The organism is Trinickia symbiotica, assembly GCF_002934455.1.
Classification (GTDB): domain Bacteria; phylum Pseudomonadota; class Gammaproteobacteria; order Burkholderiales; family Burkholderiaceae; genus Trinickia; species Trinickia symbiotica.
Genome location: NZ_PTIR01000010.1, coordinates 1 through 54,669 on the forward strand (window position 1 = coordinate 1; position 54,669 = coordinate 54,669).

Genomic DNA, 54,669 nt, shown 5'->3' on the forward strand with positions numbered 1-54,669 from the left:
TTCAACGCCAGTCCGGCAATTGACGCGCCCGGCTGCAGGCAGGCGTCAATCAGCTTGCGCTTACCCTCAGCGTCAAACTTGCGCTTGCCTGCCGCCGTCACGCCGGTCACCCGCAGGGGAAGGAAATCAACTTCGTTCTGTGTCATCGGTTGCGTCCGCAAGTTGTAGTTGCGGACGCAAGCCTGCGCTCGTTCAGCTTCCGATTCTAGGTGCGCTTAAATTCGCGCTTACTTTGCTGTGGCAAGACTGGGCGAGAACGCCACCGAAGATGGGACCGAGCTTGCGGCCGCCTACGGGGTCGCGGTCCGAAATTCGGATGGCGCAGCGGACAGTGGCTCGCTTACGCAAACAGCGGTTGATTCTCACGACGCAAGCGCCAAACGGCAGCCTAATTCACGCGCTTTCGGAGCGCGGTGCAAAGGCACTTCAAAGTCTTGGTATTGCCGCAAGCAGCGGCAAGGATTTGGTCAGGGAATATGGCGCAGCGTACTTTCTGCACCGAAGCATTGCGAATGAAGTTGCGATAGGCGGCATCCTTGAGGGATACCGCGTTGCGACGGAGCGCGAGACGGCCCAAGGGCGGTGGCTCGGTGGGATGGATGGCATTCGCGGGAAAAAGCCGGACGTACTGCTACGCGCGAACGAAAGAGTGTGGTGGGTCGAAGTTGAACGGCGGAAAAATCAACGCGACTACGCCCGCCTGCTCGACTGGCTCGACAAAATTTGGGAATCGAGCGCACGGCTAGGCGAACCAGCGCAACTGACTAATAACGCGTGGCTAGTACAGGTAATCTTTGTCTGCTCGGACGCCATCGCCCGAAAGTTGATGACTGACCTAACTAGCAGAGGTTGGAACGCCGAGATGCTGGCGACGAGAATTCGCTTCGAAACGTCGCTATACACGTTCAGGACCATTCTGCATTTCTGACAGAGGCCAGGGCGTAGCCTAGCCGGACCGCGCCCCTCAACGTTGATTCCGCCCGACGCCAAATTTCCAGTCGGGCAGCAGAGCCGCCGGCGGCTCTGCTCGCTTTATTCTGCGAAGGGCCTTGGTGCACAGCCCATTCCTTCCAGGTCGATGCCATATTTCGCTGCCGATTGCCTGACGAACAAGGCGTAGGCCTGAGTCAACCTTACGGAATCCCTCGCCAGTTCCTCAAGCTCGTCTAGGGTCATGCCACATGAGCTCTCGATTAAGGTACGGACCTCCATCACATCAGAGAGAAACGCAACCACTTGAGGTTGTTGGTCTGAGTTGTTCATATTTAGTCATCCTTCTTATTTAAGACTGCCGGTACGCTATCGCAACGTGCCCGGTGTTAGTGGTGTCCAAACCGTCCAATCTGTCCAGAGCCCCCGTGGGCCCTCGGCTCGGACATATACCGCCACGTCCAAACCGTCCAATCCGTCGGGACTTTGGAACAAATTGGAAGCTCTCCCATACGCTCAAGGCCCAATTTCATAAGGACTTTGGACGCTTTGGACAGTTTGGATGGTTGCCGAGCTGGGCCGGATCGGCCCAGCTCTTGGGTACTCGGTCCCTGTCGCCCAGGGGGTTATGACTGGAAAGCCCATGCTTGCCGTACATGCTTGCCCTCGTACTCGGCACCGGCTGCGACGACTCTCAACCAGCCCTTTGCCGAGAGCACGTTCAGACGTTCGGAAAGCACCCGGCCGGAGGTTTTGGGGCGGTAGTACCAGGCAATCTCCGTCTTCGTGATGACGCCGTGAGGCCTGCCGGCCGTCCTTTCGGCGAGCCAGACGCGCAGTTTTTCGACCTCCATCATTTCGGCGTCCGCCCTGGCGCGATTCCGTATGGCCTGGAGGGTCATCAAGCTGTGCTTGACCACGGCAACGCCGCCGCAGACATGCCGAGCGTGGATTTCGTCACTCGCAGGATTCTCGACAAAGGCCAGTACAGCAGCTACTCGCGCTGCAAGCTCCGCCGACTTTGCGCCCGACGCGGCGATTTCAGACAGCTCACGATGCGCGCCGAGCTCTGTTTCGATTTCGTTGTAGGCGTCAATCCAGACTCGGCGCGCCTCGGCGTCTAACTTGAGCGTCCTAAGCTCCAGTGCACCCTCCTCGCCCGCTTTCACTGGCCGGGTCAGCAGCTCGCGCATCAGTTCCCAATAGCCGGTCAAGCGGACATCTTGGGTCGGGTCCGAGCCTCTGTACAACCTCTCACCCTTCATCGACTTCGGCCAGGTGATAAGAAAACGAGGCAAGAAGCCTTGCCCGGTGAGCAGCGGGTCGCCCATGATTTCGGTGGCGATGACGGGTTGCAACATCAGGTGAGCTGAAAGGCGGCGGCCCCATAAGGCGAATGCCTGCCCTTCAGCAGCATTGGTTTTTCGGATTGGAGAGCCATCCCAAAGCGACGAAAGCCCAGCGATTGTGGCTTTCATGGTCTCCTGCCGCATCGCATAGCCTCCAAAGAACGCGCCCCCTTCGTCGGAGAACAGTCCCTTATAGGAAATGCCGGTGCGATAGGCCTGGATAAGCCCTTCAAACGTCGGCGAGCTTACTGTCAATGTCGGTTCGGGCGTCAGCTTTGGCTTCGGTCCAAGGCGCTCAAGCTCGTCCTGTACCAGGAACGGGTCGCCTCCTCTGCCCTTTATGCGTTTAACCTGCGACTCCCAAATGTCACACAGGAGCTTTTCCAGCTCGACGGTGCGCTTCCATTCTCCGTTTGCCCATTCTTCCCACTGCCGGTGCGCGCGCATCGCAACCGCGTCGGTCTGGCTCTTTCGGTCACCAGATTCGGCGATTGACATGCCGAACAGGCTGCACGGAAAGCGCCGCCCGTCGATTTCCACATCCACGTGGGCTTGCGCCACCAGTGCCGCCGCTGTTAATAGCGACATGCCAGCCAGACCGGCGGGCACTTGGACATGCTCGACAATTGCCTGAGCAGGAGCGGCCAAGACGCCAAGCTCCTCGATTGGAAAGGCCGACGTCTCAACTTCCGACATATCGAAAACTGGTTCGGCGAGTGCCACACGGCCATTCGGGATGGAAACCATACTGTTCATAACGGTTTCTCCCTCAATTGCCCGTGTGCAGATGCACACGGGTGGAAATGAATGCTTCGATGTCTTGCAAGCGGTACTGGACGCGACCGCCAACTTTCACATACGGCAGGTTGTATCGCCCCGAGCTGCGCCAGACAGCGAGCGTCGCGGGCTTGATTTGCAGGTATTCAGCGGCCTGCGCCGGATTCAAAAAGATTGTTTTAAACATATTGATACTCACTGTTTTGTTGTAGGTATGAAGTACTTCCCCCGGGGCTTTCCCCGGGGGCCTTTGAGTCATTCGGTTGTTAAAGAGCGCATGAAACAGTGAGCGGATTTTTCCGGCATGCGAACCCTCAGGGCAATCCGTCAGGGTGGAGTCGATTTCGGGGCCGATTAACCCTGAGGGTGACTGGCGAATGAGCCTGGCCAGACCGGCTCCACCCGCTGCCTCGCGGGGGCGCAAGAATGAGAGGTGCCGCGTAACCAGTTGATGGGAAACGAAATATTTCGCACTGGGAACTCGACGGTGCCACTGTCGCGAGTTGAACGTGCGAGGTGAACGGCAACCCTGAGGGTTACGTCACGTCGCAAAAAAATTGGCAAAAAAATTCGTGAGATTGGGATGCGCGCGCCCAAAGGGATGCCGGCTGGACGCTCGGCTGCAGCCTGCGGCGCGGCTACAGGTACGTGCGGCGAATGAGTACGGGGCGACGCCAACGGTTCCGGATATCATCGTGCACGCGCCCGGAAAGCGCGACCTCCTGGGCGAACTGTTCAACGGTCAACCCTCGCCCGCCGACAAGCCATGTATGAGTGCGCTCGTTAAGCTCGAATCCGCGTGCGAGGATGCGGGCCAGGTTCGTCGGATTCATATGCCTCGTAGCGTCGAAATGCTGGGCCGTCTCGCACGCCGCATACACATCACCGCCAAACGCCATTGATGCGATAAAGCACAGACTGAGAAAATCGGTATCCAGCATTTCACTCCGGGAAGGTCGGAATTTTTCCGTTTATATCTGGAGATATAAATCCTCGTTTCTACATATAGAAACCTTCCACGGAGTTTCCATGAAAATATTGCCTCATGATGCAGCATTAGCGCTTGCACATACCTCCGGTCGGAGGCGTTACTCCATACGCATTCAGTCAGGCGGCAAAACTCAGTCCGAATCAAGCAACTTTGAACTTTCCGAAGGCCAGCTTCTAGACATTACATTCGACGGTAGTACTGGCGTGACAACGTGCAGGCTTGGAAGCCATGAGGAATTCGAGGTACTGTGGAATAGCGAATGGGAGGAAGATATGACGTGGTAGAACGTAACAGCTAGGCAACCTCGTAACACAAGGCCAAGCAGCCCTGTGTCCTCCGGCTTACTTCTTTGACTTATTAGCCAAATTTCTATCGATAGTGCAAATGACCTTCTCGATTGATTTTGCAGCGACATCGCTCATCCAGTCGTATTCCCCCTGTAACTCATCAATGACCGCTTTTTGGCTAGGTCCTTCATCGACGGGATTTTCAAGTCCATGCCAGGTAGAATAGTATTTCCTGATGGCTATATTCAGATAATTTGACTTGATATCGTCTTTGAATTTGTTACGCCGCTCAATCTCCCGCCGCAGATTCTTATTTTCTTTTTCAAGCTCGGCCAGTCGCTCCAGCAGCTTGCCAGCGTCATGTACTCGCATGGCATTCAGCCACCGGCTGACATGCGTCGGATTCAAAATAGTATACGGGCACGCATCTTTCTCCCACCGTGGCGGATATTGATAGTCGATATCCTTACTCTGGATAGCTTGTATGAGCATGCGTTTCGCATGGAGATACGCCCCCAGGGATGACTCGTCTACGCCAGCGAAAGACGACGCCTGGACGATGGCGTCGCTGCCTTCGTCCTCCGTTGGGTCGAAATACGCGTCCGCTTCTTCCGAGATAAATGCATCCGCGTCGAAGTTTGCAAGAACCTCCTCAATCGGGTCCGGAATCTCGTAGGGCTGTTCCCCCGCCGCTGCGTCGTACTGCTTGACAAGCTCCGTCGCGTCTTCCATCGGCCAGCCCAAAGCCAGCGCCAGCACCTCTTCAAAGCTTCGCCACTCTGTTTCGCGAATCATTTCCATACTTGGTCAATCAGCCGATGGTTCGGGACCCGCCATCCCGGCTGCGACCTTCATCGCATCTGTAGCGGTCTGCATAGCTTGGCGAACCGGGTCGGAATCGAGGCGCGCATACACAAGCGTGGTCTGCAATGTCTTGTGGCCGAGTGTCTTGCCAATCATGGCAAGGCTAACCCCAGACTTCGCCTGCCAGCTCCCTAAGGTGCGCCGTAAATCGTGTATGTGAAGGTCCTCGATGCCCGCCGCTTGTAGCAACTTACGCCATTGGCGCTTCGGCTCCGTTAAATGGCCTTTAGCCCCAGCGCCGGGGAACACGAATGGCGAGTCAGAGCGCAGCTCACGCATCGCCTCGAGAATTTCAAGCGCGTCGCTCGTGAGCGGCACTTCGTGCGGCTCGCCATTTTTTGTGTCGGGAATACGCCAGACCTTCTCGACAAAATCAACATCTGACCACTTCATGGAAAGCGTATTCTCGCGACGCTGACCAAGTAAAAGACACAGGGAAAAGAAATTTCGTGGCTGTACCGGCAGCTCGGCCAACGCTGCGAAAAAGGCAGGTATCTCGTTGCCCCGGAGAAACCTCTTGCGGCTTTTCTCGCCGCGACGCTCTATAGCGTCGGCAGGGTTAGGACGAATACAGACTTTCCACACTGCGGCTTTCTGGAAGAGGATATGAAGGAGTGCCTTAACGCGATTGATTGTCGCCCCTGAGAGGCCAGCGCGTTCCATGCCCTCGGCGATTGCCTTGGCATCCTCTTCCGTGACTTGAGACAGCTTCCTACCGCCTAAGCGCGGCTTGATGTGTGTGGCATACCGCTGCTTGTCGTCGCGCCCAGAATCCTTGAATTGAGCATGGCGCTCCCAATACTCGGTAAAGAATTCGTCGAGGGTCGGTTCGCCACGTAGCGCACGCTTCGCCTGCATAGGGTCGACCCCGTCGGCGACCGCGCTGAGCAGTTTGGTTGCTGCTGCTTGCGCTTGCTCGATAGTCATCGTTGGATAAGTTCCGAGCTTGAACCAGTACAGTTTGCCCTTTGCACGCTGGATGACGTAAAACGATTTGACCCCGGAACCCGTTACCCGCAATGCAAGCTCGGGGCGGCGCTCGTCGTGCCAAACGGCGCGCTTCCCGGCGGGGGGAAGCGGCAGCGCATCGAGCCGAGCCTTCGTGAATCGAAATCGCCTATCAGATGCCTTTCCTGCCACGATGCCCCCGAATTGTGTATTTAGGGTCCGTATCATATCGCAGCCGGGCGGTCAGCGGGCTAGCATGGGGCTAACATGAGACATAGAATTCGGCGTATTTTGGTCGAACCCCGTATAACGTCGGCGGACGTTAAACCATTGATTTATATGAAATAATAAAGGATGGTATAAGTTCATGCATACGAGGGGGAGAGGACTCTTAATCCGTAGGTCGAGTGTTCGAGTCACTCACGCCCCACCAAAGAATTCAAAGGCTTAGCGTTGACGCTAAGCCTTTTTTCGTTGCAGGCCCGCCTAGGTATTTGATACTGGCTAGGCGGATGCGACTCCGGCGCTACCGCCGAGCGGAATACGCCGCGCGCGCCCACGGATCAACGGTGCCGCCTGCATCATCGCGGGTGGCGATCACGAGTCATTGCAGTCCAGGGGTTCAAGCGAAGAGCGATCAGCAAGGTAATAGGTGATGCGACATGGCGTATTCGCGCAACGCGTCATTCATGCGAGACTGCCAGCCTTCGCCGGTCGACCTGAATGCCTCGATCAGATCGCGGTCGTACCGAATGCTCATTGATACCTTGCGCTCATTCTCGGGCAGCGCTGGCCGGCCGCGTCGTCTCATCAGCGCAGCGGCTTTCTCTTTGCCAACAACTTCCGGCAGCACTTCATGCGCCGGCCGAAACTCGCCGAGCTCGTCATCAGTCAGTTCGCGCGCATCGGGGTCCGAAGCAGCGGCCCGGCGGATCGCAGCGTCTTCTGCATCAGTCACACGGTGGGGGATCTTACGTTTGCTCATATTGCCTCTCCTCTCGCTTGTTCGCCTTGCGCATGCTGATAACGCGTATCGCATCGCCGCGCACGGTGAACGCCACGAAGTAGAGCCGATCGTCGAGCATTCCGAGCGCCTGATAGCGGGCCTCGCTGTACTCGCTACGGGTATCCCGCCGGATCAGTGCGCTTTCCCAGTCGAGCGAGCCCGCCATCGCTAAGGAGACGCCGTGCTTCTCTCGATTTGATTCGTCTTTGACGGTGTCGAACTCGATCAGCATCAAATTATTGTAGTGGCAAAAAATAGAGCGTGCAAGATTCGAGGATCCGCCGTCTTTCTCTGCCACGACTAGTGAATATTGCCTAGTGTCGGATTTCGGTTCCCTCCTATTGCCTCAACCATCCCTGGCCAATCGGCCGAGCGAGCGCTCTTCGGTACAAGGCAACGAAGATCCGCGTAACAGCCGGTCCCCAAGAGCGCCATAACGGCGCGCTGACAAGGTAGGCCATCCATGCAACAGCGGCCGCGCCGATCATATCGAACGGAAAGTGCACGCCCACAAATACGCGCGCCCATGCCACCGCAATGCCGATGGCGATAACGAATATGCCAAGTAGCCGCTTTCCGGCGTAAAGGAACGTGAGCGCCACCGCGGAAAGCAGCGTGGCGTGATCGCTCGGGAACGACGAGTCGGGCGCGTGTGCCAAGAACGTGTGTCCGAGTCCGATCACGAACGGTCGAGGGTGGTACCACGCCATCCCGATCAGTTGATTGGCGGGAAGCGCGAGCAAGCCGACGAGCGTTGCGCGCACGGCAATTTCGCGCCGCTGGCTTCCTCCTGCTAGCCACATACACACGAGTGCGACCGGGACTAGCCAGATGGCGTAGTTGGCGATCAGCAGGCCAACATCGATAAGCCAGCGTGGCGTACCGGTTGTGGCGTTGACATGGAGGAAAACCGCTCGATCGAATGCTTCGATTGCTTGCATCATGGGCTTTTGCTTAGTCCATTCTTAGTACGACGGCGTTCAATGCACACGAAGACTAGAGCAAAAAGCTTAAGGGGCGGTTAACGCTACAGCAGTGCTACTTGTTTTCGCACTATGGGAGTCGCTTCACGAACCGCCAAAAAGACGTGTTACTTCAGTCGCGCGATGGCTTGCTTCACTTGACGTCCTCGCTTTGCGGCTCCATGAACGTGTGGCGGAAATGCCCGGCGCGCCGCACGCATCGCAGAACAAAACAGCGTGTCCTAGCGCTGCACGTAACCACCTAGTGAAAGTCCCGATCAGGATTTAACCGGTTATTACCCCTGCGCGCGCAACCTGCCTAGACTGAGAGCACCCGCTGCCATCAGGCGTGTCAACATTACCAGTCAAGAGGGGGCACCACCATGTCGAAGAAGATCTTGATTCTCGCTGGCGATTACGTGGAGGACTACGAGCTGATGGTCCCGTTCCAGGCGCTCGCTGTCGTCGGATGTGTCGTTCACGCGGTGACGCCGGGTAAAAAAGAGGGCGACCAGATCCGCACGGCCATCCACGATTTCGAGGGCGACCAGACCTATTCCGAAAAGCGTGGGCATAATTTCACGCTCAATGCGGCGTTCGATGCGATCGACTTCGCAAGCTATGATGCACTTTTGATCCCGGGCGGGCGGGCGGGCGCCAGAATATCTGCGTTTGAACGAACGTGTGATCGAATGCGTACGGCACTTCGCGCAATCGGGCAAGCCGATCGCCGCCGTCTGCCATGGGGCGCAGTTGCTCGCCGCCGCAGACGTCATTCGCGGCCGCAAGATCTCGGCATATCCCGCCTGCGCGCCGGAAGTTCGGCTAGCCGGGGCCGAATATGTCGCGCTCGATTGGCCGGAGTCGATTACCGACGGATCCTTCGTCACGGCGCCGGCATGGACATCGCACGCGAAGTGGCTGAGGCAGTTCCTCGATCTACTCGGTACCCGAATCGCGCTCTGAGCCTGAGCACAGTGCCAGCAAACGGGAGCAAGCACGATGTGCCAAATCTACGTCAACGCCGATCCGATCCTCTACGAATCGCGGACGCGCGCGCTGCGCATCCATGGCGTCGTGACAACGGTGCGCCTCGAAAATCTCTTTTGGGACGTATTGCAAGAGATCGCGAGCCGCGAAGGCGTGACGACGAGTCAGTTCGCCGTGAAGCTCTACGACGAACTCGTTTCGCTACGGGGCGAAACGCCCGCAAACTTCGCCTCGTTTCTACGCGTGTGCTGCCTGCGTTATCTCTCGCTTGAGGCGGCAAAGGACCATGCTGCGAAAGAGGAAAAGGCGCAAGGCACTGCGGTGGAGAAGGCCTTCAGGCCAGTAGTCGTCAGCGCAGGCTGAAAGGGAACCGCCGCCGCGCTGTTGGCAGATCGACGGATTCTTGTTTGCACCAGTCGCGCGCCTCGAGCGCACCCGCCCGCCAGTTCGGTCGGCGGAGAATCGGCCGCCCGCACAGCATTTATCGGCGACCCGCAGGCCTCTGAATCACGCAGCTTTGGTGGTCAAGGCCGAATGCTTGCGTGGTCGCCCACCTTTTAAACCATTTGCCCGCGCCGCTGCCGCTTTCGCCGGAGACTTTGCCATACCCATTCCGCGCGCCAGTTCACGCATCCACGCCTGCGAGCCTAAAGCGCCCCTGAGCAATGCGGGTCCATTGACGAAAGTGTCGAGGCGTGGGAAGAAAAGATCGTAGCCCCCTCCCCAGATTTCGATCTTCGCGAGATCCGCCCAAACGGGCGGCGCCTCGAGCGCGGCAAACTCCTCTATTAGCCCCACGGGAACAGTGAGCGTCACACCGTTCTCGTATGCGATCTCGAGCTTCGCACTCGAGCGCCGATAGCGTGCTTGGACGACACGGGGGCCGGCAGCTTTCGCCGCCTTGCGAGCAGCCGCGATCGCATCATTTGTAGCAGCCATGAATCTTTCTCCATGCGGCGCACAGCGCCTAAACTCCCGGCTGGATTGCACGAGCGAGCCGGCGGATCTGCGTTGCAGAAATCCCTGATGCTTCGCGCAAGGCCGGCGGACCGACTGGACAGTTCAGATCGAAGACGCAACGCCCGTCCGGTCAGATTGCATGAATGTGCGCTGGCCGGTGATCCTGCGTATAAATAACAACGGCGTAACCGAGCACGCGGCACAAGGTCGGCATGACTATTATAAACCCAACGTTTGGTTTTGACAGAGGTCGGTTGCCGATCTGATTGGCCGCTTTACCTTCCTATCAGGCCGGGGAACGCGAATTCTGCTGCATGCGCTTCTTGCCGTACGCTTCCCGCAAAAAATTCGGACGAAGTCGGCCGTCGCGGCGGCCGGATGCGCCGCGTATGCCCTCGGTGCGTTACTGTCGTCGGTGCGCGCTGCGTCGCGATTAGCGGTCGGCGATCCCGGGCGATTGCATTACGTCGGCGAACGCACCCGCCAACAACAAATCGCCGAGGATCGCGCCCAGATCGACATCGGCATCGCGCTCGAAGGCTCGCTGCGCCGCGCTTTCGAACGGTTGCCCTTCGGCGCATGCGTCGAGAAACACGCAACCGGCCGCTGACAGCGGGCGCCAGATTACCTCGCCATGCGGACGCGTAACCAATGCACCCTCCGCCTGCCAGACGAGATCTTCGGGTACTTCTGACTCATCACGATTCGCGCGCCAGATCGTGTAAGCGGGCATGGATTCAAACCAGATCCAGCGTGCGGCCGCATGCGGGCGCAACACGGCCCGCTCCAGTTGCTCAGCCGACAACGCCGCGACCGTCGCCGCATCGGCAAGCGCATCTTCGGGGGCGACGTGCGCCTCGACCCATAAGCGATCCAGGCGGGCGACGTCCGCGAGATAAGGCAGCTCGCGCGCGGTCTCGAGTACCGCGAGAAACGCCGGAAAATCGGCCCCGTAGTAGACGAGGCGTGCGTCGGCTGGCGGCGACGTCCTCACATACGCCGCCGCAGCCGTGCGAAACCATTGCTCGCCGACGAGCCGTTTGACGGCTGGAAAGTTGGCTTGCAATGCATCCACCGAACCTTTGAATACCGTGTTGCGATAGACGGTGAAGCCGGTTTGATCGATCAACCGTGCCACGCGCTCGTCGTTCGTCGTGTCACCGAAGAGCGCATTGACGAACGCATCCTGGAACTGTGTCAGTGTGCCCGTCATTGCAACGCCTCTTGCACTCCGCGATCGGAGTCCCCCTGTGTAGCCTCAAGCCCCGTACCGTGCGGACATTCATCGACAATCGCCTGCGCGCGCTCGCGCTCGGCAAGCAGAACGTCGAACGGCGGAATGTTGTCATCGCGCTCGATCAACGTCGGTCGCGCACCGATGCGCGCAATCACGCGCCGATAAAGTGCCCATACGGCCTCATCGATGGCGGCATCGTGCGAGTCGATCAGCAACGGCGGCGTCGTTCCCGCATCGCGCGAATGTCCGGCAAGGTGAATCTCCATCACCGATGCCGCGTCGATCGTTTCAACATAAGCGTTGGCATCGATGCCGACGTTGCGCGCACTGACGTAGACGTTGTTCAGGTCGAGCAGCAGACCACAGCCGGTCCGCCTGACGAGCTCGGCGAAAAAGTCGGCTTCGCTCCAGTCGTGCCCATCGATCACGAGGTAGTGCGTCGGGTTTTCGATCGCGATTCGACGGCCCAGCGCATCCTGCGTGCATGCAATATTCGCGGCTACGCGCGCAAGCGCTTCATGTGTGCGCGGAAACGGCAGCAGATCCGGGTGGTAGGTGCCGCGCCAGGCCGACCAGGCAAGATGCTCGGAAACCAGCGCCGGTTCGACGCGATCCACAAGCGCCTTCAGGCGCCGCAAATGGATTTCATCGGGCGCGGCGTCGGCCGCCAGGGAAAGCGCCACACCATGCAGCGAGATCGCATGCCGCGAGCGGATCGCCTCGAGCCACGCAAGGCGCGGACCGCCGCCGACCATGTAGTTTTCGGGGTGGACCTCGAACCACAGACCGCGCGCCGTCGACGCATAAGCGTCGCCATAGTGTGGGGGCTTCAGGCCGAGGCCCCCACCGAGCTCCGTCATCGCATCCATGATCGCGGCGTCCGTCAGGACAACTAAGCGTCGATCACGCCGACGGCTCGAGCATGCCGTGGCCCTTCGGTGTCTTGATCGTCGTGCAGGTGCCGGCCGGGACGTTCTTGTAGTGCGCGCCGTCGTAATCCATCTTCTGCGTGCCCGCGCAAGTGGTGCCCGCGCCCGCCTTGCAGTCGTTCTGGCCGGCCATCGCGACGCCGTAACACTTCTCGACGGCTCCGTTCGACTGCGCCTGTGCGGAAACGCTCGCTGCGAGCGATGCGAGGACGAAAGCGGCGGCGGAAACTTTGATTGCGTTCATTCTCTGGACTCCTGATCGATAGATGGATGGTTAGCAGATCGTCAGCGCTGCAGTGCGGACGAGAATTCGTTCGTCAGCAGCATAGTGCAATGAGCGATCCGTCGGTTAGTTCGCCATGCTCGCGGCGGCGGTTACAGCGGCCGTCGATTTTTCGACGATAATCGCTGCGACCGCAGTGGAATCGGTAACCAAATCCGGCAGCCGAACGAATTACCAGGATAGTCGCAGGTACAACGTCATGGAAACCGATCGTCTCGTCACACTGCTCGCGGCCGGCATAACGCCGGTCGACAAGCACGCGGCGGCCCGCCGCTTCAGTTGGGCCGTTCTCGCCGGCGCGCTGGGCGCGACGCTGCTCGTGCTCGTTTTCTATGGCTTGCGGCCCGATATCGGCGAGATGCTCGTCACGCCGCTCTTCTGGGCGAAAGTCTCGCTGCCCGTCGCGCTCGCCGCGGGCTCGCTTGCGCTCACGGCGCGACTTTCCCGGCCAGGTGTCACGGTCGGCGCCGCGTGGGCAGGGCTTGCCGTTCCGATCGCGATCGTCTGGGTCGCCGGCTTGGCGGTATGGTCGATCGCACCGGCCGACGAGCGCGCGCTACTGCTCTTCGGCCACACTTGGCGAACCTGTCCGTTCAATATCGCTTTTCTCTCGATACCGGGTTTTATCGCCGCCATCTCCGCGGTGCGCGGGCTCGCGCCTACACGGCTGCGCATGGCTGGCGCCTCGGCGGGCGCGATGGCGGGCGCGACAGGAACGGTTGCCTATTGTCTACACTGCCCCGAAATGGGCGTCCCGTTCTGGGCCGTCTGGTATCTGCTCGGCATGGCGCTTCCCACGGCGGTGGGCGCGCTCATCGGACCTCGATGCTTGCGCTGGTAAGAGGCCGACCGATCGTGCACCCGACAGAAACGCGACTGAGGGCTCTGCTCCTCAGCGGCATGGATGGCGACGCTGTCGCCTATCGCACGTTCCTCGCGGAGTTGACGCGGTACTTGCGCGGCTACTTGCGCAGGAGGATTCCGCAACTCGCCGACGACGTCGAAGATCTCGTTCAGGAAATCCTGCTGGCCGTCCATAACGGCCGCCACACGTATCGGCCCGACGAGCCGCTTACCGCGTGGATTCACGCGATCGCGCGCTATAAGCTGATGGATTTTTTCAGGGCGAGATCGCGCCGCGAATCGCTGCATGAACCGATCGACGATTATCTCGACATCTTCGCCGCCGCGGACGACGAACCCTCGGCTGCACGCCGCGATATCGGCAAGCTGCTCGAGCAGTTGCCCGACAAGCAACGCCTGCCAATTCTTCATGTGAAGCTGCAAGGTCTTTCCGTCGCGGAGACCGCGCAATTGACGGGGCTTTCCGAATCGGCCGTGAAGGTGGGCGTGCATCGCGGTCTCAAAGCGCTCGCGGCACGAATCCGCGGACTCGCCTAGCGGGCCTAGCTCGCAACGCGATGCACGCACCGGCCCGGTGTTGCGGCATCGCGCAAAGCCAAGCGCCGCAGTTCACCGGTTCACTTGATGCCGAGCCGATAGTCGAGCGAAAAGACGCCGCCCCCGCGGCCGATCATGTAAAGCAACAGGCCGGCCCATGACAGATGCGTCGGCCATGCGTCCGGATAGACGAAGACCTCGATGACCGTCGTCATGCCGAGCAGCGCGAGCGCCGCGCCGCGCGTGAAAAGCCCCAGCACGAGCAGCAAGGGAAACAAGTGTTCCGAATACGCGGCGATGTGCGCCGCGATCTCCGGCGGAATGACGGGGATCTTGTACTCGTCGCGAAAGAGCACATAGGTTCCGGGCTTCAAGGTGAGCAGGCCGGAGACTTTCGTGCGCCCCGAAAGAAAGAAGATCGCGGCGATCGACAAGCGGCACACGAGCGCAAGCAGCGAGTGACCAATGAGCTGCGATGCAAGATCGGCGAAGCGGTTCCACCCACCTCGCAAGCCGCCGAGGGTCCGCGCTGTATCGATAGGGGTCGTTTGCATGCCGATCTCCCGTCAGACACGCGACGTGCAGGGCCGTTGGCGCGGGCGCCGCGGCGCGCTCGTGCGAGGCGAAAAGGAGACGGCGAGCGCTTCGACAGTCATCATTTGAGGCTCCAATCAGCGAATGTGACGGTTACCGGATCGTCATCCGCCGCTCATCGTCGAATGGGGCATCGAGCGACGGGCGGGTCGATGCGGATGATCCGATCGTCAATTCGGAATGGAACCTCGACCGGTTACAGCCGAGCGAAAATTTCTACGATTGCGCCGGACGGCCCGTTTTCACCGTCTCGATTGCCGATACCGCTTCGAGCAGCCGTTTGGCGGGCACGGAATCGAGCAGGTGCAGGCCAGCCCGCAGCAGCTCGCTCTTCTTTACCGCCACGCCGGCATCAAGGCACTTCTGCTTCAACTGCGCCAGCTTGTCATAGTCGGACTTCGGCATCGTGAAGCTGTCGCGCACCACTTTTTCCTTCTTGGCGCGCTTCACCTTGTCGGGCGCGGCGACGGCGGCCGTTGCTGGCTCGGCCAACGCCCGTCGCACCTTCTTGGCGGACTTCGCGCGCGAACCGTCGGCGGCCGCGGGGGGCTCGACGGCCGCATCGGTTGCCGCGGCGGCGGGTGCCGCGGCGGCATGTCCGTTCGCGTGCTTCGGCACTCGCGCCGGCTTCTTCGTTGCTTTTTCGCTGCTTGCAGTGGCCATCAGTGACCTCCTCATCGGTAAACGGTGCAAACAGTATATACGGTTTATTGGCGTACGACGAAATGCTTGCTACTTGAAATCTCGAATAAGCGTATTCGCCGCCACGAACGGGACGCTTGCATCGGCCCCTGCGAGAGCGTTTAATGTGCCTTCCGAAAGCCGATCTCGATCGTGCGAGGAGCTCTCGATGCACCAGCCGAACGCCGAGGAAGTCGTCAAGGAAATTGCCACCGCGACTCACACGCCTCAGGAAGTAGTCGAAAAGATGTATGACGAAACCTGGGAGGCATACAGCAAGGAAGCACGCATCACGGACTACATGCCAGTTCTCGTCGCCAAGCGCGTGCGCGAGGAGTTGCGCAATCGCGCGCGCGGCGCACATTGACCGATCGTCAGCCGAATCACCGCAACAATTTTTTCGCCCGCGCGAGGGCCGCAACGATATCGGCGTATGCGCGTTCGCGCGTCTCGGGATCGGGTGCGCGCAATGCATACGACGGATGCCAGGTCGCCAATACCGCGCGTCCGCCGTGCTCGATCACTTTGCCGAAATAGTCCTGAAGCCGTGCGTGGGTGTCTTCGAGCAGGGCCTTCAATGCGGTGGAACCGAGCGCGACGAGGACTCGCGGCGCGACCTCGGCAAGTTCGCGATCGAGCCAGTAGCGGCACGCATCGACTTCGCGCTGCGCGGGCGTCTTATGCATGCGGCGCTTGCCGCGCGGCTCCCATTTGAAATGCTTGACCGCGTTGGTGATGAATACCTCCTCGCGCGCCACACCGGCTTCGTGTAGCGCGTTATCGAGCAAGCGGCCAGCCGGGCCGACGAACGGTTTGCCCTCGCGATCTTCACTGTCGCCGGGTTGCTCGCCTACCATCATGATCGGCGCGCGCCGGGGGCCGGCACCCGGCACGCCCTGCGTCGCGCTCTGCCAGAGTCCGCAGCGGCGGCAGTCCTCCAACGAAGCCGGTTGCTGATCCCGGTCCGTTTCGGAGCCGTCATGCGAGCCCGGTTTTGTTCCGGGACGTCTTTGCGCGTTCATGGTCGTTCCGTCGACGGGGGCTTTCTTGCGGTGGAGCAACGCCGGTGCCATCGGTCTTTGCCTCTGTCCGAACGCTTATACTTGGAAGAATTTTCCACGACTGCCCCGAAATGGACAGAATCGACGCACAAATCCTCAGACTCTTGCAAGAGGATGCCTCGCTCGGACTCAACGATATCGCCAGCGCGGTCAATCTCTCGCCTACGCCTTGTTGGCGACGCATCCAGAAGCTCCGTGAAGAAGGCGTCATCCGCAAGCAGGTCGTGCTTTGCGATCCGGCCAAGCTGAACCTCGGGCTGACCGCCTTCGTCACGATCCGGGCCGCTCAGCACAACGACGCATGGACCGAGCGCTTTCTGAGCGGCGTCACGACGATTCCCGAGATCGTCGAGATCTATCGGATGACGGGCGACGTCGACTATCTGCTGAAGGTCGTCGTTCCTGATATCGCCGGTTATGACAGCGTCTACAAGCGGTTGATCAAGGTGGCCGAATTGCTCGATGTGAGCGCGAGCTTTGCGATGGAAGTCGTCAGGCGGACTACCGCGCTGCCGCTCGATCACGTCGTCACGGGCAGCAAGAGCCGAAGCGCGGCGCACGACGATTAGATCATTAGGAGTCCAAAACAAGCTCCCAGCGCGGTGCAACATCGGCTATATGGCCTCGGGCGCTGCGCGGCAAGGCACGAGCATTGCTTGTTTTCGCTTAGGACTTGCGAACGTGGAGGCTCAGATGACTCAGTTCAAACGACTGAAACGAGCGAAGGCCGGCGCCATCGTCGCGCTGCTTTCGTTGCTCTGCGGCTGCACGCTCGGCGGCGCGGCGGCGGGCGGATATGCGGGCAACAGGTTGACGCACGGCAGCGCGGTCGGGACCGTAGGCGGCGCCGTCGCAGGTGGGATCGTCGGGCACGAAGTGGGCGAGCATTGGTAATCGCCCCGCCTTTGGCGAATTACTTAGTATTCCTCATTAACTGAGAATTCGCTGGTCGCCGCTAATGACGATGCAGCAAGCTTCGCAATGGATGCCGCCAATCGATGCGGCGTGCGTCGTCGCGCGGCTCGTGCCTCCGATGTTCTTGCCACAACTCGTCGGAGAAAAGGAACGCGACGATCAAGAGCGGCAGCACCAGGAACGCACCAAGTATCAAGTGTTCGATCACGATGAGCCTCCGTGCTCTGTCGATGGCGCGACGATGCAATTGATTGTATGCCCGTCGCCCACCCGGTTAGCGCCGCACCGACGCGCGTGCGCGGGGTTGCGCGCATTGCCCGTGCCGGTACGCTGGCTTACGTGCTCCCGGCTTTCCACGTCGCCGCCAGCGCGCCGGCGCAAACCAGCATCGTGCCGCCCGTACGATTGACAGCGCGCTGCACCGAGCGGCTGCGGATCGCCCGGCGCGCGCTCGATGCCAGTAAGGCATAGGCGAATGCGTTGAGCGTGCCGAGCAACACGAACGTCGCCTCGAAAATCACGATCTGCGGCCAAAGGCGCGCGTGCAGGTCGATAAATTGCGGGACGAACGCGACGAAGAACACGATACTTTTCGGATTCAGCGTCGTGACGGCATAAGCATGCGCAAAGACCTTGCCCGTGCGCGTTTCCGAAATGTCGGGGGATTGCGGATCGCCGACGGGCGCTCGCCAAAGCGTGATGCCCAGGTAGACGAGATAGGCCGCGCCGACCCACTTGAGCACGGAGAACCACGCGGCGGAGGCGGCGAGAACGGCGCCCAGTCCGACCATCGAGGCCGTCATCGATGTGAGATCGCCGAGCGCCACGCCGGCCGTCGTGGCAAGCGCATAACGCCGACCGTGGCCGAGCGCGTATGAGACGACGAGCAGCACCGTCGGCCCCGGAATCATGACGAGGATGGCGGAAGCGATCGCGAACGGTAGCCAGTGTGAAAAGCTCATGGAAGCGCTCAGTGGGGGGAAAGCCCGATTTATCCATACGGCGCGGCGGCGCGCAAGGCGCAAACGGATACGTCACGGGCCCTACCCCCCGGCGATGCTGCGCCGCGAGCGGTCGCTGCCGACAAGAGTCGCCGCGTCGTTGGGGCCTCTCATGGATAATCCGAATACCGCAGGCACTGTTTTTTACGCGTCAGCTGAATGTTTTATTTAAAGCAACGCACGCGCGCGGGACACCACTTTCTGTGCACTGCACCAAACCCGCGCAGTTTTATTAAGTCACTTAACATCATTTATTCGATGCTGACCGCACGTTGCGAAAACGCTTGAATAATCAGAAGCAAAGCCAGAGATCAGCGCCCGCAGCCAGCCTGCACAAGCCTGCGGCGACTCAATGCGCATGCGTGAAAGCGCCCGCAAAAGGGTGCGACAATCCGTCGCTTTTGCAAGCGCACACAAAATGTGCTTGTGCTTTTTGGCGCATGACCTATGTTGAAAACCGTGGGTTTTCAATTGCCTTTAAACACATAGCTAATCTAAGTAAAAACCCGCATTGGAGGTAGGACATGAGCAAGAAACTCGGGACACTTTTGGTGCTGGCCGGTTTTGCTGCGGCTGCGTCGATCGCGCAAGCGCAGGATACGGTCCTTAAGCCGCAACAGACCTTCCAGTTTGCAGCCGGCGGGTACGGTTGCCTGTCGAAAGACAAGCTCGATGCCGCTTATCAGCACGCGCAGGCCGGCGAGCAGCAGAAGATGCAGGAATATTTCGCAGGCTACGAATGCCTGTCCACGCCCGAGCATTCGGATTTCCGTATCGTCCGCGTAGTCGGTCACGACGTCGAGTTCGTGAATGCCGCCAACGGCGATACAGAAGGACTCTGGACCAACGACAGGTTCATCAAGCAGTAAGCAGTAGCGTCAGTCGACAGCGGCTGCGGCGCCGTTCGCCGTTGCGGCTCTCCGATAGCGGCTCGGCGGCAACCCCGATCCGCGCCAGTGTTCGCTCGTGACGGTTCGACTTCGCCGAGCCGTCGCGTCGCGTGTCATCCGCCGTGCGCCCTTTGCGCGCGGCGAGCAATTCGCTAAGATCACGCCCGCGCCGGCGTGTCTCATCCCGCCCACCGCAAATCGCGCGTGCGCCGCAAACGCATGATGCGCCGTCTCTCGACGCGCCCCTCAACGCTCTCAACGGTATCCCGACCGCCCCGGAATTGGCTCTCAAATCGACGATCTACAAGGCGGAACTACAGATTGCGGACATGGACCGCCACTACTACGCCGATCACGCGCTCACGATCGCGCGCCATCCGTCCGAAACCGACGAGCGCATGATGGTGCGCCTCGTCGCGTTCGCATTGAGCGCCGGCGAGCGGCTCGAGTTCTGCAAGGGACTTTCCGATACGGACGAACCCGACCTCTGGCAAAAGGATCTGACGGGTGCCATCGAGACGTGGATCGAGGTCGGCCAGCCCGACGAGCGTCGCATCGCCAAGGCCAGCGCACGCGCGGGCGAAGTCATCGTCATCGCCTACGGCGGACGGACATCCGATGTCTGGTGGCAGGGCCTGCGCGGCAAGATCGAACGATTCGGCAACGTGCGCGTGCTTTCGCTCGCCGAGGGTGTGGGCGATGCGCTCGCGCGGCTTGCCCAACGCTCGATGCGGCTACAGGTCACCGTGCAGGAAGGATCCGCGTGGATCTCGAGCGCCGAGGCGGACCCCGTCGCTATGGAATGGGAGGTGTTGAAGGCGGGCAAGGCTCGGTGAGATCGAGAAACGGAGCGCCAGTGAACCGCCGAAGCGTGTTCGCGGCGCGCCCGCGGCCGCGCCGCCCGGCTCTCAAAGCGACGTAATCCGCGCCGCCTCTGGCGGCCCTTTCAGCTCGACCATATTCCCCTCGGGGTCGAATAGATAAAGGGACTGGCCGAACCCGTCGGCACCGTAGCGCCGGCCTTCGGCGCCCAGCCGCACGCCGTGCGCCGTCAAATGCGCGGCGAGCGCCTCGGCGTCGTAATGCTCAATGCGCAGGCAGAGATGATCCATGTTGCGGCCGGCACCCGGGACTCCGCTCTCGGCGCGATCGAGACTGCCGCCCACCGCCAGCAGATCGATCAGCGAGCGGCCCGCGCGCAACTGCGTCAAGCCGAACTCGGGCTGCTCCTTCTCGATCGTGCAGCCGAGCACGTCGCAGTAAAAACGCGTCATCGCAGCCGGATCGGCGGCGCGGATCACCACGTGATCGATCTCGCGGATCGTCAGCTTCATCGGAATAGTCCTCATCTCGTCGCGGGTTGGCGGCACCAGCGGCTGGCCGATCGGCGCAGCGGCACAGCGCGCATACACACATCACGAGTGTAAGCCGGCCCGTGCGCCCGCGCACCGCCGGGGAAGGCGAGGGGTCGGGACGTCAAAAGCGAACAGCCAAAAAAAACCCGCTCATAGGAGCGGGTGAATCCATATCAGGAGGAGACATGGAGGAGACAGGACGTACTATACACAATCGGATGGTGCATCGCAATATCTTTTTTGGCGGACAATGTCGATTAGGGAAAGCAGGGGGGAGGTTCACCGCCGAAGCCGGGCGAATGAGAGCGCAAGTTCCGGCGCGCCGCCCGAGGTGACGGGGCATACAGTGATCCCATCCACCTGAATTCCCGAGGAACGACATGCAAACCGCCTATCGCACCGACGACACGATGCAACGCCGCCGTAGCACCGACCAAGTCGACGATCCAACGAGCCGGCCTGCGTACCGCGAGCCCGAGCCGGGCGCGCTGCCACGTTCCGGGTATCGAAACGACGCCGAGCGCTGGGATGCCGTACGGACGCGCGATGCTCGCGCCGAAGGCGCCTTTTTCTATGCTGTCGCGACGACGGGCGTCTTTTGCCGGCCGACGTGCTCGTCGCGGCTGCCCCGCCGGGAGAATGTCGCCTTTTTCGCGACAGCCGATGAAGCGCGGGCGGCTGGCTTTCGCGAGTGCAAGCGGTGCCGGCCCGACGGCCTGCCGCGCGAGCTCGCCATGGTCGAGCGCGCGTGCGCCGCGCTCGATGCCGATCCGCAGGGTCGAATGACGCTCGCTCAGTTGAGCGACGCCGTGCACGTCAGCCCGTTCCACCTGCAGCGGATCTTCACGCGCGTGGTTGGCGTTTCGCCGCGCCAATACCAGGCCGCCCGGCGCGGCGCGGCGTTGCGCGACGCGTTGCAGCGCGGTGACGGCGTCACGCGCGCGGCGCTCGATGCGGGCTTCAACTCGCCCTCTCGGCTTTACGAGAACGTCGCGAGCGAACTCGGCATGGCGCCGTCCGCCTATCGCAAGAAAGGAGCGGGATTGACCGTCCGGTACGCCTCGTCGCCGACTCCGCTCGGCCACGTACTCGTCGCCGCCACCGACAAGGGCATCTGCCGCATCGCGTTCGGCGACGAGCTCGGCATATTGGTCGACGACCTCCGCGCAACACTTGCGAATGCGCAACTGATCGAGGACCGCGCGCACATCGCGCCGTTCATCTCGCAAATCGACGCATACCTGAACGGCCGGCGCGAGACGTTCGACCTGCCGCTCGACGTGGGCGCGACCGCGTTCCGTCAGCGCGTGTGGGATGCGCTGCGCAACATTCCCTACGGCGAGACGCGCAGCTATACGGAGATTGCGGAAGCGCTCGGCACGCCGCGCGCCGTGCGGGCCGTCGCAAGCGCTTGCGCTTCGAACCCGATCGCGATCGCCATCCCGTGCCATCGTGTCGTCCAGAAGGGTGGGGCCTTAGCCGGCTACCGCTGGGGCCTCGCGCGCAAAGCCGCGCTGCTCGACGCCGAGGCGCGCCGCACGGCGATCGCGTCAGGCGCGCGAGCAGGGGACTCCGATGCGGGTGTCGAGACGCCGACCGACGTTGAACCCGCGCCAACCGACCTGGATGACGTCGCTTGAGTACCGCCGCCGACTTCGAGCTTCCGTTCAAGACGCCGTATGACTGGCCGCGCCTCACGCGCTTCCTCGCGGGCCGAGCGACGCCGGGCGTCGAAACCGTCGAAGACGGCGTCTATCGCCGCGCCATCGAATGGAGGGGCGCGAGCGGCACGCTCTCGGTCAGGCGGCATCCGCGCAAAGCGCGGCTCGTCGTTGCGGTGGAGGGCGAGGCAAGCCGGCACGTCGATACGCTCGCGCCGCATGTGGCGACCATGTTCGACGTCGAGGCGGAGCCGACCGCGATCGCCGCGCATCTTGGCGGCGACCCGTGGCTCGCGCCGCTCGTCGGCGCGGCGCCGGGCCTGCGCGTGCCCGGTGCATGGTCCGCGTTCGAGCTCGTCGTGCGCGCGATCGTCGGACAGCAGGTGAGCGTGAAGGCAGCGACGACGCTGATCGGCCGCCTCGTCGTTCGCGCCGGGGCGCGCATCGACGACCACCCGCACGCGGGCACCGCCTGGCGCTTTCCGACACCCGCTGCGCTCGCGGAGGCCGACCTCGCGCAGATCGGCATGCCGGGCAAGCGCGTCGCGGCGCTGCAGGCCGTGGCCCGCGCCGTCGCGTCGGGCGAGGTGCCGATTGAGCGCACCGTTGCAGCGAACGAAGTCAATGGCGGCGTCAGTGGCGGAATCCACGGTGGGGTCAACGGTGCGAACGATGCAGGCGGCAGACGCGACAAGCGCCGTTCGGCGCGTCCATCGCCAGACCTCGCGACGATGCGTGAAGCGTTGCTGGCACTGCCCGGCATCGGCCCCTGGACCGTCGAATACATCGCGATGCGTGCCTGGCGCGACCCCGATGCGTGGCCGGCGACGGACCTCGTCCTCGCGCAGTCGATTGCCGCGCGCGACGCCGCCTGCGCGCGGCCGGCGGCACAGCGCGCGCGCACCGACGCATGGCGTCCGTGGCGAGCCTACGCGGCCATGCATTTGTGGAACGAGATCGCCGATCGCGCGAGCGGCGGGCGCGGAGGGTAGCTAGTCCCACGGCTGAAGCCGCCTCAAGCGCGCTTCACGGCGCGGTGTTAAAGTGCCCGCTACCCAAAAATAATTGCGCTGGAGGCTCGCGCTCGTAGTCGACCCCGGCCCGCCTCAATGTCAGACCATTCGCCTTCGCCCTTTGGGACATTCGCGCAGCGTTTGTCCATCTTGACGTCGCCTGCCGCGGGCGATGTGCTCGCGCGCGGACTGCGCGGCATCGAGAAAGAGAGTCTGCGTGTCACGCTGGACGGTTCGCTCGCGATGACACCGCATCCGCGCGTGTTCGGCTCGGCGCTCACGCATCCCTCGCTGACCACGGACTACTCGGAAGCGCTGATGGAACTGATCACGCCGGCCGAGCGCGACCCGCGCGAGACGCTCGCCCGGCTCGACGAGCTTCATCGATTGGTCTATTCGGCGCTCGACGGCGAAATGCTCTGGACCTGCTCGATGCCGGGCAAACTGCCGGAAGACGACCAGATCCCGATCGCGGAGTACGGCGCGTCGAACATCGGCCGGCTTAAGCACGTGTATCGGCATGGCTTGGCGCTGCGCTACGGGCGCACGATGCAGTGCATCGCCGGCATCCACTACAACTATTCGCTAAACGACGAAACGTGGCGCTTGCTGCACGCCGCCGAGCCGTCGCCGGCAACGGCGGTCGATTACCAGTCCGCACGCTACCTGGCGCTGATCCGCAACTTCCGCCGCACGAACTGGCTCTTGATGTACCTGTTCGGCGCATCTCCGGCGCTCTACAAGCCGTTCCTGCGCGGTCGGCCGCATACGCTCGAGGCGTTCGATGCCGACACGCTCTACCGCCCCTACGCGACGAGCCTGCGCATGAGCGACCTCGGCTACTCGAATACGACGGGGCAGGCGGCATTGCGTCCCGACTACGAAACGCTGTCGGGCTATCTCGACGCGCTCGCGCGCGCGGTCAGCGAGCCGTACGCGCCCTACGAAGCGATCGGCACCCACCGCGACGGCGAATGGGTGCAGATCAACACGAACGTGCTGCAGATCGAAAACGAGTTCTATTCGACGATCCGCCCGAAACGCGTGGCCGGCTCCGGCGAGCGACCGCTCCATGCGCTCGCCGCGCGCGGCGTGCAATACGTCGAGGTACGCTGCCTCGATATCGATCCCTTCGAGCCGAGCGGTATTGCGCTCGAAACGGCGCGCTTCCTCGACGCCTACCTGCTGCTTTGCGCGCTCGACGACAGCCCGCCGCTGCCAGCCGCGGCCTATGCCGAAGCCAACGCCAACTTTGGCCGCGTGACGCTCGAAGGGCGCAAGCCCGGCTTGCTGCTGACGCGTGACGGGGGCGACATATCGCTCGAAGACTGGGCCGCCGAGCTCGTGGACGGCATCGAGCAGGCCGCCCGCGCGCTGGACGCGCTCGCAGGCGGCGATGCGCACGTCCGGGCCGTCGCCGCTCAGCGCGCCAAGCTTGCCGATCCCGAAACCACGCCCTCCGCGCGCGTGCTGCGAGCGATGCGCGAGCGCGGGCAGGGCTTTCTCGCATTCGGCCTCGCGCAGAGCGAAGCCCATGCGGCTCATTTTCGCGCGCGTCCCCTCGATATCGCGAGCGCACAGGAAGCGGCCGCGACCGCGGCGCGCTCGCTGGAAGAGCAGGCCGAACTCGAACGCCGCGACGCCGGAAGCTCGTTCGACGCTTTCGTCGCCGACTTTCGCGGCTACACCCTCGAACGCTTCAGCGTCTAGCGGCGCATCGCCGTTTGCGCGCAAGAGCGGCCGACGAGCCGCCCACAAGTCGCATATCGTCGCCTAACGCACCCTGGTTGGCCGAACGTGCCCGTATTTTGCGCGTCGAACCTCATGTAGAGCGAATGAGGGCGTTCCGATGAAGACGATGCTTTGGCTCGCGGCATGCGCGCTCGCTGCCGGATGCACGGCGACGAATCATGTGACCCCGGAAACGATGCAGATCGCGACCGCGCCGCTCGTCTGCCGAAACGCCGACGAGTGCGCCGTCTGGTGGCATCGTGCGCACGATTGGGTGACGCGCCACAGCGCCTATAAGGTCGAGACGGCGACCGATTCGTTGATCGAATCGGCGGGGCCCGAAGGCGGCAGCGGCAAGCTGGCCTACCAGATCACGAAGACAGCCAATGCCGACGGCTCGGCCACGATCGGCTTCGCCGCGCACTGCGACAGCATGCTCGGTTGCCGGCCCGATCCGTGGCAAGCCGGCGCGGCTTTCAAACAGTTCGTGAAGACGGGCACCGAGAAACCGCTGCAATTGGCGCCCGATGCGCCGACGCCGGCAAGCGAAACCGGCGGCGCGAAGGACCAGGGCTAGCAAGCCCCGGCAGTTCCTCGCTGTAACGAGCGTCGCGTCAATGCGACATCGAAGGTCCGCCTCCGCGCCGCGGCTTAGTCGTCCATACCAGCACGGCTAGCAACGCGAACGCGACGCAAGAAAGGCGGAAAAAGTCGTTCGTCGCCATCATGTAGCCCTGTTGTGTGACGGTGTCGTTCAACTGGGCCGTCAGGCTGTTGCCCGCCATGCCGAGGGCCGCGAGCGCATCGCGATAGGCGCTCGTGTTCGGCGAATAGAGGCTGACCGACTCCGATAGCACGGCGTGATGATAGATCGCGTCGTTCTCCCAATAGGTCGTGCTGATGGCGGTGCCAATCGCGCCCGCCAGCGTGCGCAGAAAGTTCGACAGCCCTGACGCGCTTGCGAGCCGCTCGTCGGGAATGCTCGATAAGGTGATCGTCGTCATCGGCACGAAAAAGCAAGCCACGCCGATGCCTTGAACGAGACGCGGCAGGATCACGTGATTGAACGGCACGTCGAGCGTGAACGTTGAATTCCAAAGCGAGACGACGGCGAAGACTGTAAACGCGATACTCGCGACCATCCGCAGGTCGAGCCGGTGCATATTGCGCCCGATGAGCGGAGACAAGACGAGCGCGAGCAGCCCGACCGGTGCCGTCGCGAGCCCCGCGAGCCCGGCCGTGTAGCCCATGACCGTCTGGAGCCAGAGCGGAAAGACCACGACCGAGCCGAAGAACGCCATGTAGCCGAAGAAAATGATGAGGGCGCCGAGTGCGAAGTTGCGGTCCTTGAACAGCGTCAGGTCGATGACGGGCGTCTTTTCGGTAATCTCCCACGCGAGCAGGAAGGCAATCGCGACGGCCGCGGTGAGCGCAAGCGTGACGATGAACGTCGAGCTGAACCAGTCGCGATCCTTGCCGAGATCGAGCATCATCTGCAGCGAGCCGACCCCGATCACGAGCAAGCCGAGCCCTATCGCGTCGATGCGTTGCTTCGCCGTCCTGGTCTCGCGTCCGCGCAGCAGAAAGAAGGCTGTCGCGGCCGAGATCAGGCCGATCGGCAGGTTGATATAGAAGATCCACGGCCAGCTGTAGTTATCGGTAATCCAGCCGCCCATCACCGGCCCGAAGATCGGCGCGACGATCACCGTCATCGCCCAGAGACCGAGCGCGAGCCCTCTCTTGCTCGGCGGATAGCTGCGCATCAGGATCGTCTGAGAGAGCGGCACCATCGGCCCCGACACGAGTCCTTGAATGAGGCGGAATGCGATCAGCGATTCGAAATTCGCGGCGAGGCCGCAAAGCGCCGAGGCGATCGTGAATGCGAGGACCGACAGTGTGAAAAGTCGCACCTCGCCGACGCGGCGCGCGAGCCATCCCGTCAGCGGCACGGCGATTGCCGCGGCGACGGAGTACGATGAAATGACCCAGGTTCCGTCGCTGGCCGCCACGCCGAGCGTGCCCGAGATCGTCGGCACGGCGACGTTGGCAATGGAAGTGTCGAGCACCTCCATGAAGGTGCCGAAAGCAAGGCCGACCGTCAGCAAGGCAAGCGTCGCCCCTCGCAGCGGCCTCGCCGCCGCGGAAGTGCCGGGCGAAGCCGAGCCCTGCGCGGCGCCCTCGGTAGCCGCGTCCGTCATTTGCGCTCTCCTTTTATTGCTTGTTTTTTGATGCGTGCTCTGCCGCGATGCGCAAGCATCCACTACCTAACGCAACGGTCGCACTATCGTCTCGTTTTGTTGCTGTGTCAATAGTCTTCTATGCAAGCAATAGCATATCTATAGTACGCAGCACGCAGCCAGCCGCTCTCCGATGTAACGTGCAGTAACCCAGCCGACAAACGGCTTGCGATACCATCGCCGCATAGCACCGACAGATATTCGCATGCCGCTTCATCGAAAACCTGCGGCTGCCGCCGCTCCGCTACGGACAACCGCGGCGCCGACTCGAGCAAACCGCTCAGGAAAAACCGTCTCCGCGCGCGCCGTGACGTTGATCGCCGCGGCTGCCGTCACGCTCGGCGGCTGCGCCGTCGGCCCCGACTACAAGCGGCCCGACACGCCGATGCCCGCGTCTTTCAAGGAAGCGCCCCCGGGTTGGAAGGTGGCTGAGCCGTCCGACCACGCCGATCGCGGCCCCTGGTGGTCCGTCTACCATGACGAACGGCTCGACGCGCTGATGGACAAGCTCGATTCGGCAAATCAGTCCATCGCGCAATTCGCGGCCGCGTATCGCCAGGCGCGCGCGCTCGTCGCCGAAGCGCGGGCAGCTTACTTCCCGATCATCGGAGCCTCGGCCAGCGCGACGCGCTCGGGACAGCAGTTGTCTAGCTCGTCGAGCTTCCTGGCGTCGAGCGGATCGAGATCGCGGATCAGCAACAATTTCGACGTGTCGCTCGACGCGACATGGGAGCCCGACCTCTGGGGCAAGGTCAGCCGCACGGTCAGCGCCGAGCGCGCGGGCGAGCAGGGTGCGGCCGCCGATCTCGCCAATGCGAGGCTGTCCGCCCAGGCGACGCTCGCGCAAACCTATTTTCAGCTGCGCGAGGCCGATTCGCTGCAGCAGCTCCTCGACGACACTGTCAGCGCCTACACCGCGGCGCTCAAGCTGACGCAGAATCAGTACGCGGCGGGCGTCGCCGCTCGCTCGGACGTGATTCAGGCACAAACTCAGCTTCAGTCGGCACAGGCCGCGGCAATCGAAAACGGCGTCGCGCGCGCGCAAGAAGAGCATGCGATCGCCGTGCTCGTCGGCGAGCCCGCGTCGACGTTCTCGACTCCGCGCATTCCGCTCGATGCCGAGCCCCCGCGGGTGCCGCTCGAAGTGCCGTCGGCGCTACTCGAACGGCGGCCCGACATCGCCTCCGCCGAGCGCAGGGCTGCCGCGGCGAACGAGCAGATCGGCGTGGCCATGTCGGCCTTTTTTCCGACACTCACGCTTTCGGCGCAGGGCGGTTTCCAGAACTCTATCTTCTCGAAACTGTTCACGCTGCCCTCGCGGTTTTGGACGGTCGGGCCGTCGCTGGCGGCGACGCTCTTCGATGCGGGCTTGAGGCACGCGCAGACGGAAGCCGCGCGCGCCGCCTACGATCAGCAAGTGGCGACCTACCGGCAGGCCGTTCTCACCGCCTTCCAGGACGTCGAAGACAACCTCGCTTCCCAACGCATCCTGGCTCAGGAGATCGTCGTCCAGCGACAGGCCGTGGCTTCGGCGCAGCAAGCGCTCGCCATCGTGACGAACGAGTACAAGGCCGGAACGGTCGGCTATGTGAACGTGTTGACCGCGCAAACGACGGCTTTTACCGCCGAGCAAAAGCTCGCGACGCTCGCGGGGCAACGGATGGTATCGTCGGTAGGCCTCGTGAAGGCGCTCGGCGGCGGCTGGAACGTCGCGCAGCTGGATCACGTCGACGGGAAGGCGGACTAGTGACAGGGCACCAGGGCGCGGAGGTGCCGCCCCTGGCCCGCTTCAGCGCCTGTAATCGAGGGAAACGGTGCCTGGCCCCATCGGCCGTCCGAGCAGGTTCAGTAGACCGGACAGGTTGTCGCGCGCTTCGGGCGTCGAGCTCGCCTCGCCGTGAAACGACGTGCCGCTGCCCGCGATCGTCCCGTGTCCGCTGAGCAGTAGCGGGCCTTTGAGCGTCGAAAGGTCGAGCGTCGACGCCGCACCCTGAGCCTGCAGCACCACGCGGTACGAGCCGAGCGGCTTCACCGGCGACACGCGCGAAATCATGTCCTCGAGCGTGATCGTGAGCCCGCCGAAGGCATTGCCGCGGATCAAGTGCCATTGCGTCCACGTTACGTGGATATCGCCTTGCAGATCGAGCGTATTGAACGGCGCGCCGAGCCCCGAAAGCAGCGCGGCGGGCGATTTGATGCCGCCAGCCGAAACCGTCGCGCCGTCGAACGAGGCGTCGATGTGGACCGGATCCGGCATCGCGTCGCTCAGCAGCAATTGCATGCTCACACGGCCGGCGAAGAGCGGCCAGAACGCCGTATGCCACTCGACGCGACCCGGCAAGACCGTGGCCGCGCTCGCATCCGGGCCGGCTGCGAGCATCAGCGTGGCCGAGCCGTGCCATAGCGATCCGGACGGCTCGATCAGATTGACGTGCCCCTGCGTGGCGCGCGCGAAGCGCGGCGTCACCCACGAGGCCGGCAGCAACACGACGAGCACGATCACGCACGAAACGAAGGCGATCGCGAGCCACGGCAGCGCGGTCCCGATACGGCGCATCCAGACGCTCATGCGCGGCCATCCGATCGAGCGAGGCCTGCTCGGGCGAATGCGCTGTGCATCGATCAGCGGCCCGGCCGCACGACGGCCGGCTGCAGCGTGGCCGTCACGTCGACTTGCCCGTCAGCCTTCGCGGCCGTCGCATGCAACTCCGACACCTGCACCTTGAACTGCTTGCGCGTGGCGTCGAGCCAAGTCGTCCAGGCGGCGAACGAGGCGTTCTTGAGGCTGACACGGACGGCCTCACCGGCAATCTGCACTTGAGGATCGCCGAAGCCGGCCTGGGCGAGCGACGCGGCGACCGCATCCTTCAGCGCGTTGCCGGTAGGCGCCACGCCCTGCGCCGCCGGCGCGAGCGCGCGCGCTTCATCCGCTTCCGCCGTCATCTGCGCGAGCTCGCGCTGCATCGTGGGCAATTGCTCGCGCAGCTCCGCGCGACCCTGCTGCGCCGGCGCCCACAGCAGCGAGTAGGCGATGACGACGCCGAGAACGGCGCCGCCCCATGTGATGATCATCTTCTCGCGCGCGGTTCGCACTGCCCAGAAGCCGGACCAGGCGTCGGTGATTGCGGTAGTCGTCTTCATTGTCCCGGGTTCCTGTTCTTGATCGCCCACTTGCCCGTGCCGCTATCGAGTTCCCCCGCGAGTCCGCTTTGCGCGAGCCGCTTCGTAAAGTCGGGATCGGCGCTCACCTGCGGCTTGAACGTGAGGTCGAGCCGGCGATCGTGGTAATCGAGCGCCGCAATGCCGTTCACAGGAAGCGGCCCGAGCGAACGCGCAAGCCGTGCGGCAAGCGAGAGAAAATCGTCGGGCGAGAGCTGACCCGACGCGAGCCGCAGCCGATCGAGCTGCGATTTCATCTGCGCGGGCGCATCGAGCACGACCGTCGTTTTCGGAAACGCATTCAGCAACAGCTCCGTCATCTGCGCGTTGAGCGCGTCGCGCTCGCGCGCCATCACGATCCACTGCACGTTCGCGCCGATCACCGCCACGAGCAGCGCTGCCACGCCGAGTCCGATCGGTACGCGCAGCCGCCTCACGGTCGCACGGTCGAGCCGCCAGGGGCGCGATTCGAACTCGAACTGGCAGAGGTCGAGCCGCGACGCGATGGCCGCGCGCGCCAGTGCCTCGAACGGCAACGGCTTGGCGCCGGCCGGCAGTACGATGCGCGCGTCGGAAGAGGCCCTGCCGAACATGGGCAGCGCCGCATGCGGCGCCAGCGCCGGTTCGGCCCCGGGCACGTCGGTCAGCTCGAACACGTCGAGCGGCGTATCGCCGGCCAGCGCTGAAAGCGTCGCCTCGAGAGCCGAGGCCGGCACGGCCAGCCCTTCGCCGAGCGAGCCGCGCGCGATCGCAACCTCGACGCGCGGATCGGCGGAAGCGAGCGGCGCGGACGATGGCGACGGCGCCTCGGGAACAACCGACGCGGCTCCGGCGGCGGCGTCGGCGAGAATCGCCTGCGCCGTTTCGCGAACCGTGCCGAGCACGGCTACGACGAGCGAAGCGGGGGAAAGGAGCGGCGATTCAGGCTGAGAGGCCGCGGCCGCGCCCGCCTCGCCGCCGGCAAGCGCCGCAGCGACCGGGGGCTCGTCCTGCCCGCCGATTGCGCCGCTTTCGGCCAAGCCACCGGGTGCGGACTGCGCCGCGGGCAAGCAACGCGTGACCGGCACCGCGCGCAAGTTGCGGTGCCCGGCCGCCGCGAAGGCTTCGACGAGGAAACGAAACCAGCCGCGATCGATCACGGCGAGCACGCGCGAGCCGTCGGCGAGCGGTTGCGGATCGAGCGCAATATGACAGGTCTGCGGATCCTGGATCATCTGATCCTCGACGACGTTCGGCAGCGCCTGCTTGAGCCGCTGTCCCTTCAGCGGTGGCAACGACGCCGATAACATCAGAACGTCGCGGGCTGCGACGATCAGCACCGTCGTCGCGGCGCGCGGCAGGAACGCAAGCCCTGCCCGGCCCGCGCGCTCCTTGCGGCCGCTTTTGTCGAGCAGCAGGAACGGCATATCGGGCAGCAGCCATTCCTGCGACGGCACCGCCGGATCACGCGGCGGCAGAAAAACGATCAACGTGCTCAAAGGCCGTCTCTCCTAGGCTTAGCTTTGCGGGTGTTATGGTTGATCGCTCACGCGGACGACGCGCGTCGCATGCGTGAGCGGATCGCGATAAACGAGCGTCGTCCGGTCGACTTCGGCCCGTCGATGCTGCACGAGCCCATGCACAAAAAAATAGCTCGTTGTCACGTCGATGGGAACCTGACTCGAGGCGGCGTCCGTCGCTTGCGGCGCACCGGCGCCTCGCAAGGCCAACTCGATGTCGGCGCTGTTGCGAAAGAAGACGGTCTCCCGGCGCGAGACGAACGCCTGTGCGCTCGAGAGCGACATCCCGGGCACGATGGCCGCGACGACTTCGGCGGGCGCCGTATTCATGTTGACAGCGGTCTGCGTCGGCAACACGGTCACGAACGGGCGCAGGCGTGCGACCATTTCGGGCGTGAAGCCCGGCACGTCGAGAAGCGAATCGACACTCGTCATCTGGAGCGCGGCCATGCTCGACTGGTCATTGCCTTCCTGAAGCCCCGGATTGTCGGTGAAGTTATTGCCGCCGACGATACCGCCGAGCTGCTGCGTCTGCCCTCCGCCGATCCCGTTCATCGGCGATTGGAATCGCGTCGCCGAACCCTGCAGGCCCGCGCGAACCTGCAGCGCGACGCGCCTTGCGAGCTGGCCGTCGTATCCGAGCGATTGCAAGAGCCGCTGAAATGCGAGGACCTGGGCGATGCTCACCTGCAGTGCGCCCGGTGCTGGAACCGAAACGAGATTGCGCAGGTTGAATTTGCCCTGGGCGTCTTCGATCGAGCCCGAGATGTAGGTATCTTCGCCTTGCCCGGCCTGCGCCTCGCCGATCTTGCCGAGAAAATCGGAGAGCCGCGTTCTCGCGATCGGTACCGCCCAGACGCCGCCGAGGTACGTGAAGGTCGGCGACGTGTCCGCCTCGGCGCGCAGGATGAGGCGCGTCCAGTCGAGCGCGCCGCGCGCGACCCATTGCGCCTGCGCGAGGAGGCGCTGGTTTTCGATGCGGCGCACCTGCACCTGTTGCCGCCAGAGAATACCCGCAACGAGAATGGCGGCGAGCGAGACGACGAGCAGTGCGCTGATGATGGCAGCGCCGCGTTCGTGCGTGCGTTGACGTCTTTTCACCGTCAGCCTCCGACCAGAAAGACGCGTGTGATCGGCGCGCGAAGCGATGGCGCGCCAATGCTGACTTCGAGTCCCTTGACCGCGCGATCGATCGGCGCATTGCCGAACTGTGGCACCTTGACATTGTTGTCGTTGCGGGCGATCTCGGTGGTCACGTCCTCCATTTGAGTCGTCCAGCCCGTACGTGGCACGAAAAGGCGCGCGTTGATCATGCCGACACCGCCGATGAGCGGCACCGCGCTCCAGTCCGTGCTTGCTCCCGACAACATGCGCCGCAGGGCGTCAGGCGTCCCGACGGGCGGCGACGCATAGCGTGTGACACGCCCACCGGCAACCTGATAGCGCACCACCTGCAATCGCGGCGGCTGCCCGCTCATGTCGAACCAGCGCACGATCTGCAGCGTGCCCCCGGCGACGGACACGGCCGGTTGGCCGACTTCGTCGTCGGTGGCCGCCTCGCGCGCATCGATGCGCACCTGATCGAAGAACTGCGCGAAGACACGCTCGTCTTCCATGGCGTTCGAGATGGTCTGCCGCGCGCGGACGATCTGCTCGAGACCGCGCCACGACAGCACGGCGATGACGGCGAGAATGGCGATCGCCACCATGAGCTCGATGAGCGTGAAGCCGCGTGCGCGACTCGCGCGGCGCCGGCCGTCAGAGCGCACGGTTCGTCTCATTCGGCACCACCGTCACGAGTTGAGCGAGGATGCCTTGCTCCCCTGGAATCGTCACCACGACCTCGACCCGCCTGAAAACGGGATTGGGCGTCGCGCTCACGCGCTCGGTACACAAGAGCGGCTGATTGCCCTGCGAGCAATCGAAGCTCTTCGAGCCGACCTCGGGCCATTCGCGCGACAAATAGAGCCGCGCGAGCGTATTGTCGGCGCTCCACCCCGCGAGCAGGCGCCGATGCAAACCCGCTTCGTCGCCCGCGAGCATCGCACTCGCGCGCAGCGCCGCGGCGAGCGCGATGGCGATAATCGCGAGCGCGACGAGCACCTCGATCATCGTGAAGCCGCGCGCGCGGGAGCAGGGTCGTGGGGGTCGTTTCATTCAGCCTCCCGCCGGGCCGCCCCAAGGGAGGCTGACGCCCCCTCGCGACCCGCAGGTGCGCCGCAGGCGCGCCCAGGAAGTCCCCGTGTGGGAGGGGGCAGCGAACGAAGTGAGCGTGGGGGTCGTTTCATTCACCGCACCTCGTAGCGGCCGTTGCCGGTGCCGACGATCGTAGCGCGCCCGACAGCCGAGTAGAGTGTGACCGTCACGGCGGCCCCGATGCTCTCCACGCCGAACACGAGCCGATCCGGGTGCAGATCCGAGCCCGGGTAATCGATCGACACGTCAGTCACGCCGCCTTCCCAGCGCCGCTCGCGCAACAGCTCGTCGCGCTGCAGCGGCCGCCAGCCATCCTGCGTGCGAACGTCGAAGCGGAATCCGCCCGCGACCGGCTCCCATGCGATCGGGCGCGAACGCACCTGCGCTTCGTCCGTCGCCGATTCGAAAAGCAGCGCAAGGCGTTGCGCCTCCTCATTGAGGTCGGTGCGCGGATTGCGCGTGAGCGAAATCGACGCGAGCGAGACGAGCAGGCCAGCGATCACGAGCACGACGAGCATCTCGAGCAACGTGAATCCCGCGTGGCGCGAAGTCTTCATCGAGACGACACCTTATTGCCACGAACCGACGTCGGAATCGTTGCCATCGCCGCCCGGCTTGCCGTCGGCACCGTAACTGAACACGTCGATTTCGCCGTGCACGCCGGGATTCAGGTATTGATAGGGATGCCCCCACGGATCGTTCGGCAGCTTTTCCAGGTAGCCGCCCTCTTTCCAATTGTTCGGCACCGGATCCGTCGTCGGCTTCTGGACGAGCGCCGGCAGGCCCTGGTCCTGGGTCGGATAGCGGCCGTTGTCGAGCCGGTACAGATTGAGCGCCTGCATGATTGAGCCGATATCCTGCTTCGCCGCGACACGGCGTGCTTCATCAGGCCGGCTCATGATCTTCGGCACGATCAGCGCGGCGAGAATGCCGAGGATCGCGATCACGACCATGATCTCGATCAGCGTGAAGCCGCGGTGGCGCCGCGTGCGCGACGCGGCAATCTCGTTACGGCGTTGGGTCCACCTTTGCATCGTTCCTACCTCGTTCGAAAATGGGTTCAGAATCTGGCCGCGTGGCACGGCATTCGATTCGGCCGCTGATTGTAATGCGCGGCTCAAAGCGCCACGCCGTTACGCGCAAATGCAGGAATAATCCGTACAATACTGCGCATGAACTCCTTACATGTCCGTCTGCTCTCTTTAGTCATGTTCGCGGTTTTCTGCGCGACGCTGACCTATTGGGTCGTCGTGCTGAGCGCGCGCCCACCCGCGCCGCCGCGCGCCGCCGCCGTCGAACAGACCGCGTCGGTCGACGACGCCGCGACGCTTTTCGGCGGCAAGCTCACGCCCGCGATCAACCGCGCCATCAAAGTCTTCGGCATCCTTTCGCTGAGGGAAGGCGCCGCGGCGATCGTCAGCGTTGGCGACGAACCGCCCCATGCGATTTCGCTCGGCGGCAGCCTCGGCGACGACAGCAAGCTCGCCGAAGTGCGCGCGCGATCGATCGTCATCGATCACAACGGTGCACGCTCCGAAGTCTTCCTGCCCGCGAACACCGGCGGCGGCCCGACCATCTACGTTCGCTGACGAGCCGCTGGGCCCTGGGGCTCCAGCGCATGGAGCCCCCCCGTCCCGTTTCCCCGGTGTCCTCGCTCGGGAATGCGGGGCAGTCACTGCACCATATTGTTCAAGTCGATGATCGGCAGCATGACTGCCAGCACGATCACGAGCACCACGCCGCCCATCGCCAGAATCAACAGCGGCTCCAGCAAACTCGTCATGAACATCGTGCGCCGCTCGAGCTCACGCGCCTCGCCTTCGGCCGCGCGATCGAGCATGGTCGTCACGTCGCCCGTCGCCTCGCCTGAGCGGATCAAATGCACGAGCACGGGCGGAAACGTCTTCGTGTTCCCGAGCGAGCGCGAGAGCGACGTACCCTCTCTCACGCGCACGATCGCCTCGTCGATGTTGCCCCGCATCGCGCGGTTGTTGAGCGTCTCGCCCGCGGCCTGCAGCGCGCGCAGGATCGGCACGCCGGCAGCGGTCAAAATCGCCAGCGTGCTCGCAAAGCGGACCGTGTTGTAGCCGCGCACGAGCTTGCCCGCGAGCGGCGCCGTCAGCAGCCATCGGTCGAAGGCGAGCCGCGGCCCCGCTTGCGCGAGCACCGCGCGCACGAGGTAGACGACGACGGCCACGCCGATCAGAATCGCCCACCACCAGTGCCGCACGAAGCCCGAGAGCGCCATCATCATGACGGTCAGGATCGGCAGCTGCTGCTTCGTACTCGCGAATACGTTCACGACTTGCGGCACCACATAGCTGAGCAGAAATGTCACGATCCCGAAAGCGATGACGGTGACGACGGCCGGATACGTGAACGCAAGCACGATCTTTTGCTTGAGCGCATTGCGGCCTTCGATGTAGTCCGCAAGCCGCGACAGGACGAGCCCGAGCTTGCCCGTATGCTCGCCGGCCGCGACGAGCGCGCGATAGATATCGGGAAAATCGCGCGGATGCTGCGCGAGCGCATTGGCGAGCGAGTGGCCGCCCAGCACTTCGGCGCGAATCGCCGCCACGAGCTCGCGGATGTAGTCGCGCTCGGCTTGCTCGGTCAATACCGAAAGCGCCTCGTCGAGCGGCAAGCCGGCGATGAGCAAGCTCGCGAGCTGCCGCGTGAGAATCGCCTGCTCGCGCGAGGAGAGCTTGCGCCCGAGCGCGAGGCGCCGGCTGCGCTCGCCGCGCGCGGCGCTGCCGGCCGGCTCCACGACGAGCGGCGTCAAACCCTGCGTGCGCAATTGCGAGCGGGCCGAGCGCGCGCTATCGGCATCGAGCACGCCCTTTTGCGCCTGGCCCGCCGTGTCGATCGCTTCGAAGCGAAATGCCGGCATGCTCCTTACGCTCCCCCAGTCACGCGCAAGAGCTCTTCGAGCGAGGTCAAGCCCGAGGCGATCCAGCGCTCGCCGTCCTCGCGCAGCGTGCGCATGCCGCGCTCGCGGCCGGCCGCGAGAATCTCCGCGTCGGCTGCGTTGTGGTGAATCATCGTGCGGACCGCATCGTCGATGACGAGCAGCTCGTAGACGCCGCGCCGCCCCGCGTAGCCAGATCGCCCGCATTTGTCGCAGCCCACGGGATGCCAATGCCGACGGCCATCCTCGACGCGCTCCTCCTTGCATGCGGGGCATAGCCGCCGCACGAGCCGCTGCGCAAGCACGCCGAGCAGCGAGGAAGCGAGCAGATAGGGCTCGACGCCCATGTCGGTCAAACGCGTGACGGCCGAGGCGGCATCGTTCGTGTGCAGCGTCGCCAGCACGAGGTGACCCGTCAGCGAGGCCTGCACGGCAATTTGCGCCGTTTCGAGATCGCGAATCTCGCCGATCATGATGACGTCCGGGTCTTGACGAAGGATCGAGCGCAACGCGCGCGCGAACGTCATGCCGATGCGCTCGTTGACCTGCGTCTGGCCGATACCCGAGAGGTCATACTCGATCGGGTCCTCGACCGTCATGATGTTCGTCGTCGTCGTCTCGAGCCGCGAGAGCGACGCATAGAGCGTCGTCGTCTTGCCCGAGCCCGTCGGTCCCGTCACGAGAACGATGCCGTGCGGCCGCGAGATCAGCTTGTCGAACTGATCGAGCGTATCGGGCCCCATGCCGAGCGCCTCGAGATTCAGGTGCTGCGCATCCTTTTCGAGCAGACGCAGGACGGCGCGTTCGCCATGCCCCGTCGGCAGCGTCGAAACGCGGACATCGACGGGGCGGCCCGCCACGCGCAGCGTGATGCGGCCGTCCTGCGGCAACCGTTTCTCGGCGATATCGAGCTGCGCCATGATCTTGATGCGCGAAATCAGCGCGCCATGCAGCGCCTTTTTCGGACGCACGACATCGCGCAACGTGCCATCCACGCGGAAGCGCACGACCGACGCATTTTCGAACGGCTCGATGTGGATATCCGATGCGTGCTCGCGCGCCGCCTGCGTGAGCAGCGCGTTGATCATGCGGATGATCGGCGCGTCGTCTTCGGATTCCAGCAGGTCCTCGACTTCGGGAATGTCCTGCATCAGGCGCGACAGATCGACTTCGCCTTCCACCTCGCCGACGATTTGCGCCGCGCTGCCGTCGTTGCGCGCATACGCTTGATTGATCGCCTGCGCGAGTTCGTCGGCCGGCAGCCGCACGGCCGTCAGTGCACCTAAATTACGGGCAACCTCGGCGAGCGCCGCGTCGCTCGTGCGTTCGCTGACCCATACTTCGACGCCTTCGGGGCGCTGATGGGCGACAAGAATCTGGCCGTTGCGCGCGAAGGCGTACGGCACGAGGCGCGCGGCAAGCGGCGAGAGTGCCTCCCGCTCGAGAACCGGCTGTGGCGCTACGCTAGTGCTCATGGTCTTGACGATGTGAAGTCGATCGCGGAGTTGCCCCCGGCGCTTTTACCGGTACCGGGTGCGACGCCGGGTTGGCTCGAGGTCGGCGCGGCCGGCGCCGGCGGCGGCGCCACTTGGGGCGCGGGTGCCACCGTACCAGCCGGCGGGGGAGGCGCGAACTGCTGGCGCCGCATCTTGTCGAGGTCGAAAAGATTCGTCGCGGGTGCGCCACCTTCGTTCGGGCCGGCCGGAATCGGCGGCACCACCGGGTCGTCCTTGTCGCGGATGACCCTGTTGTCCGACCGATATGCGCCCGTGACGCCCTGGATATAGTCGTAACGGTTCTCCGTCACGGCCCGCGCGGTCTCGCTGTCGCCAATGATGACAGGCCGCAGGAACACCATCAGGTTCGTCTTCTGACGAGTCTTGCCCTCGGAGCGGAACAACTGGCCGATCCACGGAATGTCGCCGAGCAGCGGCACCTTGTTGTTCGAGACCTGGTAGTTGTCCTGCATGAGACCGCCGAGCACGATGATCTCGCCATTGTCCGCAAGCACGGTCGACTCCACCGAACGCTTGGTGAAGGTCGGACCGGTCACCGAGGTCTGGGTGCCCGCGAGCACCGCCGAATCTTCCGTGTAGATCTGCAGCTTGAGGATTCCGCCGTCGGTAATCTGCGGCTTCACGTGCAGCGTGAGACCGACGTCGCGACGATCATACGTGTTGAACGCGGTGTTTCCCGTGCCGCTCGTCAGGTTCGTGTATTGACCCGTCGGGATAGGCACGTTCTGGCCGACGATGATCTGCGCCTCCTGGTTGTCGAGCGTGACGAGGTTTGGTGTCGACAGCACGTTCGCGTCGCTCGTGCCGGAAAAGTACTGCAGCAAGCCGGAGAGGCCCTGCACACCGAACATATTGCGCAGCCAGCCGATATTGAGACCCTGGCCGCCCGTCCCTGTGGCGGCCAACGCCGCCGGCAAGCCATTCGTCGCAGCGGTGGCCGTCAGGTTAACGATGCTATTGCCGAGACCGCTCTGGCCGGTCGACAGGTTGGTGCCCCCATAGAGCGCCCCCGTCGCGACCTGCCATTGAATGCCGAGATTCGCCTGGTTGGTCGCGGTGAGTTCGACGATGAGTGCCTCGATATAGACCTGCGGACGCCGCACGTCGAGCTGGTCGATCACCGCGCGCAGGTTGCGATAGACGGGATCCGATGCCGTGATGACCAGCGAGTTCGTCGCCGCATCCGCCTGGATCATGCCGCCAGCCGGGTTCTCCTCCGCGCCGCCGCCGCCTTGCGCCTGACCCAGAAAGCCGGCCTTGCCCAAGCCGCCGCCCGCCATGCCCCCCGACGAGCCCAACCCGCCGCCGCTGCTGCTGCCGAGCGATCCGCTATAAGACGAAGGAAGCGGAGGCGTGCCGGCCGTGCCGGTCGAGAGACCGCCTGCCGCGCCGCCGCCCGCATTGAACGTGTTGGCGTTGCTCGTTTCCGCGCTCGACGTGGCGCCTTCTCCGCCGCCTTTGCCCATCATGCCGCGCAGCGTCTTTGCGAGCGAGACCGCATCGGCGTTGCGCAGTCGAACGACGTGCATGTTCCCGGGCTCCGAGCTCGGCGCATCGAGTTGCTGCACGAGCTTTTTCGCCATCGCGAGCCGCGATTTGTTCGACGCGCGCAGCAACAGCGCATTGCTGCGCGGATCGGCCTGCACCGAGACCTTCAACGTTGCATCGGTGCTTCCGATCGCGCCGGGATCGAGCATCTTCGAGAGCGACTGGGCCATGTCGATCGCATTGGCGTTCTTCAGCGGCACGACTTCGACCTGCTGACCCGCCGCGCTGTCGACGCCGGCGATGATCGCGGCGATGCGCCGCACGTTGTCGGCGTAATCGGTCACGACGAGCGTGTTGTTCGCGGGGTAGGCCGCGATCGTGTTGTTCGGCGAGATCAACGGGCGCAGCACGGGCAGCAGGTTGTTCGCCGATTCGTGATGAAGCTCGAACACCTGCGTGATGACCTGATCGCCGCGCGCGGGCGTCGAATTGCCGACGTAGGTCGGCACGCCTTGCAGTTTGGCGTCCGCCTCGGGCACGACCTTGAGCACCCCGTGATCCTGCACGAGGGCGAAGCCTTGCATCCGCAGCGCGGATTCGAGCGTCTTGATCGCCTGATCCTCGGGGACCGGGTGTTCGGACACGAGGTTGAGCTGCCCCTTGACGCGCGGATCGACGATGATGGTCTTGCCGGTGGCGGCGCCGATCGCCTTCGCGACCTGATCGATGTCCGCGTTGACGAAGTTGAGCGAGACGTCCGCATACGCGAATCGTGTCGTCATCAAGCCCGCGATCAAGAACGCGGTGGCGATGCGGCGCAATGCCCTAGGGTTTCTTGTCATGGAATCAGAGTTGAATGCGAAAGCGATAAGCGGCTCTTCGCGGCAATCCACCGCGGCGCGCCGAAGCACGGCCCTTTCGGGCCGGTGCGCCGCCGCTGAAAAGCCGAACATTAGCAGCTTTTTATGTCCCAATAATCACAAAATTGGAGACCTGCGCCATTTCCCAAAAGGCGGGCGGCAGCGCGCTACAGTAAGCCGCGCGTCATCAAGTTGTCCGCACCCGGCTCGCTTATGTCCGTCCGGCCGGTTTGCGGACGTTCCCTCAGCCGGTATGATACGAGCGGACATTTTCGATGGAATGCTCCGGTGACCCGGGTTTTCCCGGGCGCTGAGCGCGCGCTTCGGTTCATGGGACATAAAAGGGCGACACAAAAGACACAGGTAAGGCAAGGTAAGAAAATGCAAGGCGACTTGGTATCGGCAGTGGGTCGAACGATCGATTCGGCCATCGTTCGAAATAAACGGACGAAGCTCATCGCGCGAGCCATCGTGATGGTTGCCGCAAGTTTGTCGGCAAGCCTCGCGAGCGTAGGCGCACGCGCGGATTGCTTCGACGAAGCGGCCCGTTACCAGAAAGTGAACCCGCTGATCCTGCGCGCCATCGCCTGGCAGGAATCGCATAACACGCCGGACGCCCTTCACAAGAACGTCAACGGCTCGACGGACTACGGACTCATGCAGATCAACTCCGTGCACCTGCCTGTACTGAAGCAGTACGGCATTTCGTCGGAGACGCTGATGGAGCCGTGCAAGAACGTCTATATCGCAGCCTGGCACCTGCGACAAAAGATGAACAAGTACGGGAACACATGGGAAGCCGTGGGTGCGTACCACTCTGAAACCCCGGCCCTGCGCGATCGTTATGCGCGCCAGATCGTCGATATTCTCAGCCGTTGGAAGCTGTTGCAGGCGCAACGCTAGCTGAATCGCGGAATACTGCGCATGTCGTGCAGGGCGGCATTCTAACAGCAATTTCTCGAGCTGCGTCGATCTTGGCGCGATCTCGGCTCATCAAACCCTCAATCGGCGTGAACGCGCCATCAACGCCCGGCGCCGCCGCGATTGGTGCAAAATGCTCGCTGCACCGCGTTTTGCCGGCCGTGCGCCGCCTCTTTCACCTATCCGATCCACCATCATGAATCAGCCTCCTTTGCCCGTTACCGTGCTGTCGGGTTTTCTCGGCGCGGGCAAGACCACGCTGCTCAAGCATATCCTCGCCAATCGCGCCGGCCTGCGCGTCGCCGTCATCGTCAACGATCTCGCGACCGTCAACATCGACGCCTCGCTCGTGCGTGACGCCGCGACGCTGTCGCACGTGGAGGAACGGCTCGTCGAGATGTCGAACGGCTGCATCTGCTGCACGTTGCGCGACGATCTGCTGACCGAGATCCGGCAACTCGCGGGCGAGGGCCGCTTCGATGCGATCGTCATCGAATCGACAGGCATCGCCGAACCCATGCCGATCGCCGAAACGTTCGCCATGACCGATGACGAGGGGGTCTCGCTCTCGGATGCGGCGCGCCTCGATACGATGGTCACCGTCGTCGACGCGCTCAACTTTCTGCGCGATTACGAATCGTCCGATGCGCTCGCGGAGCGAGGCCTCGCCGCGAGCGACGAAGACGATCGCACGCTCGTGGAACTGCTGATCGAACAGGTCGAATTCTGCGATGTGCTCGTCGTCAACAAGGCCGATCTCGTCGATGCCGACACGCTTACCCGACTGCAGCGCATCCTTGCCCGTCTCAATCCGCGCGCGATTCAGATAGTGAGCCGCTTCGGCGCCGTGCCGCTGCGCGAAGTGCTCGATACCAAGCGTTTCGATTTCGACGCGGCCGCGAATGCGCCGGGCTGGCTCGCATCGCTCGCGCACTCGCACGACGAAACGAGCGACGGGAATCACGAGCATGCACACGAACACCACGAGCATCGCGGCGAAGCCGACAAGTACGGAATCGACAGCTTCGTCTACCGTGCGCGGCGGCCGTTTCACCCGGAGCGGCTATGGGCGCTCTTGCACGAGGAGTGGCGTGGCGTTTTGCGCAGCAAGGGTTTTTTTTGGCTCGCGACGCGTCATGACGTCGTCGGCTCGCTTTCGCAGGCGGGCGGCGCCTGCCGGCACGGGCCGGCCGGTTTCTGGTGGGCGGCTCAGCCGCGCGAGGAATGGCCCGACGACGCGGAGCTCGCGGTCGAGATCGCGGCCGACTGGCACGGCGACGCAAACGACACGACGATCGGGGATCGGCGTCAGGAGCTCGTTATGATCGGCGTCGATCTCGATGCGGCATATTGGCGCACCAAGCTCGATGCATGTCTTCTGACCGACGACGAATACGCGCTCGGTCCTGCCGGCTGGGCTGGGTTTGCCGATCCTTTCCCGATGTGGGACCTCGGCGCCGAAGACAGCGACGAAGACGGGACCGGCCAGATCGTGCATTGACGCCCGGCGCGTCGCCGCGGCTTTTTGCAAGAATCGACGACGCTAATAAAGAACCCGCCGTATCGGCGGGTTCTCGACGAGACGTCGAGCGCTGAGCTCAACGCTTGTTGACAGCATCCTTGAAAGCCTTGCCCGCCGTGAACTTCACGGTCTTCGCCGCCGGGATCTTGATCGTTTCGCCCGTCTTCGGGTTGCGGCCCGTGCGGGCTGCGCGCTTACCCGAACCGAAGCTGCCGAAGCCGATCAGTTGAACCGAGTCCCCCTTGGACACTGCCTTCTTGATCACTTCGAGCAGCGTGTCCAGCGTTTCGCCAGTCTGAGCCTTGCTGGCGCCCGTCTGACCTGCGACGGCGTCGATCAGTTCCTGTTTGTTCATTAACGTTCCTCTTTTCAGATTGAATTGACACTGACGGCGCGAATTACGCCCATCATCGTACGCAAGCTGTGCCGTCCTGTAGCTGTGGCGAAGCGTGCGCCACCGGCTGCGGCGCCGGGCCCCGGCGCAACGGTCGTGCGGCGCTTGCTATGATAGCTCAGCGCAAACCCAATAACGGCAAGGCTTCCGAAGAATTTAACGCTTCTTAACCTTGTCGCTGCTGGGTTTCCCGCATTGTCGTACTCGAAAACCCCGCCTGCCAAGGGATTCCCGGGGTTGCCACACGCCGACGTTGGATTTTGCCAACGTTCCCGAAAAGCCATGACCGCTCCTCTCAGACCCGCCACGCTTGCCTTTCGCGACGACGGCACGCCGTATTCGCCCGCCTATGACGACGTCTATCACAGCGCCGCCGGTGCGCTCGCGCAGGCGCAGCATGTTTTCATCGGCGGCAACAAGCTGCCTTCCCGCTGGCGCGGCAGGCGTCTTTTCACGATTCTCGAAACGGGCTTTGGGCTGGGCGGCAATTTCCTCGCGACCTGGGCCGCCTGGCGCGGCGACCCCGCTCGACCGCAGCGTCTGGCCTTCGTCTCCATCGAAAAACACCCGTTTTCCGCACACGACCTGCGCGCGCTTCACGAGCGGATCGTTGCGCACGCAACGATCGCGCCGCTCGCGCGCGCGCTCGCCGACGCTTGGCCGCTGCCGCTTCCCGGCGTTCATCGGCTCGAATTCGAAGGAGGGCGCGTCACATTGACGATCGCTTTCGGCGACGCGCTCGAGCTACTCCCGAAGCTTTGGTTGCGCGCCGACGCGTTCTATCTCGACGGCTTTTCGCCGGCCAAGAATCCCGATCTCTGGTCGCCGCCCGTCTTCAAGGCGCTGGCGCGACTCGCCGGGAAGGACGCGACGCTCGCGACCTACACGAGCGCCGGACACGTCAGACGCGGGCTCGAAGCGGCCGGCTTCCTGTGCGCCAAGGCGCAAGGGTTCGCCGGCAAGCGCGAGATGCTCGTCGGCACGTTCGCGCCGCGCTGGCGCGTACGCCGTCACGAACCGCCTTTGCCGATCGACTGTACCGAGCGGCAGGCCGTCGTGATAGGCGCCGGACTCGCCGGCTGCGCGGTGACCGAGCGGCTCGTCGCGCGCGGCTGGCAGGTGACGCTCGTCGACCGCCATGCGCGTGTTGCCAGCGAGACGTCGGGCAACCCAGGCGCCGTCTTTCATCCGTTGCTGTCGCGCGACGACAGCGTCGCCTCGCGCATTTCGCGAGCGGGCTTCCTTTACGCGCTCGATCGCTGGCGCGTGCTCGAAGCGGCCGGCCACCGATTCGAACGCAGCGCGAATGGCCTTCTCCATTTGCCGGCCGACGAAGAGGAAGAACAAACGCTCGCTGAAGCGATTGCGACCCACGCCTTTCCGGCCGAGTTCGCACGAATGTTATCGGCTGGCGAAGCGCAGGCTCTCGCAGGTGCGGCACTGACAGGTCTGTCGGTTCGCGGCTGCTTTTATCCGCAAGGGGGCTCGTTGAACCCGGCGGCACTGGCGGCGGCGCTGTGCTCGAGTGCTGCGCACGCATCGAGCTGGCGCGGTGGGGTGCAAGTCGATCGGATCGTGCGCGAAGGCGTTGTCTGGAACGTGATCGACGATGTCGGCCGGCTCGTCGCACGCGCGCCTGTCGTCATCGTCGCGAATGCACATGACGCGGCTCGTCTCGCCCGCTCGCGCCACGTGCCGACGCGCATCGTGCGCGGCCAACTCACGCGGCTCCCGCCGCGCTTTGCGACGGGCTTGCGAGTCCCGGTGATCGGCGACGGCTATGCAGTGCCGCTAGCTGACGGCTTGCTGACCGGCGCCACCTACGAACCCGACGACGAAGACGCGGCCATCCGCCCCTCGGGTCATGCCGAAAACCTTGCACGACTGTCGAAACTGATTCCCTCGTTGACGAACGAGCTCGCCGCGATCGATCCCGCAACGCTCGCGGGCCGCGTCGGTTTTCGCTGCGTCACGAGCGATCGCCTGCCGATGGCCGGTCAATTTGCCGACGAGCGCGCGAGCGAGATGCAAGCCGCCAGCCTGCGCGGCGCCTGGCCGCTCGACCTGCCGCGTGCCGAAGGGCTCTACGGCGCTTTCGCGTTCGGTTCGCGCGGCCTCGTGTGGGCGGCGCTCGCGGCCGAACTCGTCGCCTCGCAGATCGAAGGGGAACCGTGGCCGGTGGAACGCGACCTCGCCGAGTCCCTCGATCCGGCGCGTTACTTGCTCCGTGCGCTGCGGCACGGTCTGGCGGATCGCTTCGCGTAAGACTCCATAGCGAAGAAAAGCCAGTGAGTGTGGGGACAACCGCTACATTATCCACCGATGCCTGTGGGTAACGTGGCGAAAAGCGGCTGAAAACGCTGTGAAATCGATGTGGACGTAAACGGGACAAACGACGGAGGGGCGGACGACGTCAAAAAGTTGTGCCGGGAAAGCCGGCCGCGCCTCACACGGTGCGCAGAAGGTTATGCGTTTTCCAACTCATTGATTCCAACAGCCAAATGCGTGTTATGCACAGAATTCGGAGCAGCTTGTTAACTGCTACTACTTGTATACATACGTAAACGATGTAAACCAACGACGTGCTGCCGCTCAACCGCTGGATCGGGCCGGTCGTACGGCGAACGCGGGAGGTCGTTGGCGGAACGGCGCTGTCTCGTGTCTGATGCGCGCAGCTGCGGAGCCTTGAAATCGGATAGTTTTTCCGCTGCTTGTACTGTCGCGCGTCATTTCTACCGAAATCGCGGCAGATCTATGTCGAATCGCTACAGAACGCGCAGGTTGTGGCACAATCCGCGTTCTTCCTGCATGCGTTGCACGTTCGAGCCTGGAAAATTGCGGGGCTCGACGGAACGGCGAAAGCCGGTTCGGAATCTCAGACCTGAGCGGCCGCGTCCGTTCTCATTCATCTCGCCAGGCAGCGTGAGCGCCGCTCACCGCGAACGCGTTGCCGGCAATTCGCCGTAGGTCGGCCCGTCGAATTCGAGCGGGCATCGCCGGGCGCCGGTGGCTACCGCCGGCCCAGGGGCCGGTTCGCCGGCTGCCGCCATCCGCGTCCGTCGGCCTCATGCCCGATCGGACGAGCACGCACACCAGCCGCTTTCCGATATCCGAGGGCGGCTTGTCCGTAAAGGAGAAGCTATTCATGACATCGGCGTTTTCCTTTCTGCCGAGTTGGCCGTTCCCGCTGAACGGTATCTTCTGGGCGGGACTCGCCTTGTTCGTCGCGGGACTGTGCGGCGAGCTCTGCTACCGGGCATGGCGCCTGCCCCGCATCTCCGGGTATGCCGTCATCGGTCTCATCGCCGGCTCGGCCGGCGTCGGCGCGATCGATGCCGACATGATCGATACGTCGCGGGTGCTGCTCGACGTCGGGCTCGGACTGTTGCTGTTCGAGCTCGGCAGCCGGCTCGATCTGCGCTGGGTCCGCCGTAATCCCTGGCTGATCCTGTCGAGCCTGACCGAAGCGACGCTGACGTTCGCGCTCGTGCTCGTGGTCTTGTTGTTCGCGAAAGTTTCGCCGCCCGTCGCGACCGTGCTGGCGGCTATTTCGATGTCGACGTCACCGGCGATGGTCATTCAGCTCAAGACGGAGCTGCGGGCCGAAGGGCAGGTGACGCAGCGGCTGCTCACGCTTACCGCGCTCAACAGCATGTACGCCGTCATCGTCGAGAAGATCGTCTCCGCCTGGCTTCATCAGGAGGTCTACGGGAATGTGTTCGCCACCATCGTCCAGCCGCTTTACCTGATTGCCGGCTCGCTCATCGTCGCGTTTCTGCTCGCGCGCGCCTGCATGTTCTTTTACCGGCGCGTCAACATGCAGGACGAGCACTCGTTCGTCGCGCTTTTCGGGCTCGTGCTGCTTGCGATCGCCGTGGCGAACATTTTCAAGCTCTCGACGATCCTGAGCCTGCTCGCGGCCGGCATCATCGTGAAGAACCTTGAAGAAAAACCGCAGCTTTGGCCGCAGCACTTCGGCACGGCGGGCTGGCTGCTCACGGTGATTCTGTTCGTGCTGACGCTCACGTCGTTCGAGTGGAAGGATCTGGCGATCGGCGGCGTCGCGGCGCTCGGCCTCATCGTCGCGCGCTTCGTCGCGAAGCTCGTCGGCGTGCTCGCGTTCGCGAAGCCGAGCGGCCTCGGGTGGAAGCAGGGCCTTGCGCTCGGCCTTTCGCTCGCTCCGATGTCGGCGCTCGCTTATCTGCTCGTCGACGACACATACCAGCTCTACCCGCAATTCGATCCGACGCTGCGGGCCGTCGCGCTCAGCGCTATCGTCGTGTTGCAGCTCGTCGGGCCTTGGATCGTCTATCGGAGCCTGACGCTCGTCGGCGAGCGCCGGGCTTGAGCGTCTGGCAGTTCCAGAACAGGAAAGAAATATGGCACTTGAACCCTTCGTCGACTCCAAACCGTTCACGTTCGGTGTCGAGCTCGAGATCCAGGTCGTCAACAAGCACGACTACGATCTGACGAAAGCGGCTTCGGATCTGATGCGTCTCGTCAAGGACCAGAAGATTCCGGGAAACATCACGCCCGAGATCACCGAAAGCATGATCGAGCTTTCGACGGGCATTTGCACGTCGCACGAAGAAGCGCTCTCTCAGCTGCGCACGATTCGCGACACGCTCGTGGCCGCGGCGGATCAGCTCAACGTCGGTCTTTGCGGCGGCGGCACGCATGCGTTCCAGCATTGGACGGAGCGGCAGATCTTCGACGCGCCGCGCTTTCAGTACCTGTCGGAGCTCTACGGCTATCTGGCGAAGCAATTCACCGTATTCGGCCAACACGTTCACATCGGCTGTCCCGACGCCGACAGCGCGCTGTTCCTGCTTCATGCCATGTCGCGCTTCATTCCGCATTTCATCGCGCTTTCGGCTTCTTCTCCGTACGTGCAGGGCGTCGACACGGGGTTTCACTCGGCACGGCTCAACTCGGTGTTTGCCTTTCCGCTATCGGGCCGCGCGCCGTTCGTGCTGACCTGGGACGGCTTCGAAGAGTACTTTTCGAAGATGGTGGCGACGGGCGTCGTCAACAGCATGAAGGATTTCTACTGGGATATCCGGCCGAAGCCCGGCTTCGGCACGATCGAGGTGCGCGTGATGGATACGCCGCTATCGATCGACCGGGCCGCGGCGATCGCCTGCTACATCCAGACGCTCGCACGCCATCTGCTCGTCGACAAGCCTTTCACGCCGAAGGAAGACGACTACCTCGTCTACACGTTCAACCGCTTCGAGGCCTGCCGCTTCGGCCTGGGCGGAACCTGCATCGATCCGCAAACCGGCGCCCGTCGCACGATCTTCGAAGACATCCTCGATACGCTCCAGACGATCGCACCCCACGCTCAGGCGCTTCATTCGGGTGCCGCACTCGATCAGATCGCCGTTATCGCGCGGGAACAGATGAACGATGCGACGTGGCTGCGAAGTGTCGTCGCCAAAGAGAAGTCGCTCCACGAGGCAGTGCGGCAACAGTGCGTGCGCTGGCGCAGTTTCTAGGTTTGTTTAACTTAGAACGTATACAAAAGTAGTAGTAGTTAACAAGCCACGGCCGGCGCTGTGGAAAACGTCAAATCTTGCCGACGCTTCAACGGCATGCGTAAACGATAACCGCGTGGACCGAACGTGCATGACGGAAAGATGCGGCTCATAACTCGAGTCGCACTTTTTGGGATTCGTACGTTATCGAAGATCCTGCCACAGAAGATTCACGCGGTTATACACGACTTATCCACAGAGTTTCGCAAATAACTGGCTCGACAGACGCGTTCGCTCGCTTAAAATGGCGGACTCGGCGCTTTAGAGGGTTATCGCGTAAACGACGCTGCGCAGCGCTCGCAAGCGTAAACTCAGGTGTGCGTCGTACCGTCTCGACAGATGAAAAATTGATCCCACGTCGAGCGATAGACTCGGGAATAGTAAAATTCTGCAGGCTCGAGAGGGCGAGTCATCCCACGGAGGTTGCGGCGCGTCGCGTGGTAGGCGCACACTGGCAACCTGATCAGCAGCGGCATGCTGTCAATGGCGAATAGCGAAGAAAGACTATGAGCGAAGGTGCATACGGAGAGCAAGCGACGGGGCGGGTGACCCATAGTTTGCTGAGATTGAATACGGCGATGCGCAGCCAGGCGTGGGAATGGGCGGAAAGTGCCGGATTGACGCCGACGCAAGGGGAAATACTCGTTCTGCTCATGCAGCGCAAGATGCCATTGCGGCTCGGGGAGATTGCGCGCGAGACCGCGCTGACTGCCGCTACGACGAGCGATGCCGTCAGCACGCTCGAAGCGAAGGGCCTCATCGAAAAGCGGCGTGCGCACGAGGATGGGCGCGCGCTTGCCGTGCGCTTGACGGGGAAAGGACGCACGGCGGCCAAGCGTGCGCTCCAATGGCCCGATTTCCTCAGCACGGCGATCGATACGCTCGGCGGCGACGAGCAGGCCATCTTCTATCGCACGTTATTGAAGATGATCCGCCAGCTTCAGGTCCAGGGCGACATCCCGGCACACAGGATGTGCATGACGTGCCGTCATTTGGAACCGAGCAAAAACGCAAAAAGGGCACCGCATCGGTGCCTGGCGCTCGGCGTCTCGTTGGGCGACGTCGAGCTGCGCCTCGATTGCGAGGCGCACGAGGAGGCCGATTCAGCGACGCAGAAGAAAATATGGAAGATCTTCGCGCAGCAGGGCTGAGTTCGACGTTGAACGAAGATATCGTCAGCGTGTACGATCACGTTTTGTGACGGACATGACGTCATTTGCCGACGCGGCGCCCATCGGGCGCCGCGTTTTCTATCCCATGGTCGAAAGCGCTCTCAGGTGCGGCGACGCGTGCGCGCCGCGGTAGCGGCATAGTTGGTTTTCAGAGGATTCGTCGATGAGTTCACGCAAGTTGGTCGTGCGCCGCTCAGGTGTGCATGGCAAGGGCGTGTTTGCCGCCGCGCCGCTCAGCGCGGGTGAGCGGCTGCTGGAGTACAAGGGTCAACGGATCTCGTGGAAGGAAGCGCAGCGCCGGCATCCGCACAATCCCGACGAACCGAACCATACGTTCTATTTCGCGCTCGAGGACGGCCGCGTCATCGACGGCAACGTGGACGGCAACAGCGCGCGCTGGATCAATCATTCATGCGCGCCGAACTGCGAGGCCGAGGAAGTCGAGGGGCGTGTGTTCATTCGCGCGTTGCGCGATATTGATGCCGACGAGGAATTGTTCTACGACTACGGCCTCGTGGTGGACGTGCGGCTCACGAAGAAGCTCAAGGCGGAATACGGCTGCCGCTGCGGCGCACGCAAATGCCGCGGCACGATGCTCGCGCCGAAAGGCAACGGCAAGAACGGCAAGGGCTGAGCGCGCTGCGCTGAAAGCCCGGCTTTTCAGCTGTCGCGCAATGCCGAAGCCGCTTCGGCGTGCGGCTTCGCGTCGGTCGGCGCCTGCGCCTCTCCCGCGAGCGGAATGCGCAGGATGAACCGGGCGCCGCCCTCGGGTGCGTCCGCGTATTGCACCTCGCCGCCATGCAGATTCATGATGTCGTGGACGATCGCCAGGCCGAGGCCCGCCCCCGCGTCGACGCCTTCGTCGTCCGAGTTGGCCCTGTCGCCGCGGAAGAATCGCTTGAAAAGGTCGGCCTGCAACGCGACCGGGATGCCTGAGCCATTGTCTTCGACGACGATCTGCGCAAGGGCTCCTCGCGCGGCGTCGAGCCGCGTGACCGTCACCGTGACGCGCGCGCCCTCGCGGCGAGCCGACGGCGCATACTTGAGCGCGTTGTCGAGCAGGTTCGCGACGACTTCCCGCAGCAAAACGGGGTTACCGCGCGCGATGAGCGGCGTGTCGTTGCTCGGATCGTCGAGACGCTGGAAGCCGAGATCGACATGAGCGGCGAGGGCCCTCGGCACCCATTCGGCACCCGTCTCGAATGCAAGCGCGGCGATATCCACATCGACGAAGCGCGCCGCTTGCGCACCGGGCTCCGCTCGCGCGAGGGAAAGCAATTGGTTGGAAAGTCGCACGGCCCGGTCCGCTGCCGCGCGCAATTCGCGCACGGCCGCCAGCGTCTGATTCGGATCGCGCGCGTTCGCCGCCTGTTCGGCATGCAGCTTCACCGCCGTCAACGGCGTGCGCAGTTGATGTGCGGCATCGGCAATGAATTTGCGCTGGGCGTCGAGCGCGGCCTTCAACCGTTCCAGCAGTGCGTTCAACGCGCTCGTGAGCGGACGGATCTCCGCCGGAACATGCGTTTCGTCGACTTTCTCGAGCGACATGTGCGTCTGCCGGTTCAGCGAATCGGCAAGTGCCGTCAACGGGCCGAGCTGCTGATTGACGACGCGCCAGACGATCCCCCAACCCGCAAACAGCAACAGCAGCAGCGGCATCATGATGGCGACGAGGAACTCGGCCGCGATCCGGTATCGATGGCGCAGCCGCTGAGCCACCTCGACGATGATCGGCCTGCCGTCCGACTGGGTGACGCGAACCTGAGCCACGCGAACATGCATGTCGTGATACTGCGTTTCGAAAACATAGGCGAAGCGCAATTGGCGTACGCTCTTGCCGTCGAGCGGCAAATCGCGATCGCCGGCGATATCGCGTTCGCCGTCGCTGATGCGATAGATCAAGTGCTGGGCGGGGTCGGAGAACATCGCCTGCGCGAGCGGCGGCACTGAGATTCGCGCGTTGGGTCCGGCTATCTGGATTTGCTTCGAGATGGCCGCGGCCAGATCGGCAAGCGACCGGTCGATCACGTGCTGCGTGTACTGCCAGGCGAGCCAGTAGGCGATGAGACCACTCATCAAGGCGAGCAGCGACAGCGGCCCCGCGAGGCGCCGCAGCAGCGAACGGCGCAGACTGGTTGCAGCGGGGTCATGCATGATCGACTAGACGCGATCCTTTACGAAGCGTGACGAATTTCCTGCAACAGATAGCCGAAGCCGCGCACCGTCACGATTTCGACTCGGCAGTTTTCGAGCTTCTTGCGGACGCGGTGCACATAGACTTCGATGGCCGTGTCGCCGAGATCGCCGCCGAAGTGCGTCAGGTGGTCCTGCAGTTGTGCCTTGCTGACGACGCGCCCGTGGCGCAGCAGCAGCATTTCCAACACGGCGAACTCGCGCGGCGAAAGCTCGAGCGGCTTGTCTTCGTTGAAGATGCGGCGGTCGACGCCCGAAAGACGCACGCCGCCCAATGACACTTCGGGCCGCGGCGCGTCGTTCGCGGGACCGCTTCGGCGCATCACCGCGCGAATACGCGCTTCGAGCTCGGAGGGCTCGAAGGGTTTGAGCATGTAGTCGTCCGCGCCCGCGTTCAGACCCTGGACTCGGTCGTTCAGCTCATCGCGCGCCGTCAGCACGATGACTGGCGTATGCCGGTTGCCTTGACGGAAGCGCGAGAGCAGCGTCATGCCGTCGATACCGGGCAAGCCCAGATCGAGAATGACGAGCTCGTGGCGATTTTGCGTCAGGGCTTGCTCGGCGAAGATGCCGTCGTGAACCATGTCGACGGTGAAGCCGACTTGTTCGAGACTGCTTTGGATACCGCGCGCGATGGGGCGGTCGTCTTCGATCAGGAGAAGTCGCATGGAAGTCGCTCAAGTACAATGGGTTAAGCATTCAGCACGCGACTCGCAAGGCGGGCACGCCGTTCGCGGGAGCCCCGCGGCCACATGGAGCGCGTGCCGCCACAAGCGATCGGCCGAAAGCCGCGGGTAGCCACACAGCCATCACGCGAATCATATGTCCGAAATTACGATCAACGAACTGGAAGCCGCGATCAACTTCTGGCGAACCCGATCGCCTTCGACAGGCGACGAGCTGAGCTTGTGCAAGGAGGCAAGCGCGCTCTCCAAGCCGTATGCGTTGCTGATTGTACAGCGTCGAACGGCGGTGCCGGAGGAAGGCCTCGAGCCCGCCGCGCGCGCCGCGTGGAACGATTATCTGAAGGCGCGCCGCGAAAAGGCAGGCAGCGCGGGCGTCTGACGCGGTTCGGGCCCGTAGCGCGGGGGCGCGCGCGGCTGCCCACGGAAGCCGGCCCGCGAAGGGTTTTGGTTACCGGCTGTTACAAGCGACACCCGAGCCCCGTTCCTTTTGGGGAAGCGTCGCGAATGAAGTGGGCGTGGAGGCGACATCATGACTGACGAAACGATCCCCGCGGGCGAGTTCGACTATGTGATCGTCGGCGCCGGCACGGCCGGCTGCGTGCTGGCCAACCGGCTCTCCGAGGATCGCGACGTGACCGTGCTCCTCGTCGAGGCGGGCGGCAAGGACGACTATCCCTGGATCCACGTCCCGGTCGGCTATCTCTACTGCATCGGCAATCCGCGCACGGATTGGCTTTACCGCACCTGCGCCGAGCCGGGCCTCAACGGGCGCACGCTTTCGTATCCGCGCGGACGCGTGCTCGGCGGCAGCTCGTCGATCAACGGCATGATCTACATGCGCGGTCAGCGCGAGGATTACGACGAGTGGGCGCGCGTGACGAGCGATTCGTCGTGGTCCTGGGACGCTGTCCTGCCGGTCTTCAAGCGCAGCGAGGATCATCACGGCGGCGCGAACGAATGGCACGGCGCGGGCGGGCCGTGGCGCGTGGAAAAACAGCGCCTCAAATGGAAGGTGCTCGAAGCGTTCCATGAAGCGGCGCAACAGACAGGCATCCCCGCAACCGAGGATTTCAATCGCGGCGACAACGCGGGCGTCGGCTACTTCGAAGTCAATCAGAAACGCGGTGTGCGTTGGAATGCGTCAAAGGCGTTCCTGCGGCCCGCGCTTTCGCGACCGAATCTGACTGTCGTCACGAACGCGCATGTGCGCCGGCTCGTGATGGAAGGCAAGCGCTGCACCGGTATCGAGTATTGGCGAGACCAACTCGAGGCTCGACGGTTCGTCGCGCGCGCCCGCTGCGAGGTGATCGTCGCGGCCGGCGCCGTCAATTCGCCGCAATTGCTCGAGCTCTCGGGCATCGGCAACGGCGCGCGGCTGCAGAAGCTCGGCATCGACGTCGTGCGGGATTTGCGCGGCGTCGGCGAGAACTTGCAGGACCATCTGCAATTGCGCATGGCTTATCGCGTCGAGGGCGTGCGCACGTTGAACACGCTTTCCGCGCACTGGTGGGGCAAGCTCTGGATTGCCGCGCAATATGCGCTGTCGAGGAGCGGCCCGATGTCG

The 54,669-nt window shown here is 63.4% G+C and carries 58 protein-coding genes and 2 pseudogenes (1 of these 60 only partly in view); 25 read left to right on the plus strand and 35 right to left on the minus strand.

All coding sequences use genetic code 11. From position 1 onward, the window contains the following. Positions 1-146, minus strand: a pseudogene (locus B0G57_RS15490) (IS66-like element accessory protein TnpA); the annotation flags it as partial. A 170-nt stretch (positions 147-316) separates the two neighbouring features. Here B0G57_RS15490 and B0G57_RS15495 point away from each other — a divergent pair. Beyond that, the gene (locus tag B0G57_RS15495; RefSeq protein ID WP_233215981.1) at positions 317-928 is read left to right on the plus strand and encodes a hypothetical protein; all 612 of its coding nucleotides are present in this window, start codon (positions 317-319) and stop codon (positions 926-928) included. Between the two features lie 104 nt (positions 929-1,032). On the opposite strand, the gene B0G57_RS15500 is transcribed toward B0G57_RS15495, so the two are convergent. The 9 genes from B0G57_RS15500 to B0G57_RS15540 all read right to left on the minus strand — a co-directional run bounded on the left by B0G57_RS15500 (position 1,033) and on the right by B0G57_RS15540 (position 8,093). Further along, positions 1,033-1,263 (minus strand): hypothetical protein, encoded by a 231-nt coding sequence (locus B0G57_RS15500; RefSeq protein ID WP_104489587.1) that lies wholly within the window; start codon positions 1,261-1,263, stop codon positions 1,033-1,035. Between the two features lie 293 nt (positions 1,264-1,556). Next, positions 1,557-3,035 carry a DUF3987 domain-containing protein gene (locus B0G57_RS15505; protein ID WP_104489588.1) on the minus strand — a complete coding sequence of 493 codons (1,479 nt, stop codon included), beginning with the start codon at positions 3,033-3,035 and terminating at the stop codon, positions 1,557-1,559. 13 nt (positions 3,036-3,048) lie between these two features. Then, positions 3,049-3,243, minus strand: coding sequence for a helix-turn-helix domain-containing protein (locus B0G57_RS15510; protein WP_104489589.1), 195 nt, complete (start codon positions 3,241-3,243; stop codon positions 3,049-3,051). Between the two features lie 451 nt (positions 3,244-3,694). Beyond that, the gene (locus B0G57_RS15515; protein ID WP_146098874.1) at positions 3,695-3,997 is read right to left on the minus strand and encodes a hypothetical protein; all 303 of its coding nucleotides are present in this window, start codon (positions 3,995-3,997) and stop codon (positions 3,695-3,697) included. A gap of 391 nt (positions 3,998-4,388) precedes the next feature. Beyond that, positions 4,389-5,135: a hypothetical protein gene (locus B0G57_RS15520; RefSeq protein ID WP_104489591.1), complete on the minus strand. Its 747-nt coding sequence runs from the start codon at positions 5,133-5,135 to the stop codon at positions 4,389-4,391. A gap of 6 nt (positions 5,136-5,141) precedes the next feature. After that, complete coding sequence (locus B0G57_RS15525; protein ID WP_158256620.1) at positions 5,142-6,338, minus strand: tyrosine-type recombinase/integrase; 1,197 nt, start codon at positions 6,336-6,338, stop codon at positions 5,142-5,144. Positions 6,339-6,783: 445 nt separating this feature from the next. After that, positions 6,784-7,131, minus strand: coding sequence for a BrnA antitoxin family protein (locus tag B0G57_RS15530; RefSeq protein WP_026229781.1), 348 nt, complete (start codon positions 7,129-7,131; stop codon positions 6,784-6,786). Beyond that, on the minus strand, positions 7,118-7,384 hold the full coding sequence (locus B0G57_RS15535) for a BrnT family toxin (RefSeq protein WP_018441306.1): 267 nt from the start codon (positions 7,382-7,384) through the stop codon (positions 7,118-7,120). Before B0G57_RS15535 ends, B0G57_RS15530 begins: the two co-directional genes overlap by 14 nt. Positions 7,385-7,490: 106 nt before the next feature. Continuing rightward, entirely contained in the window at positions 7,491-8,093 is a 603-nt protein-coding gene (locus B0G57_RS15540; RefSeq protein ID WP_026229782.1) for a phosphatase PAP2 family protein, read from the minus strand. Between the two features lie 404 nt (positions 8,094-8,497). Here B0G57_RS15540 and B0G57_RS15545 point away from each other — a divergent pair. Next, a pseudogene (locus tag B0G57_RS15545) lies at positions 8,498-9,080 on the plus strand (DJ-1/PfpI family protein). A 36-nt stretch (positions 9,081-9,116) separates the two neighbouring features. After that, positions 9,117-9,467 (plus strand): ribbon-helix-helix domain-containing protein, encoded by a 351-nt coding sequence (locus B0G57_RS15550; RefSeq protein WP_018441309.1) that lies wholly within the window; start codon positions 9,117-9,119, stop codon positions 9,465-9,467. Between the two features lie 144 nt (positions 9,468-9,611). Here the strand turns inward: B0G57_RS15550 and B0G57_RS15555 are convergent, their stop codons facing one another. The 4 genes from B0G57_RS15555 to B0G57_RS15575 all read right to left on the minus strand — a co-directional run bounded on the left by B0G57_RS15555 (position 9,612) and on the right by B0G57_RS15575 (position 12,474). Then, entirely contained in the window at positions 9,612-10,043 is a 432-nt protein-coding gene (locus tag B0G57_RS15555) for a DUF2442 domain-containing protein (protein WP_018441310.1), read from the minus strand. Between the two features lie 454 nt (positions 10,044-10,497). Next, on the minus strand, positions 10,498-11,277 hold the full coding sequence (locus B0G57_RS15565; protein ID WP_018441311.1) for an HvfC/BufC N-terminal domain-containing protein: 780 nt from the start codon (positions 11,275-11,277) through the stop codon (positions 10,498-10,500). Next, positions 11,274-12,170 (minus strand): MNIO family bufferin maturase, encoded by an 897-nt coding sequence (gene bufB, locus B0G57_RS15570; protein ID WP_018441312.1) that lies wholly within the window; start codon positions 12,168-12,170, stop codon positions 11,274-11,276. Before bufB ends, B0G57_RS15565 begins: the two co-directional genes overlap by 4 nt. 34 nt (positions 12,171-12,204) lie before the next feature. Beyond that, positions 12,205-12,474: a BufA1 family periplasmic bufferin-type metallophore gene (locus B0G57_RS15575; protein ID WP_018441313.1), complete on the minus strand. Its 270-nt coding sequence runs from the start codon at positions 12,472-12,474 to the stop codon at positions 12,205-12,207. 238 nt (positions 12,475-12,712) lie between these two features. Here B0G57_RS15575 and B0G57_RS15580 point away from each other — a divergent pair, with 238 nt between their 5' ends. Further along, positions 12,713-13,354 carry a DUF1109 domain-containing protein gene (locus B0G57_RS15580; RefSeq protein WP_026229783.1) on the plus strand — a complete coding sequence of 214 codons (642 nt, stop codon included), beginning with the start codon at positions 12,713-12,715 and terminating at the stop codon, positions 13,352-13,354. Further along, positions 13,339-13,914 carry a sigma-70 family RNA polymerase sigma factor gene (locus B0G57_RS15585; protein ID WP_051090049.1) on the plus strand — a complete coding sequence of 192 codons (576 nt, stop codon included), beginning with the start codon at positions 13,339-13,341 and terminating at the stop codon, positions 13,912-13,914. Before B0G57_RS15580 ends, B0G57_RS15585 begins: the two co-directional genes overlap by 16 nt. 80 nt (positions 13,915-13,994) lie before the next feature. Here B0G57_RS15585 and B0G57_RS15590 read toward each other — a convergent pair whose 3' ends face one another. Together B0G57_RS15590 and B0G57_RS15595 are read right to left on the minus strand one after the other, a co-directional pair. Beyond that, positions 13,995-14,468 (minus strand): DoxX family protein, encoded by a 474-nt coding sequence (locus B0G57_RS15590; protein ID WP_018441316.1) that lies wholly within the window; start codon positions 14,466-14,468, stop codon positions 13,995-13,997. 256 nt (positions 14,469-14,724) lie between these two features. After that, entirely contained in the window at positions 14,725-15,171 is a 447-nt protein-coding gene (locus B0G57_RS15595) for a hypothetical protein (protein ID WP_018441318.1), read from the minus strand. Between the two features lie 187 nt (positions 15,172-15,358). Here B0G57_RS15595 and B0G57_RS15600 point away from each other — a divergent pair, with 187 nt between their 5' ends. Then, a complete protein-coding gene (locus B0G57_RS15600) occupies positions 15,359-15,556 on the plus strand; it encodes a DUF3562 domain-containing protein (protein WP_018441319.1) in 198 nt (65 codons plus the stop codon). A gap of 16 nt (positions 15,557-15,572) precedes the next feature. Here B0G57_RS15600 and B0G57_RS15605 read toward each other — a convergent pair whose 3' ends face one another. Further along, positions 15,573-16,211 (minus strand): UdgX family uracil-DNA binding protein, encoded by a 639-nt coding sequence (locus tag B0G57_RS15605; RefSeq protein ID WP_035468815.1) that lies wholly within the window; start codon positions 16,209-16,211, stop codon positions 15,573-15,575. 110 nt (positions 16,212-16,321) lie between these two features. Between B0G57_RS15605 and B0G57_RS15610 the strand changes: the two genes are divergently transcribed. Together B0G57_RS15610 and B0G57_RS15615 are read left to right on the plus strand one after the other, a co-directional pair. Beyond that, on the plus strand, positions 16,322-16,819 hold the full coding sequence (locus tag B0G57_RS15610) for an Lrp/AsnC family transcriptional regulator (protein ID WP_018441321.1): 498 nt from the start codon (positions 16,322-16,324) through the stop codon (positions 16,817-16,819). Positions 16,820-16,943: 124 nt separating this feature from the next. Further along, positions 16,944-17,144 (plus strand): glycine zipper 2TM domain-containing protein, encoded by a 201-nt coding sequence (locus tag B0G57_RS15615; protein ID WP_018441322.1) that lies wholly within the window; start codon positions 16,944-16,946, stop codon positions 17,142-17,144. A 61-nt stretch (positions 17,145-17,205) separates the two neighbouring features. Here the strand turns inward: B0G57_RS15615 and B0G57_RS31375 are convergent, their stop codons facing one another. Both B0G57_RS31375 and B0G57_RS15620 read right to left on the minus strand, forming a co-directional pair. Continuing rightward, complete coding sequence (locus B0G57_RS31375) at positions 17,206-17,373, minus strand: hypothetical protein (protein ID WP_018441323.1); 168 nt, start codon at positions 17,371-17,373, stop codon at positions 17,206-17,208. 127 nt (positions 17,374-17,500) lie between these two features. Next, positions 17,501-18,127 (minus strand): LysE family translocator, encoded by a 627-nt coding sequence (locus tag B0G57_RS15620; RefSeq protein ID WP_018441324.1) that lies wholly within the window; start codon positions 18,125-18,127, stop codon positions 17,501-17,503. A 563-nt stretch (positions 18,128-18,690) separates the two neighbouring features. Between B0G57_RS15620 and sap1 the strand changes: the two genes are divergently transcribed. Both sap1 and B0G57_RS15630 read left to right on the plus strand, forming a co-directional pair. Further along, complete coding sequence (gene sap1, locus B0G57_RS15625) at positions 18,691-19,035, plus strand: surface attachment protein Sap1 (protein ID WP_018441325.1); 345 nt, start codon at positions 18,691-18,693, stop codon at positions 19,033-19,035. A gap of 302 nt (positions 19,036-19,337) precedes the next feature. Beyond that, positions 19,338-19,892 (plus strand): YaeQ family protein, encoded by a 555-nt coding sequence (locus tag B0G57_RS15630; RefSeq protein ID WP_020566251.1) that lies wholly within the window; start codon positions 19,338-19,340, stop codon positions 19,890-19,892. 72 nt (positions 19,893-19,964) lie between these two features. On the opposite strand, the gene B0G57_RS15635 is transcribed toward B0G57_RS15630, so the two are convergent. Continuing rightward, a complete protein-coding gene (locus tag B0G57_RS15635; protein ID WP_020566252.1) occupies positions 19,965-20,390 on the minus strand; it encodes a VOC family protein in 426 nt (141 codons plus the stop codon). Positions 20,391-20,791: 401 nt separating this feature from the next. On the opposite strand from B0G57_RS15635, the gene ada reads away from it, so the two are divergent. The 4 genes from ada (at position 20,792) to B0G57_RS15655 (ending at position 25,393) form a co-directional block, all read left to right on the plus strand. Further along, positions 20,792-22,051 (plus strand): bifunctional DNA-binding transcriptional regulator/O6-methylguanine-DNA methyltransferase Ada, encoded by a 1,260-nt coding sequence (gene ada, locus B0G57_RS15640; RefSeq protein ID WP_018441328.1) that lies wholly within the window; start codon positions 20,792-20,794, stop codon positions 22,049-22,051. Continuing rightward, positions 22,048-23,064 carry a DNA-3-methyladenine glycosylase family protein gene (locus B0G57_RS15645; protein WP_018441329.1) on the plus strand — a complete coding sequence of 339 codons (1,017 nt, stop codon included), beginning with the start codon at positions 22,048-22,050 and terminating at the stop codon, positions 23,062-23,064. The genes ada and B0G57_RS15645 overlap by 4 nt, the downstream gene beginning before the upstream one ends. 117 nt (positions 23,065-23,181) lie before the next feature. Then, positions 23,182-24,795: a glutamate--cysteine ligase gene (gene gshA / locus B0G57_RS15650; RefSeq protein ID WP_018441330.1), complete on the plus strand. Its 1,614-nt coding sequence runs from the start codon at positions 23,182-23,184 to the stop codon at positions 24,793-24,795. 139 nt (positions 24,796-24,934) lie between these two features. Next, complete coding sequence (locus B0G57_RS15655; protein WP_018441331.1) at positions 24,935-25,393, plus strand: hypothetical protein; 459 nt, start codon at positions 24,935-24,937, stop codon at positions 25,391-25,393. A 37-nt stretch (positions 25,394-25,430) separates the two neighbouring features. Here B0G57_RS15655 and B0G57_RS15660 read toward each other — a convergent pair whose 3' ends face one another. Beyond that, entirely contained in the window at positions 25,431-27,014 is a 1,584-nt protein-coding gene (locus B0G57_RS15660; protein ID WP_018441332.1) for a DHA2 family efflux MFS transporter permease subunit, read from the minus strand. Positions 27,015-27,258: 244 nt separating this feature from the next. Here B0G57_RS15660 and B0G57_RS15665 point away from each other — a divergent pair, with 244 nt between their 5' ends. Beyond that, entirely contained in the window at positions 27,259-28,800 is a 1,542-nt protein-coding gene (locus B0G57_RS15665; protein WP_018441333.1) for an efflux transporter outer membrane subunit, read from the plus strand. Positions 28,801-28,842: 42 nt separating this feature from the next. Here B0G57_RS15665 and B0G57_RS15670 read toward each other — a convergent pair whose 3' ends face one another. The 8 genes from B0G57_RS15670 to gspG form a co-directional block, all read right to left on the minus strand. Further along, positions 28,843-29,622 carry a type II secretion system protein N gene (locus B0G57_RS15670; RefSeq protein WP_018441334.1) on the minus strand — a complete coding sequence of 260 codons (780 nt, stop codon included), beginning with the start codon at positions 29,620-29,622 and terminating at the stop codon, positions 28,843-28,845. Positions 29,623-29,675: 53 nt separating this feature from the next. Beyond that, the gene (gspM, locus tag B0G57_RS15675; RefSeq protein WP_018441335.1) at positions 29,676-30,194 is read right to left on the minus strand and encodes a type II secretion system protein GspM; all 519 of its coding nucleotides are present in this window, start codon (positions 30,192-30,194) and stop codon (positions 29,676-29,678) included. Beyond that, the gene (gspL, locus tag B0G57_RS15680; protein WP_020566255.1) at positions 30,191-31,690 is read right to left on the minus strand and encodes a type II secretion system protein GspL; all 1,500 of its coding nucleotides are present in this window, start codon (positions 31,688-31,690) and stop codon (positions 30,191-30,193) included. Before gspL ends, gspM begins: the two co-directional genes overlap by 4 nt. 33 nt (positions 31,691-31,723) lie before the next feature. Continuing rightward, positions 31,724-32,812, minus strand: coding sequence for a type II secretion system minor pseudopilin GspK (gspK, locus tag B0G57_RS15685; RefSeq protein WP_018441337.1), 1,089 nt, complete (start codon positions 32,810-32,812; stop codon positions 31,724-31,726). Between the two features lie 2 nt (positions 32,813-32,814). After that, positions 32,815-33,492: a PulJ/GspJ family protein gene (locus B0G57_RS15690; protein WP_026229786.1), complete on the minus strand. Its 678-nt coding sequence runs from the start codon at positions 33,490-33,492 to the stop codon at positions 32,815-32,817. Beyond that, on the minus strand, positions 33,470-33,868 hold the full coding sequence (gspI, locus tag B0G57_RS15695) for a type II secretion system minor pseudopilin GspI (RefSeq protein ID WP_026229787.1): 399 nt from the start codon (positions 33,866-33,868) through the stop codon (positions 33,470-33,472). The genes B0G57_RS15690 and gspI overlap by 23 nt, the downstream gene beginning before the upstream one ends. Positions 33,869-33,999: 131 nt before the next feature. Continuing rightward, on the minus strand, positions 34,000-34,464 hold the full coding sequence (locus B0G57_RS15700) for a GspH/FimT family pseudopilin (RefSeq protein ID WP_018441340.1): 465 nt from the start codon (positions 34,462-34,464) through the stop codon (positions 34,000-34,002). Positions 34,465-34,476: 12 nt separating this feature from the next. Beyond that, on the minus strand, positions 34,477-34,941 hold the full coding sequence (gspG, locus tag B0G57_RS15705; protein ID WP_018441341.1) for a type II secretion system major pseudopilin GspG: 465 nt from the start codon (positions 34,939-34,941) through the stop codon (positions 34,477-34,479). 138 nt (positions 34,942-35,079) lie between these two features. Between gspG and B0G57_RS15710 the strand changes: the two genes are divergently transcribed. Further along, positions 35,080-35,496 carry a hypothetical protein gene (locus B0G57_RS15710; RefSeq protein WP_026229788.1) on the plus strand — a complete coding sequence of 139 codons (417 nt, stop codon included), beginning with the start codon at positions 35,080-35,082 and terminating at the stop codon, positions 35,494-35,496. An 83-nt stretch (positions 35,497-35,579) separates the two neighbouring features. Here B0G57_RS15710 and gspF read toward each other — a convergent pair whose 3' ends face one another. From gspF to gspD, 3 genes are read right to left on the minus strand one after another with little or no spacing between them, the layout of a single operon-like run. Further along, complete coding sequence (gspF, locus tag B0G57_RS15715; protein WP_018441343.1) at positions 35,580-36,797, minus strand: type II secretion system inner membrane protein GspF; 1,218 nt, start codon at positions 36,795-36,797, stop codon at positions 35,580-35,582. A 5-nt stretch (positions 36,798-36,802) separates the two neighbouring features. After that, positions 36,803-38,290 carry a type II secretion system ATPase GspE gene (gene gspE, locus B0G57_RS15720; RefSeq protein ID WP_018441344.1) on the minus strand — a complete coding sequence of 496 codons (1,488 nt, stop codon included), beginning with the start codon at positions 38,288-38,290 and terminating at the stop codon, positions 36,803-36,805. Next, positions 38,287-40,662: a type II secretion system secretin GspD gene (gspD, locus tag B0G57_RS15725; protein ID WP_083925654.1), complete on the minus strand. Its 2,376-nt coding sequence runs from the start codon at positions 40,660-40,662 to the stop codon at positions 38,287-38,289. Before gspD ends, gspE begins: the two co-directional genes overlap by 4 nt. 492 nt (positions 40,663-41,154) lie before the next feature. On the opposite strand from gspD, the gene B0G57_RS15730 reads away from it, so the two are divergent. Further along, complete coding sequence (locus B0G57_RS15730; protein WP_085952730.1) at positions 41,155-41,583, plus strand: lytic transglycosylase domain-containing protein; 429 nt, start codon at positions 41,155-41,157, stop codon at positions 41,581-41,583. A gap of 214 nt (positions 41,584-41,797) precedes the next feature. Further along, on the plus strand, positions 41,798-43,102 hold the full coding sequence (locus B0G57_RS15735) for a GTP-binding protein (RefSeq protein WP_018441347.1): 1,305 nt from the start codon (positions 41,798-41,800) through the stop codon (positions 43,100-43,102). 97 nt (positions 43,103-43,199) lie between these two features. On the opposite strand, the gene B0G57_RS15740 is transcribed toward B0G57_RS15735, so the two are convergent. Then, complete coding sequence (locus B0G57_RS15740; RefSeq protein ID WP_018441348.1) at positions 43,200-43,478, minus strand: HU family DNA-binding protein; 279 nt, start codon at positions 43,476-43,478, stop codon at positions 43,200-43,202. 321 nt (positions 43,479-43,799) lie between these two features. Between B0G57_RS15740 and mnmC the strand changes: the two genes are divergently transcribed. From mnmC to B0G57_RS15765, 5 genes are all read left to right on the plus strand, one after another. Further along, positions 43,800-45,782: a bifunctional tRNA (5-methylaminomethyl-2-thiouridine)(34)-methyltransferase MnmD/FAD-dependent 5-carboxymethylaminomethyl-2-thiouridine(34) oxidoreductase MnmC gene (mnmC, locus tag B0G57_RS15745; protein WP_018441349.1), complete on the plus strand. Its 1,983-nt coding sequence runs from the start codon at positions 43,800-43,802 to the stop codon at positions 45,780-45,782. A gap of 880 nt (positions 45,783-46,662) precedes the next feature. Continuing rightward, the gene (locus tag B0G57_RS15750) at positions 46,663-47,865 is read left to right on the plus strand and encodes a cation:proton antiporter (protein WP_026229790.1); all 1,203 of its coding nucleotides are present in this window, start codon (positions 46,663-46,665) and stop codon (positions 47,863-47,865) included. A 31-nt stretch (positions 47,866-47,896) separates the two neighbouring features. Further along, positions 47,897-49,015, plus strand: a complete 1,119-nt coding sequence (locus B0G57_RS15755; protein WP_018441352.1) for a YbdK family carboxylate-amine ligase — start codon at positions 47,897-47,899, stop codon at positions 49,013-49,015. 545 nt (positions 49,016-49,560) lie between these two features. Continuing rightward, positions 49,561-50,205: a MarR family winged helix-turn-helix transcriptional regulator gene (locus B0G57_RS15760; RefSeq protein ID WP_026229791.1), complete on the plus strand. Its 645-nt coding sequence runs from the start codon at positions 49,561-49,563 to the stop codon at positions 50,203-50,205. A gap of 184 nt (positions 50,206-50,389) precedes the next feature. Then, entirely contained in the window at positions 50,390-50,860 is a 471-nt protein-coding gene (locus tag B0G57_RS15765) for an SET domain-containing protein (protein ID WP_018441355.1), read from the plus strand. A gap of 26 nt (positions 50,861-50,886) precedes the next feature. Here B0G57_RS15765 and B0G57_RS15770 read toward each other — a convergent pair whose 3' ends face one another. Beyond that, complete coding sequence (locus B0G57_RS15770; protein ID WP_018441356.1) at positions 50,887-52,380, minus strand: sensor histidine kinase; 1,494 nt, start codon at positions 52,378-52,380, stop codon at positions 50,887-50,889. Positions 52,381-52,400: 20 nt separating this feature from the next. Further along, a complete protein-coding gene (locus B0G57_RS15775) occupies positions 52,401-53,087 on the minus strand; it encodes a response regulator transcription factor (RefSeq protein WP_018441357.1) in 687 nt (228 codons plus the stop codon). A gap of 154 nt (positions 53,088-53,241) precedes the next feature. On the opposite strand from B0G57_RS15775, the gene B0G57_RS15780 reads away from it, so the two are divergent. Then, positions 53,242-53,484 (plus strand): DUF3717 domain-containing protein, encoded by a 243-nt coding sequence (locus tag B0G57_RS15780; RefSeq protein WP_018441358.1) that lies wholly within the window; start codon positions 53,242-53,244, stop codon positions 53,482-53,484. A gap of 150 nt (positions 53,485-53,634) precedes the next feature. Next, positions 53,635-54,669, plus strand: the 5' portion of a protein-coding gene (locus tag B0G57_RS15785; RefSeq protein WP_018441359.1) for a GMC family oxidoreductase. Its footprint extends 666 nt past the window's final position; 1,035 of the gene's 1,701 nt are visible here — the first part of the coding sequence; the start codon lies at positions 53,635-53,637; its stop codon lies off the right edge, out of view.

Excerpts from the sequence above, each read along its gene's own strand:
- B0G57_RS15495 (WP_233215981.1), top strand. The coding sequence starts at position 317 with ATGGCGCAGCGGACAGTGGCTCGCTTACGCAAACAGCGGTTGATTCTC.
- B0G57_RS15500 (WP_104489587.1), bottom strand. The coding sequence starts at position 1,263 with ATGAACAACTCAGACCAACAACCTCAAGTGGTTGCGTTTCTCTCTGAT.
- B0G57_RS15505 (WP_104489588.1), bottom strand. The coding sequence starts at position 3,035 with ATGAACAGTATGGTTTCCATCCCGAATGGCCGTGTGGCACTCGCCGAA.
- B0G57_RS15510 (WP_104489589.1), bottom strand. The coding sequence starts at position 3,243 with ATGTTTAAAACAATCTTTTTGAATCCGGCGCAGGCCGCTGAATACCTG.
- B0G57_RS15515 (WP_146098874.1), bottom strand. The coding sequence starts at position 3,997 with ATGCTGGATACCGATTTTCTCAGTCTGTGCTTTATCGCATCAATGGCG.
- B0G57_RS15520 (WP_104489591.1), bottom strand. The coding sequence starts at position 5,135 with ATGGAAATGATTCGCGAAACAGAGTGGCGAAGCTTTGAAGAGGTGCTG.
- B0G57_RS15530 (WP_026229781.1), bottom strand. The coding sequence starts at position 7,131 with ATGAGCAAACGTAAGATCCCCCACCGTGTGACTGATGCAGAAGACGCT.
- B0G57_RS15535 (WP_018441306.1), bottom strand. The coding sequence starts at position 7,384 with ATGCTGATCGAGTTCGACACCGTCAAAGACGAATCAAATCGAGAGAAG.
- B0G57_RS15540 (WP_026229782.1), bottom strand. The coding sequence starts at position 8,093 with ATGCAAGCAATCGAAGCATTCGATCGAGCGGTTTTCCTCCATGTCAAC.
- B0G57_RS15550 (WP_018441309.1), top strand. The coding sequence starts at position 9,117 with ATGTGCCAAATCTACGTCAACGCCGATCCGATCCTCTACGAATCGCGG.
- B0G57_RS15555 (WP_018441310.1), bottom strand. The coding sequence starts at position 10,043 with ATGGCTGCTACAAATGATGCGATCGCGGCTGCTCGCAAGGCGGCGAAA.
- B0G57_RS15565 (WP_018441311.1), bottom strand. The coding sequence starts at position 11,277 with ATGACGGGCACACTGACACAGTTCCAGGATGCGTTCGTCAATGCGCTC.
- bufB (WP_018441312.1), bottom strand. The coding sequence starts at position 12,170 with ATGGATGCGATGACGGAGCTCGGTGGGGGCCTCGGCCTGAAGCCCCCA.
- B0G57_RS15575 (WP_018441313.1), bottom strand. The coding sequence starts at position 12,474 with ATGAACGCAATCAAAGTTTCCGCCGCCGCTTTCGTCCTCGCATCGCTC.
- B0G57_RS15580 (WP_026229783.1), top strand. The coding sequence starts at position 12,713 with ATGGAAACCGATCGTCTCGTCACACTGCTCGCGGCCGGCATAACGCCG.
- B0G57_RS15585 (WP_051090049.1), top strand. The coding sequence starts at position 13,339 with ATGCTTGCGCTGGTAAGAGGCCGACCGATCGTGCACCCGACAGAAACG.
- B0G57_RS15590 (WP_018441316.1), bottom strand. The coding sequence starts at position 14,468 with ATGCAAACGACCCCTATCGATACAGCGCGGACCCTCGGCGGCTTGCGA.
- B0G57_RS15595 (WP_018441318.1), bottom strand. The coding sequence starts at position 15,171 with ATGGCCACTGCAAGCAGCGAAAAAGCAACGAAGAAGCCGGCGCGAGTG.
- B0G57_RS15600 (WP_018441319.1), top strand. The coding sequence starts at position 15,359 with ATGCACCAGCCGAACGCCGAGGAAGTCGTCAAGGAAATTGCCACCGCG.
- B0G57_RS15605 (WP_035468815.1), bottom strand. The coding sequence starts at position 16,211 with ATGAACGCGCAAAGACGTCCCGGAACAAAACCGGGCTCGCATGACGGC.
- B0G57_RS15610 (WP_018441321.1), top strand. The coding sequence starts at position 16,322 with ATGGACAGAATCGACGCACAAATCCTCAGACTCTTGCAAGAGGATGCC.
- B0G57_RS15615 (WP_018441322.1), top strand. The coding sequence starts at position 16,944 with ATGACTCAGTTCAAACGACTGAAACGAGCGAAGGCCGGCGCCATCGTC.
- B0G57_RS15620 (WP_018441324.1), bottom strand. The coding sequence starts at position 18,127 with ATGAGCTTTTCACACTGGCTACCGTTCGCGATCGCTTCCGCCATCCTC.
- sap1 (WP_018441325.1), top strand. The coding sequence starts at position 18,691 with ATGAGCAAGAAACTCGGGACACTTTTGGTGCTGGCCGGTTTTGCTGCG.
- B0G57_RS15635 (WP_020566252.1), bottom strand. The coding sequence starts at position 20,390 with ATGAAGCTGACGATCCGCGAGATCGATCACGTGGTGATCCGCGCCGCC.
- ada (WP_018441328.1), top strand. The coding sequence starts at position 20,792 with ATGCAAACCGCCTATCGCACCGACGACACGATGCAACGCCGCCGTAGC.
- gshA (WP_018441330.1), top strand. The coding sequence starts at position 23,182 with ATGTCAGACCATTCGCCTTCGCCCTTTGGGACATTCGCGCAGCGTTTG.
- B0G57_RS15655 (WP_018441331.1), top strand. The coding sequence starts at position 24,935 with ATGAAGACGATGCTTTGGCTCGCGGCATGCGCGCTCGCTGCCGGATGC.
- B0G57_RS15660 (WP_018441332.1), bottom strand. The coding sequence starts at position 27,014 with ATGACGGACGCGGCTACCGAGGGCGCCGCGCAGGGCTCGGCTTCGCCC.
- B0G57_RS15665 (WP_018441333.1), top strand. The coding sequence starts at position 27,259 with ATGCCGCTTCATCGAAAACCTGCGGCTGCCGCCGCTCCGCTACGGACA.
- B0G57_RS15670 (WP_018441334.1), bottom strand. The coding sequence starts at position 29,622 with ATGAGCGTCTGGATGCGCCGTATCGGGACCGCGCTGCCGTGGCTCGCG.
- gspM (WP_018441335.1), bottom strand. The coding sequence starts at position 30,194 with ATGAAGACGACTACCGCAATCACCGACGCCTGGTCCGGCTTCTGGGCA.
- B0G57_RS15690 (WP_026229786.1), bottom strand. The coding sequence starts at position 33,492 with ATGAGACGAACCGTGCGCTCTGACGGCCGGCGCCGCGCGAGTCGCGCA.
- gspI (WP_026229787.1), bottom strand. The coding sequence starts at position 33,868 with ATGAAACGACCCCCACGACCCTGCTCCCGCGCGCGCGGCTTCACGATG.
- B0G57_RS15700 (WP_018441340.1), bottom strand. The coding sequence starts at position 34,464 with ATGAAGACTTCGCGCCACGCGGGATTCACGTTGCTCGAGATGCTCGTC.
- gspG (WP_018441341.1), bottom strand. The coding sequence starts at position 34,941 with ATGCAAAGGTGGACCCAACGCCGTAACGAGATTGCCGCGTCGCGCACG.
- B0G57_RS15710 (WP_026229788.1), top strand. The coding sequence starts at position 35,080 with ATGAACTCCTTACATGTCCGTCTGCTCTCTTTAGTCATGTTCGCGGTT.
- gspF (WP_018441343.1), bottom strand. The coding sequence starts at position 36,797 with ATGCCGGCATTTCGCTTCGAAGCGATCGACACGGCGGGCCAGGCGCAA.
- gspE (WP_018441344.1), bottom strand. The coding sequence starts at position 38,290 with ATGAGCACTAGCGTAGCGCCACAGCCGGTTCTCGAGCGGGAGGCACTC.
- gspD (WP_083925654.1), bottom strand. The coding sequence starts at position 40,662 with ATGACAAGAAACCCTAGGGCATTGCGCCGCATCGCCACCGCGTTCTTG.
- B0G57_RS15730 (WP_085952730.1), top strand. The coding sequence starts at position 41,155 with ATGGTTGCCGCAAGTTTGTCGGCAAGCCTCGCGAGCGTAGGCGCACGC.
- B0G57_RS15735 (WP_018441347.1), top strand. The coding sequence starts at position 41,798 with ATGAATCAGCCTCCTTTGCCCGTTACCGTGCTGTCGGGTTTTCTCGGC.
- B0G57_RS15740 (WP_018441348.1), bottom strand. The coding sequence starts at position 43,478 with ATGAACAAACAGGAACTGATCGACGCCGTCGCAGGTCAGACGGGCGCC.
- mnmC (WP_018441349.1), top strand. The coding sequence starts at position 43,800 with ATGACCGCTCCTCTCAGACCCGCCACGCTTGCCTTTCGCGACGACGGC.
- B0G57_RS15750 (WP_026229790.1), top strand. The coding sequence starts at position 46,663 with ATGACATCGGCGTTTTCCTTTCTGCCGAGTTGGCCGTTCCCGCTGAAC.
- B0G57_RS15755 (WP_018441352.1), top strand. The coding sequence starts at position 47,897 with ATGGCACTTGAACCCTTCGTCGACTCCAAACCGTTCACGTTCGGTGTC.
- B0G57_RS15760 (WP_026229791.1), top strand. The coding sequence starts at position 49,561 with ATGAGCGAAGGTGCATACGGAGAGCAAGCGACGGGGCGGGTGACCCAT.
- B0G57_RS15765 (WP_018441355.1), top strand. The coding sequence starts at position 50,390 with ATGAGTTCACGCAAGTTGGTCGTGCGCCGCTCAGGTGTGCATGGCAAG.
- B0G57_RS15770 (WP_018441356.1), bottom strand. The coding sequence starts at position 52,380 with ATGCATGACCCCGCTGCAACCAGTCTGCGCCGTTCGCTGCTGCGGCGC.
- B0G57_RS15775 (WP_018441357.1), bottom strand. The coding sequence starts at position 53,087 with ATGCGACTTCTCCTGATCGAAGACGACCGCCCCATCGCGCGCGGTATC.
- B0G57_RS15780 (WP_018441358.1), top strand. The coding sequence starts at position 53,242 with ATGTCCGAAATTACGATCAACGAACTGGAAGCCGCGATCAACTTCTGG.